Below are 55,899 nucleotides of genomic sequence, written 5' to 3'. Positions count from 1 at the left end.
AGCAGCAACCCGCCCACGTCGTGCAGCAGGGTGACGTCGCCGAGCAGCACGCGCGTGGTGCCGACGCGATTGCCTCCCCGGGCTCCCCCGGATTGACTCGCCAGGGCGATCCCGACGGCGGTGGAGATCGTGCCGTCGATGCCGGCCAGCCCGCGGTTCGAGTGCACCGGTATCTTCTTGCCCGGTGCCGCGGCGTCGAGCTCTCGGATGAGCCGCGATGCCCCGAGCACGAGCCGATCGTGCGGCCAGCTCGCGCGCCAGACCGCCAGCGCGAGCGAACGACGGCTGATCGGAGCGCGCAGGGCGGCAAGCTCCGCGCGCGCGAACTCGCGCTGGCCGGCGAAATCTCCGGCGGTTCCGGCCTCGACGAGCGGCGCGGCGACGTCGTCGGCCCCACTCTCGAGCAACTCGCGGCCGGCGAAGACCCACTGCCCGGTCCAGGCGCGCGCGGCGCGGTCCGACCGGTCTTCCGGATCGGCTGTCACGACGTCGACGACGACGGCATCCGGATGCGGCACCACCGGTTCACCAGGGCCCCGCACCACCACGACCTCCACCCCGTCGCGCTGCAGCAGCGCTGGAACCTGGCGGCTGAGCGTCGGGTGACCGAACACGACCGCCCGCTCCACACGACCGCCGAATTCCGGATGATCGAGCAGATCGCGGTACGCCGGCACGAGATTCGGTCCGAACCGTGCCCCGCTCGACACCTCGGCGAGCAGCGGCCAGCCCGCGGCGAGGGCGAACTCGTTGGCGGCGGGGCCGGCATCAGCCCCGGCGATCACGACGGTTCGTGGCCCTCCACCGAGATGCAGAGCGACGGATGCGGCGGGCTCGACGGATGCCGCGGGCTCGCCCACCGCGCCAACCCCGGCCTGCCCGTGGTCGCCGAGTGGCGCATCCGTCTCCTGCTGCACCGAACCCGACAGCGGCTCCACGAACTGCAGGTTGAGGTGCACCGGCCCGGAATCGACGCCGGTCGCTGCGGAGAAGGCGAACGATGCCAGCTCCCGCGCATCCGGGGCCGCATCGGGCGTCGCCTGCACGGTCACCGACACCGGCATCGGCGCCGGCACGTCACGCTCGGCCCGCACGAATCGGCCGAAGATGCCGGGCTGCCACGTGGTCTGGTTCGACCCGGTGCCGCGGAGACGAGCCGGCCGATCGGCGGTCAGCACGATCATGGGCACTCCGGAGTGGTGGGCCTCCACCACGGCCGGCAGCAGGTTGGCCGCTGCCGTGCCCGAGGTGGTCACCACCAGCGCCGGCCGGCCACTCTCGCGGGCGATGCCGAGGGCGGTGAAGGCCGCGACACGCTCGTCGATCCGCACGTGCAGTCGGATGCGCCCCTGCTTCTCCAGCTCGGCGAGAGCGAGCGCGAGCGCCTGCGAACGCGAACCGGGTGAGACCACCGCATGCTCCACCCCGAGAGCGGCGAACGCGTGCACGAGCCGGGTGGCGAACGTCGCGGCCGGGCTGGCCGTCACCGCTCGGATTTGCCTTTGTCCTGCTCGTCGTCGGTCTCGGCGAGGCGCTTCTCGAGTTCGCGGATGCGCTCGTCTTCATTGGGATCGTGGATGGGCCGCATGGTGCCCAGGAAGTCGGGATCGTCGTCAGGCCCTATCGCGCGCACCGAGGGAGTGGTCGCTCGGCGACCGCGCCCGATCAGGAGCCAGAGGATGCCGCCGATGGGAGTGAAGAGCAGGATGATGAAGAACCACGCCACCCGCGGAAGAGCCTTCACCCGCGCTTTCGGAAGCATCAGACAGTCGACGAGCGCGTACACAGTGAAAGCCACCACGATGATGACGAGGGCAAGGAGTACGCGAGCCATGCAGTAACTGTACCCCCGGTATTCGGGAGTGGGCCGCGTGTTTCCAAACCGCAACCTGACCCCCAGGTGACGCACGGATCCGGGCATCGACGGGCCTCCGCCGCCCGCCTTCTCCGGTGCTTCGAGGGGGCGGTCAGGATGCGCGCCGTAGACTCGATGATGTGAAACCCGGACGCACTTGGCTCGTGTACACCCTGATTCGATTGGGGCTGTTCGCCGGCGTCCTTCTCCTGCTCCTGGTGTTGCAGATCACCCCATGGCTCGCTGCCGTCATCGCAGCGCTGATCTCACTCTGCATCTCGATCATCTTCCTGCGCAAACCGCGGGAGGAAGCATCCAAGACGCTCTACGAAGCGCGCAACAACCGCAACCAGGCCGCGAGTCGACCGTCGGCGGCGAGCGAGGACGAGAGCGTCGAAGACGACGCCGTCGACCACGCCACCGACGATCCGCGCCCCTAGACCACACCGGTACTCACCTCCGCCCTGATCCGCAAGGAGAAACCATGTCCGCACACTTCGACGTCGTCGTACTCGGAGCAGGGCCGGGCGGCTACGTGGCCGCGATCCGCGCCGCCCAGCTCGGCAAGAGCGTGGCGGTCATCGAGCGGCAGTACTGGGGCGGGGTGTGCTTGAACGTCGGCTGCATTCCCTCGAAGGCGCTGCTGCGCAACGCCGAACTCGCCCACATCTTCACCCACCAGGCCGAGCAGTTCGGCATCTCGGGTGACGTGAGCTTCGACTTCGGCGCTGCCTTCGACCGCAGCCGGCAGGTGGCGGAGGGTCGCGTCAAGGGCGTGCACTTCCTGATGAAGAAGAACAAGATCACCGAGTACGACGGCCACGGGGTGTTCACGGATGCGGGCACCATCGACGTGACCTTGGCCGGCGGTCACACCGAGACGGTCACCTTCGACGATGCCATCATCTCGACCGGGTCGACCGTGCGCCTGCTCCCCGGCGTGCAGCTCAGCGACAACGTCGTGACCTACGAGACGCAGATCATGACGCGCGATCTTCCCGCGTCGATCGTGGTAATCGGCGCCGGCGCCATCGGCATGGAGTTCGCCTATGTGCTGAAGAACTACGGCGTCGACGTGACGATCATCGAGTTCCTCGACCGCGCGTTGCCCAACGAAGACGCGGATGTCTCGAAGGAGATCGCGAAGCAGTACAAGAAGCTGGGCATCGACATCCTGACCTCGACGAAAGTCGAGACGGTCGTCGACAACGGGTCGTCGGTCACGGTGACCTACACCGCGAAAGACGGCACGACCGGCTCGATCGAGGCCGCGAAGGTGCTCATGTCGATCGGATTCGCACCCCGGGTCGACGGCTTCGGCCTCGAGAACACCGGTGTCGCGCTGACCGAGCGCGGAGCAATCGCCATCGACGACTTCATGCGCACCAACGTGCCTCACGTCTACGCGATCGGCGATGTCACGGCGAAACTACAGCTCGCGCATGTGGCCGAGGCTCAGGGCGTGGTGGCGGCCGAGACCATCGCGGGCGCGGAGACGCAGTCGCTCGGCGACTACCGGATGATGCCGCGCGCCACGTTCTGCCAGCCGCAGGTCGCCTCGTTCGGACTCACCGAACAGCAGGCCCGCGACGAGGGGCACGACATCAAGGTGGTGTCGTTCCCGTTCCAGGCCAACGGCAAGGCGCACGGGCTCGGCGAGCCGGTGGGCTTCGTGAAGATCGTGGCCGACGCGCAGTACGGCGAGCTGCTCGGAGCCCACCTGATCGGACCGGATGTCTCCGAGCTCCTGCCCGAGCTGACACTGGCGCAGAAGTGGGACCTCACGGCCACCGAGCTCGCGCGCAACGTGCACACGCATCCGACGCTCTCGGAGGCCTTGCAGGAGGGCTTCCACGGCCTTACGGGCCACATGATCAACTTCTGATCGGCGCCGCTCTAGGCCTCACCGACCTTCTCGCAACTCGAGGAGGGTCAGTAGCCGAAGGCCAGACCGAGACCGATGCCGTAGAGCAGGCCGAACAGGCTCGTGAGCTGCAGCACGGTCACGAATTCGCGCGGCTTCTTCGCCGTCAGCATGATGATGATCGCGGGCCCGGTGAGCAGCAGCGTGAAGAAGACGAGCGGCGCTTTGGGATAGAGCAGGGTGAAGAACCAGAGGATCGCGTAGGCGATCGCGATCCACACCACGTAGACCACGCGCGACGCGGTGCGGCCGATGAGAACGGCGAGCGTGCGCTTCTTCACGAGTTTGTCTTGCTCGATGTCGCGGATGTTGTTGGCCATCAGCACGGCGCAGGCGATCGCGCCGGCGGCGATGCCGGCCAGCCAGCTCTCGTCGTTCACGTCGCCGGCCAGGATGAACGTGGTTCCGGCGGTGGCGACGAGGCCGAAGAACACGAAGACGAAGACCTCGCCCAGGCCGTAGTAGCCGTAGGGATGCTTGCCGCCGGTGTAGAACCAGCCCGCGGCGATCGCGGCTGCGCCCACGGCGAGCAACCAGTACTGCCCGGTGATGACCGTGATGACGACGCCGGCGATCGCGGCCAGACCGAAGAACACGATCGCGGCGGCGAGCACGCGTTTGGCGGGCACGAGCCCCGACCCCGTCAGTCGCGGCGGACCGACCCGGAAATCATCCGTTCCCCGCACTCCGTCGGAGTAGTCGTTGGCGTAGTTGACGCCGATCTGCAAGAAGACGGCCACGAGCAGACAGAGCGCCACGAGGAGCTTCGAGATGTCGACGGTGTCGACCATCGCGGCTCCGGTGCCGAGCGCGACCGGAGCGATGGCGAGCGGGAGGGTGCGCAGGCGCGCACCCGCGATCCAGGCGCCGGCGGCCGACTTCGGGCCAGCGGGCTTGGCGGGGGTCGCGGCGCCTCGAGAGGCAGCATTGACCCGGGCAGGGTGGCCCGAAGGGCGCTTCTTCGTTTTCGACATCGGGGCTGATTCTAGTCAGCGCGGCCTTGGAGCGACCTGGCGATCGCGAGGCGGTCCGGCTTGCCGGAGGAGAGTCTCGGAAGGAGCTCCACCTGATGGATCTCGACCGGCGCTGCAGCCCGGCCGGCCGAGTCGATCACCGCCGCCCGCACCTGTTCGAGCGAGGCATCCGACACCACTCCCTCGGTGACGACAACGCTCACCTGGCCCCATTCGGCGCTGCGCTGCGGAACGACGACAGCCTGCTCGAGGCCTGGCACCCCCTGCACCACTCGCTCGACCCGGTCGAGCGAGACCTTGACTCCTCCGGAGATGATGACGTTGTCGAGCCGGCCGGTGACGCGCACCACGCCGTCGATCACGGTTCCGCTGTCGGCGGTGCGATACCACCGCACACCGTCGTCGACCCGGAACTTGCGGGCGGTGAGCTCCTCGTCGCCGAGGTAGCCTTCGGCGAGGGTGGGGCCGGAGAGTTCGATCTCGCCCCCGCTCTCGCGCGCGACGGTCTGGCCGATGGCCCGGCCGTCGTAGACGCATCCGCCCGCCGTCTCGCTCGAACCGTAGGTGCGCACCACTTGGAAGCCGGCCTCTTTCGCGCGTTCGTAGAGGGCCGCGGGAACGGCTTGCCCCCCGATGAGGATGCTGTCGAAGCGGGCCACGGACCGACGGATGCGCGGGTCGGCTTCGGCGGCCGTCACCAGGCGTGCGAGCTGGGCGGGCACGAGAGAGGTGAAGCGCAGCGGGGCATCCAGCTCGTCGGCCAGGTCGGCGAAGGCTGAGGCGGAGAAGTGGCCGGCGGGCTGCACCACGGGAGTGGTTCCGGCGACGATGGAGCGCACGAGAACCTGCACTCCTGCGATGTAGTGGGTGGGCAGCGCGAGCAGCCACTGCCCCTGACCGCCCAGTGCCACCTCGACAGCCGCGGCGGACGCGAGCAGGGCGTCGGTGCTCAGGGCGACCCGCTTGGGCACGCCCGACGATCCGGAGGTCTCGATGACCAGGGCTACCGCACGCGGCACCTCGGTGGGAACGGGAGCGTCGCGGGCGACCTCGGGGTCGCCGAGCGCGGGCGCGGCGTGCCGACCATGGCCCGTTCCCCCCTCCCGGGGAAGGATGGCGGGCCCGTCGTTCGACAGCGCGACGCGGAGGGCCGAGCTGACGCCGCCGGCGTCGGCTCCGTCGAGAACCTCGAGGGAACGAGTCATGGCATCACCCTAGACGTGCGCCGATTCCACGGCCCCACTCCGCCACGGCGGTCCCTGCGCGAGTTGGACGGAGATCGGCGCCGCGGCACCGAAAAGGAAGCTGAACCAGCCATCAGTACTGATAGGGGAACGCCGACCAGTCGGGCTCCCGCTTCTCGAGGAAGGAGTCGCGCCCCTCGACCGCCTCGTCGCTCGCGTAGGCGAGCCGAGTGGCCTCCCCGGCGAAGACCTGCTGGCCCACGAGCCCGTCGTCGACCGCATTGAAGGCATATTTCAGCATCCGGATGGCCGTGGGCGACTTGCCGAGGATGACGCGGGCCCACCGCAGCGCCTCCCTCTCGAGCTCGGCATGCGGCACGACCGCGTTGACCGCGCCCATCTCGTAGGCCCGCTGCGCGCTGTACTCCTCAGCCAGGAAGAAGATCTCGCGCGCCACCTTCTGACCCACCTGACGGGCGAGGTAGGCGCTGCCGTAGCCGCCGTCGAACGACCCGACATCGGCGTCGGTCTGCTTGAACCGGCCGTGCTCCTCGCTCGCCAGGGTGAGGTCGCACACCACGTGCAGCGAATGCCCTCCACCGGCCGCCCAGCCCGGAACCACCGCGATGACCACCTTCGGCATGAACCGGATGAGCCGCTGCACCTCGAGGATGTGGAGCCGGCCAGCGCGCGCCGTGTCGATTCCCTTCGCCGTCTCTTCGCGCGAGTACTGGTAGCCGTCGCGGCCCCGGATGCGTTGATCGCCCCCGCTGCAGAATGCCCAGCCGCCGTCTTTCGGGCTCGGACCGTTGCCCGTGACGAGCACCACGCCCACGCGCGGGTTCTGGCGCGCGTCGTCGAGCGCCGCGTACAGCTCGTCGACCGTCTTCGGTCGGAAGGCGTTGCGCACCTCGGGTCGGTCGAACGCGATTCGCGCCACCCGCCCCTCCTTGTCGAGGTGGTACGTGATGTCGGTGAAGCTCTCGGAGCCGGGCGCGACGACCCATTCGGCGGGGTCGAAGATGTCGGAGACAGCGGTGCGATCGGTCATGCTGCAAGGTTACGCGGTGAGCGCATCCGGGCCCGGGCGACGGGAGAATTGTGGATAAGTGCTCGCGGGTCGACACTTGTGGAGTGATAGTCGACGACGCCGTGACGCTGCCCGGGCTCGATGAGATCCTCGATCGCGTGCGGGTGGTCGCGATACCGCTGCACACCCGGTTCCGCGGGCAGACAGTGCGCGAGATCGCGGTGTTCGAAGGGCCGGAGGGCTGGACGGAGTTCTCGCCCTTCCCCGAATACGAGGATGCGGAGGCCGCCGCGTGGCTGCGCGGCGCCATCGACTTCGGCTGGGCACCATCGGCCCCCTCCCCGGCGGGGCGCACCGAGATCATGGTCAACGCGACCCTTCCGGCGGTGCCGGCCGACGAGGTCGAACGGGTGCTGGCGCACTACGACGGCTGCCGCACCGTGAAGGTGAAGGTGGCCGAACGCGGACAGACGCTCGACGACGATGTGGCCCGTGTGCGCGCGGCTCGCGCGGTGCTGGGTGCCGAGGGGCGCATCCGGATCGACGCGAACGCCGCGTGGAACGTCGACGAGGCGGAGCACGCCATCCACCGGCTCTGCGAGTTCGACCTCGAATACGTGGAGCAGCCCTGCGCGAGTATCGAGGAGCTCGCCGAGATCCGGTCACGGGTGGCCTACATGGGCATCCCCATCGCGGCCGACGAGAGCGTGCGCAAGGCGAGTGACCCGCTCGCGGTGGCGCGGGCCGGCGCCGCCGACATCCTCATCGTCAAGGCGCAACCGCTCGGCGGAGTGAGTCGCGCCCTCGCGATCGTGCGGGAAGCTGGACTTCCGGCCGTGGTGTCATCGGCACTCGAGAGCTCGGTGGGCATCGCGATGGGTGCTCAGCTGGCCGCTGCCCTGCCGTCGCTCGACTACGACTGCGGCCTCGCGACGGTCGACCTCTTCGAGGGCGACGTCGTGGCACCGGCACAGAGCCTCGTGCCGCGCGGCGGTCGCATCCCGGTGCGCCGCCCCGAGGTCGACTCCGACCTCCTGGCGCGCTACCAGGCTTCCGCAGAGCGCACCGACTGGTGGCGCGCCCGCCTCGCCCGGTGCCACGCCCTCCTGGCCGCCGCTGCGGCATCCGACCTCGTCGACCCAGAACCCACGTCGCTTCTCTGACGCCTGTCGTCTGATCCGGCGACGGCCTAGAGGCCCGAGTAGACGTGCAGCCCCTTGAAGAAGACGTTCACGACACCGAAGTTGAACAGCACCGCCGCGAAACCCACGATCGCGAGCCACGCCGAGCGTGAGCCGCGCCATCCGCGGGTCGCCCGCGCGTGGATGTAACCGGCGTAGATGACCCAGATGATGAAGGTCCAGACTTCCTTCGTGTCCCAACCCCAGTAGCGACCCCAGGCCCGTTCGGCCCAGATGGCGCCGGCGATGAGCGTGAAGGTCCAGAGCACGAAGCCGACGATGTTCACCCGGTAGGCGAGGCGCTCCAGCGTCTCGGAGTCGGGCAGCGTCTTCAGGAACCGCAACCGCAGCGCCGACGCGATCCTCGACACCGAGTCGCCCTTGGTCTGGAGAAGCTGGATGACCGACAGCGCACCGCCGAGCGAGAAGAACGCCGTGCCCAGGATGGCCACCAGCACGTGGATGACGAGCCAGGCCGACTGCAATGCCGGCGGCAGCGGCGAGACGCTCACGTAGTAGTTGACCGTGGAGATGCCGAGCAGCACCAGCACCAGACCGGTCACGAAGGTGCCGAGGAAGCGCAGGTCTTCACGGATCAGAAGCACCAAGAACACCGCCACGATCAACAGGGTTCCGGTGATCGAGAACTCGTACATGTTCGCCCACGGCACCCGCGCTGCCGCGATGCCACGGAGAATCACGCCGGCGAGCTGGATGACCCACGCCAGGATCGTGAACGACACCCCGAGTCGCAGAGCCACCGATCGTTTGCCCGCACCGTCGACTCCGGCGAGCGACACGAGGCCCGACTCAGCGGAACCGACTCCACCGGAACCCGGTGCTGCAGAGGAACCCGCAACCCCCACCGCAGCCGGAACCTTCGCCTCTGCGCCCTCGGTCGCCTTGCGCACGGTCGACGACCGCCGGGCCAGGTCGAGCGCGAAGGCCACGAAGGCCAGCGCATACACGGCCATGGCCGAGTAGATGAGGATGACGGAGATCTCGTCGAGGGTTTGCGTCGTCACAGCTAGAGCCTAAGCCTTCGGATCGGTCGGGGAAGAGGGAGGAACCGCAGCTGAGGACGAATCCTCGGAACCCGCGGATGTGGAGGAGGGGTCGACAGAGGAACCGGCGGAGGAGTCAGCAGACGACGCCGCGGGGAATCCGGAAGCATGCCGGGCCGCCAGCGCCGCCACGGCCTCCACGAGCCGCGGATCGTCGCCCCGCGCCAGCCCCGCGTACTCGACGTGCACCGCGCCGTCGGCCTTCGACGCCGCCTTCACCCACACGCGCCGGCGCGGGATGAACAGCGACGTCAGCAGCCCGCCGAGCACGAGCACGGCGAACAGCAGCACCCACCCCTGGGTCGGATCGTGGTGCACCTCGAACGAGGCGAACCGCTTCACGCCGTCGAGCGTCACGGTGCCGAGTCCGTTCGGCAGATCCATCGTCTCGCCCGGCTTCAACTCGATCGAGTCGACCCCGGTGTCACCACCGGTCAGCTGCGTCATCGCATCCGTGTCGAGCGTGTAAACGGATGCCGGCACCCCGCCGTCGAGCCCTAGGTCGCCGTCGTACACGTTCAGCGTCAGCACCGGATACTGCAGATCGGGGAACGAGGAGTAGTACACCCCGGAGTCCGCCTGCGCCTGAGTCGGGTAGAAGAAGCCGATCAGCCCCACCTGTTCGGGCAAGCCGTCGGGAACCTTCACGACCCCGAGCGAGGTGAGCGCAGAATCCTGCGGCAGGAAGGGCACCGAGTCGGTGAACACGACGTCGCCCGCGGGGTTGCGGATCGTGATCGTGGGCGCGTAGCCGTTGCCGAGCAGGTAGACGTCGGTGCCGCCGATCTTCAGCGGGCTGTTGACCTTGATGTCGTTGTCCGAGGTGTCACCCGAGGCATCCGTCGTCGTCACGGCCGCGTTGTAGTCGAGCGGCTGGCCGAAGGCCTTGAGCGACTGCGTCTCGTAGCTCGCCGAGAAGGAGTCGAGCGTGATGGCGTAGGGCGAGAGCTGACTGTCGCTGAAGAAGCGCCCCGGGTTGAAGGAGTCATAGGCCAGCAACGTGTTCACGAAGGTCTGCCCCTCCACCACGACGCGCTGGCCGTTGTAGCCGAACCCGCCGCCGATGCCGACGGTGATGAGGATGCCGACCAGCGCCGAGTGAAACACCAGGTTGCCGGTCTCGCGCAGATAGCCGCGCTCGGCCGAGACCGACACGGTCTCGCGGCCCGTGCGTGCGTCGACGCCCGTGAACACGACGGTGCGGTAGCGCTGCCGCTTCAGCAACGCCCGGGCCGACTCGATGACGGAGGCGGGGGTGACGGATGCGCCACCTGCGACACCGTCGATGTCCCGCGTCGTGAACCCCGCCAGCCGCGACAACCGCGCGGGCGTGCGCGGGGGCTGGGCGCGCAGGGCGTCGAAGTGGTGCTTGGTGCGCGGGATCACGCATCCGATCAGCGAGATGAACAGCAGCAGGTAGATCGACGAGAACCACACCGAGGTGTAGACGTTGAAGGCCTGCAGCTTGTCGAGGAACGGCGCGAGATCGGGGTTGTCGACGAAGTACTGCGTGACCCCGTTCGGGTCGGCGGCCCGCTGCGGCACGAGCGACCCCGGCACGGCCGCGAGCGCGAGCAGCAACAACAGGAACAGGGCGGTGCGCATGCTGGTGAGCTGCCGCCAGAACCAGCGCAGCCAGCCCGTGAAGCCGAGCCGCGGAAGCGTGACCTCCGCGGAGTCGAAGTGATCAGATGGGCGAGACAAAGCCGTTGATCACCGCCTGCATCTCGTAGATCCAGATGGTCCAGAGGCCGGAGACCATGAGGATGCCGATGGCCACCAGAACGACGCCGCCCACGATGTTGATGGTGCGGATGTGGCGCTTCAGGAACTTCACCGAACTGGTGACCCAGTTCAGGCCGAGCGCCACGAGGAGGAAGGGCAGGCCGAGCCCGATGCAGTAGAAGAGGCCGAGCAGCACACCGCTCCAGGCCGATCCGCTCGTGAGGCTGAGCGCTTGGATGGCGCCGAGGGTCGGGCCGATGCACGGGGTCCAGCCGAGGCCGAAGACCACGCCCAGGATCGGCGCGCCGGCCAATCCCGTCGCCGGTCGCCAGCTCGGCTTGAAGGTGCGCTGCAAGAAGCTGAACTGGCCGATGAACACCAGACCGAGCGCGATGACGACCACGCCCATGATGCGGGTGACGAGGTCTTGCCAGACGATCAGCCAGGTGCCGAGTGCCCCGAATGCGGCCGAATAGGCGAGGAAGATCACCGAGAAGCCGAGGATGAACAAGGCGATGCCGAGGAGCATCCGTCGCCGCCCCGCCTTGCGGTCTCCGGCCCCGGCGCCCGCCTCGGAGATGCCTCCGACATAGGCGAGATAGCCCGGCACGAGCGGGAGCACGCAGGGCGACGCGAACGAGACGAGGCCGGCGAGCAGCGCGATCGGGATGGCGAGGAGCAGCTGACCGCTCAGCACGACCTCGGCGAAGGGGTTGCCCACGGCGTCAGCTCGATCCGTCGGGGCCGGCTGGGGCCGCCGCCGTGCCACCGGAACCGGCCGCGGCAGGTGTCGGCGTCGGGTCGCCTGACTCTCCGCTGTCGCCCCCCGGCAGGTTCGACTTGATGAGCGTCTCGAGGATCGACGCGTCGGTCAGCTGGCCCAGGATGCGCGCGGCGACCCGGCCCTGCGGATCGAGCACCAGCGTGGTCGGCACCGCGTTCGGCGCCACCGTGCCGGCGAAGGCGAGCTGCATCGCGCCGTCGGTGTCGACCACCGAAGGGTAGGAGACGCCGTACTTCTCGGCGAACGCGACCGCGGTGGGCGGCTGGTCGCGCACGTTCACGCCGAGGAACGACACGCCCTGCCCCTCGAATTCGCCGTTCAGCTTCTCGAGTGCGGGGGCCTCGGCGCGGCAGGGCGCGCATCCGGCGTACCAGAAATTGAGCACGACGACCTGGCCGGTGTAGTCGCTCGCGGAGACCGGGTCGCCGTTCTCGTCGGTGCCGGAGAACTGCACGGCGGCTCCGCGATCGGCCAGCGGAACCTCGGTGATCGACCCGTCACCGGAGATGTAGTTCTTGTTGCTGCCCTCGAGATACTGCTGGGCGAGCGGGTCGTTCGAGCAGCCCGCGAGCAACAGGGCGACGGCAGCGAGTGCCGCGGCGGCAGCGATGCGGAACCTGGTCGAGGTGCGGGTCACACTGCCCCCACGTCGGTGGCGGAGGCGGCGAGGGCCGCTGCGGGGTCGACGTAGCCGACCTCGACGAAGCGGTCGCCCCGGCGCTCGAAGGTGGTGATGCTCGACAGCGCGCACCGGCGCTTTCGCGGGTCGTGCGGCAGTCTCTCGCCCACGATGGTGCGGTGCGCCATCCAGATCGGCAGCTGATGGCTGACCATCACGACGTCTCCGTCGTCGACGGAGGCGTGCGCATCCGTCATGGCAGCGAGCATCCGTGCCGAGATGGAGGTGAAGGCCTCGCCCCAGGCGGGGCGCCAGGGGTTCCAGAGGAAGCGCCACATGCGAGGATCGCGAAGTGCCCCGCCGGGGCCGCGCATCCGTCGACCCTCGAAGGCGTTGGTGGGCTCGATGATGCGCTCTTCGACGCCCGGCGTCAGTTCGAGTGCCCGAGCGATGGGCTGACCCGACTCGCGGGCACGCTGGAGCGGAGAGGTGTAGAGCGCGCTGATCGGACGCTTGCGGGCCACAAGGTCGTCGGCCGCGGCCTTCGCCATGCGGTGCCCGAGATCGGAGAGGCCGAAATTCGGCAGACGCCCGTAGAGCACTTCGTCGGGGTTGAAGACTTCGCCGTGGCGGACGAGGTGGATCTGGCTGGCGGGCACGATACCCAGTCTACGAGCGGCCTAACCGCGAGAACGCCGAGAGCATCGTCATCTGTTAGCTCCGCTACACGGATTATGTAGAACTCTGCAATTGTGCTGAACAGTTTCCTGAGGTGAAATGGATCTCAGAAAGGCTTAATCATGACCATCATCACGCTCTCCATCTTCGCCGTCGTCGCTTCCGCCGGAATCGCCGCCACCATCGCCGCCATGCGCGTCGACGGATACCGCCGCGTTCCCACGCAGGAGTCCTGATCCGTCGCAGCCGGGCGCATCCGTCGGCCACCGGCGCTGCCGGGTTGGCTCGCAGGTAGACTCGTTACCCGTGACCGAACGCACCCTCGTCAAGAACCTTGCCGCATCGCCCGATGGGCCCGTCGCCGTCTCCGGCTGGGTCGATACGGTGCGCGATCAGAAGAAGGTGCAGTTCGTCGTTCTTCGTGACGAGTCCGGCGCCGTTCAGTTGGTGAACCCGCGAACGGATGAGACCGAAGAGGTCGCCGAGATCATCTCGGGCCTCTCACAGGGCTCCTTCATCACGGTCACCGGCGAGCTCAAGCACGACGAGCGCGTGAAGCTCGGCGGCATCGAGGTGAAGCTCGCGACGCTCGTGGTGGAGACCGCAGCCATCCCGGAGACGCCGATCGCGGCCGACTCGGGCATCGACAAGCGCATGGACTGGCGCTTCCTCGACCTGCGCCGCCCTGAGCAGAACCTCGTCTTCCGCGTGCAGACCACGCTCGAGCACGCCTGGCGCACCTACTGGGTCGAGCACGACTTCATCGAGATCCACACTCCGAAGCTCATGGCCTCGGCATCGGAATCGCGCGCCGAACTGTTCGAGGTCGACTACTTCGAGGGCAAGGCCTACCTTGCCCAGAGCCCGCAGTTCTTCAAGCAGATGGCACAGCCTGCCGGCTTCGGCAAGGTGTTCGAGGTCGGGCCCGCGTTCCGCGCCGACCCCTCCTTCACCTCTCGGCACGCCACCGAGTTCACCAGCGTCGACGCGGAGATCTCGTGGATCGACTCGCACGAAGACGTCATGCAGCTGCACGAAGAGCTCATGGTCGCGGGCCTGCGCGCGGTCAAGGAGAAGCACGGCGAGGAGATCAAAGCTCTGTTCGACGTCGACATCGAGGTGCCGACGCAGCCGTTCCCGCGCATCCCGCTCGCTGAGGCGAAGGAGATCGTGGCGTCGCGCGGCTACGTCGTGCCACGCGAAGACGACGACATGGACCCGGAGGGCGAACGCCAGATCGCGGCCTACGTCAAGGAGACGTACGGGCACGACTTCGTGTTCCTCACCGACTATGCGTCGAGCATCCGGCCGTTCTACCACATGCGCCACGCGTCCGATCCGACGTTGACCAACAGCTACGACCTCATCTACAACGGGGTCGAGATCTCCACCGGCGCTCAGCGCGAGCACCGCGTCGAGGTGCTGATCGAGCAGGCGCGCGAGAAGGGCCTCGACCCCGAGGAGCTCGGGTTCTACCTCGACTTCTTCCGCTACGGGGTGCCGCCGCACGGCGGGTTCGGCATGGGCCTGTCGCGCGTGCTCATGCTGATGCTGCACCAAACGAACCTCCGCGAGGTCGTCTACCTGTTCCGCGGGCCGACCCGATTGCTGCCGTAGCGCTAGTTTTTATGCAAATAGTGAGGACCGACCGCCTATAGGGGGTCGGTCCTCACTATTTGCATAAAAAGCTGGTCAGAGCTCGATGTCGACCGACGCGCGCTGCGCGACGCGCGCCTTCACCTGCGGCACCACCTCGAGGTGCGCCGGATGCGTCTGGTAGGCGTCGAGGTCGGCGAGCGACGCGAAGTCGGCGACCAGCAGGACATCCCAGTTCGCCTCGAAGTAGGCCATGTTGGGGCCGACGTCGAGAGCCGCGATCGACGGCACGACGCCGACGAGGCCCGAGAGCAGACGGGCGATCTCGGCTGCATCGGCAGCCTTCTCAGCGGGGTCGGTTGCCTCGAGCTTCCACGCGACGACGTGACGGATCATGCGGATGCCTCCAGGAGAGCGGTGCGGAGACGGGCCGGTTCGACCCGCCAGATCGTGTGCACCCGGCCGTCGATCATGACCACCGGGATCTCCTCAGCGAACTCGTCCAGGAGGGCGGGATTGTCGAGGATCGACAGTTCGGTCACGTTCACGTCGACTGACGGAACCGAGGAATCGGCAGCCAGGTCGTCGAGCACCCCTCGGATCGCGTCGCGAGCGTCGTCGCAGAGGTGACACCCCGGTTTGCCGATGAGCGTGAGTGAGACGGAGGGCACCGTCTCAGCCTACCGAGCACTCGACCCGTGACCGGTCGCGATCACAGCGTGAAGTCGGGCTTCACCATCCAGGCCGTGGACTCCTCCAGTCGGCCGAGCAACGCCAGCGCACTCATCGCAGCGTGCTCAAAACCCAGGTGCGAGTAGACATCGACAGCCAGCGGCGGCGGCTCGCCGAACTTGGGGATCTCGACCTCCACCCGGGCACCGCTTTCGAGCTCGATGAACGGATGCGCCGTGCCGGCACCATGAATCGGCCGGTCGACCGCGAGCGCCACGACCACGAGCGCGTCGAGCTTGGTCACCGCTTCGCGGACGACCAGGGTGGCGCAGTACTCGACGGCAGCATCGCTCATGGGCGGCCAAAGCAAAAAGCGCCAGACGCGATGTCTGGCGCTCTGCTCGCGTAGCGAGACCTCAGGTCGGGCTACTTCTTGTTGCGACGCTGGTGGCGAGTCTTGCGAAGCAGCTTGCGATGCTTCTTCTTCGCCATGCGCTTGCGACGCTTCTTGATTACAGAACCCACACAAACCTCACACGTATCAGGATGACCACGCCGAAAACCGGCGGCCGGCCAAAGGGCCTCGGAGAAGTGTACCAGCTACCGTCAGGCCGAATCGGCGACGTGGTCTGCCACGTGGTTCTCCACGGCCGATGCCACCGCCGACTCCGGAACTCGGAAGGAACGGCCGAAACGGATCGCCGGAAGCTCACCGGAGTGAACGAGCCGATACACGGTCATCTTCGAAACCCGCATCATCTCGGCCACCTCGGCGACCGTGAGGAACTTCACGTCATCCAGGTCCGCAGCCATGGCGAAACCATAGCGGCTGGATGGCCCCACGGGCAACAGCAGTCCCATGCGCACCAGCGCGACATCCGCACCGCTACCGGGCGAACTCAGCGCCTCAGCTTCGACACCAGGTCGTCGGCCACCGACTTCACCGCGTGCGAGGTGGCCGCGGCGCGCCGGCCCACGTTCTGGCCGAAGGTCGCGGCGGCCGACTTCACGGCGTCGGACGCGTTGTCCCACAGCTCGTCCGACGCGGCTTCGTCGAAGTCGGCGGAGAGGAACGGGATGATCCAGTCCTCCACATCTTCGAGCGGCGACACGTCGATCTTGTAGAAGCGGTGCTGGCCCTCCTCGCGCACCATCACCAACCCCGCATCCCGCAGCACCTTGAGGTGCTTGGAGACGGTCGGCTGGCTCAGTTCGAGCTGCGACACCAGTTCCGAGACGCTGAACTCCCCCTCGCCCGCGCCGGATGCGCTCGGGCTGTCGGAGGAGACGTAACGCTCGAGCAGCAACGACAGGAGCTGACGCCTGGTGGGGTCAGCGATCACTGAGAAGATGTCGGCCATGCGTCCAGGGTAGTGGTGCGCCCCCGCATCCGCGCCACCCCGGGTAGCATTGCAGCGTTCAAACAGGGGCAGCTCGTTGGCCCGCGCGAGGCGAGGATCAGAGATGAGCATCCGCAGCACGGTGACCGCCCGCAGCCCGCTGCACCGGAGCCGCACCTGGATCGGCCGCGTGCGCGATGCGATGCGCGAATTCTCCGAGCATTCGCCCTCGCGATTCGCGATCCTCATCTTCGCGTCGCTCGTTCTGATCTTCACCGTGCTTTTCTCGTTGCCGATCTCAAGCGCCTCGGGCAAGGCGACGGGCCTGGCCGATTCGCTGTTCACCGCGGTCTCGGTCATCTGCGTCACCGGTCTCTCCACGGTCGACATGGCCACCTACTGGTCGGTGTTCGGCCACGTGCTCGTTTACATCGGAGTGCAGATCGGTGCGCTCGGCGTGCTGACTCTCGCGAGCATCCTGGGGCTCGTCATCTCCCGTCGACTCGGCTTGCGTGCGCGCCTGATCGCCGCGAGCGACACCAACCCGCTCCGGATGCATCATGGTCCGGTGGCCGAGGGACAGGCAGTGCGCCTCGGCGAAATCGGCTCGCTGCTCGCCACGGTCGCGATCAGCGCCTTGGTGATCGAGCTCGCCCTCGCCGTGCTCCTGCTGCCCCGGATGCTGATCGACGGCATCCCGATCGGCGAAGCGGTCTGGTTCAGCCTCTACTACTCCGCGATGGCATTCACGAACACGGGATTCTCGCCGAACGCCGAAGGTCTCACACCGTTCGCGAACGACTACTTCTTTCTCACCATCCTGATGATCGGCGTTTTTCTCGGCAGCATCGGGTTCCCGGTCATCTACACGCTCTCCCGGAGCATGAAGGGCTGGAAGCTCCGGCGCAGGCAGAAGAAGCTGAACCGACCCCCGCGCTGGTCGGTGCACGTGAAGCTCACGTTGGTCACGAGTGCGTTGCTCATCGTGTTCGGGGCGGCGCTCTACATCATCCTCGAGTTCGACAATCCGAAGACCTTCGGGTCGCTCGGCGCGGGCGACACGGTGTTCCAGAGCTTCTTCCTCTCGGTGATGACACGGTCGGGCGGATTCTCGACCATCAGCATCCCCGATCTCAACGGATCGAGCCTGCTCGTCACCGACATGTTGATGTTCATCGGCGGTGGTTCGGCCTCGACGGCCGGCGGCATAAAAGTCACGACCCTGGCCGTGCTGTTCCTCGCGGCCTTCGCGGAAGCCCGCGGAAACCAGGAGATGGAGGCGTTCAGCCGGCGCATCCCGAGCGACGTGCTGCGATTGGGCGTCTCGGTCGTGCTCTGGGGGGCGACGACGGTTGCGGTGTCGAGCATCCTCATCCTGCAGATCTCGAAGGCACCGCTCGACTTCGTGCTCTTCGACGTGATCTCCGCGTTCGCGACCTCCGGTCTCACCACCGGTCTGACTGCATCCCTGCCCGATGCCGGGGTGTACATCATGGCGGCGACCATGTTCATGGGGCGCGTTGGTACAGTGACTCTCGCCGCCGCCCTGGCCGCGAGCCAGCGGCAGCAGCTCTACAAGCGCCCAGAAGAGAGGCCCATCGTTGGTTGACCGGATCAAACACGACGCCCCGGTTCTCGTGATCGGCCTGGGTCGCTTCGGCGCGGCCACCGCCGGCGAGCTCGACCGCTTGGGCCGCGAAGTGCTCGCGATCGACGAAGACGAGCGGCTCGTGCAGAAGTGGTCGGAGCGAGTGACGCACACCGTTCAGGCCGACGCGAAGAACGTCGAGGCGCTGCGGCAGATCGGGGCGGGGGAGTTCCAGATCGCCGTCGTCGCCGTGGGGTCCTCGATCGAGGCGTCCGTTCTCATCACGGCCAACCTGGTCGATCTGCGCGTGCCGCAGATCTGGGCGAAGGCGATCTCGCGGTCGCACGGCAAGATCCTCGAGCGGATCGGCGCGAACCACGTCATCTACCCCGAGGCCGAGGCCGGCGAGCGGGTGGCGCACCTGGTATCGGGGCGCATGCTCGACTTCATCGAGTTCGACGACGACTTCGCGCTGGTGAAGATGTATCCGCCGAAGCCGATCCGGGGGCTCAACCTCACCGAGTCGGGCGTGCGCACGAAGTATCACGTGACAGTGGTGGGGGTGAAGAGCCCGGGCAAGCCGTTCACCTACGCGACCGAGTCGACGGTGGTGTCGAACCATGACCTCATCATCGTGTCGGGCAAGTCGTCCGACATCGAGACCTTCGCGGCACTGGGGAATTAGCCGGCGGCCAGCTCCTTCGCGCGCGCCAGGGCCGCATCCGTCGCCTTCGTGAAGAGGGCGGGGAGGTCGGCTTGCTGCAGCACGGCGAGCGCGCGTTCGGTCGTGCCCTTCGGGCTCGTCACCTGGATGCGGAGCTCGGTCGGGGTCTTTCCGGATGCGACGAGGAGTTCGGATGCGCCGGCGAAGGTTCCGTTGACCAGTTCGGCCGCCTGCTCGGTTGTGAACCCCTTCTCCACAGCAGCGGCCGTCAACGCTTCTATCAACAGAAACACGTAGGCGGGCCCCGAACCGGAGATGGTGCTGAGAGCATCGAGCTGTGATTCCGGAACCTCGACCACCGTGCCCACCGTCTCGAACAGCGAGCGCACGAGGGCGAGGTCGGCCTCGCTCGATCGAGTGCCGGCCGATAGGCCCGTGACGGCGCGGCCGACCACGGCCGGCGTGTTGGGCATCGACCGCAGCACCGACACGGTCGACGGCAGGTGCGCCTCGAACGTGGCCACGGTCACGCCCGCGGCGACGCTCACCACGATCGCGCCCGGCTCGAGAGACGCGGCGATCTCGTCGAGCAGATCGGGCACCATCGCCGGCTTCACGGCCACGATCACGACGGCGGCGCCGGCGACTGCGCGCCGGTTCGCATCCGGGTCGTCGTCGGTGGCGAACGCGGTCACGCCGGGGGTGTCGGCCAGCTCGGCGGCGCGCGCGGCCGAGCGGTTGGTCACCCGGATGCCCCCGATCACCTCGACCGTCGGGGCAAGCAGTCCGCTCAGCACGGCTCGGCCCATGGAGCCGGCGCCGAGCAGCGCGATGGAGGGGAGCTGAGTGGAGTCGGCGAGCGTCATCAGTCCATCCTAGGATTGGCCGCAGCGGCTGCGGCGGCCGAGCAGAAAGAAGGCACTCGTGAGCACATCGGGCGGCAACAAGGCGATTCTCGCGGCGTTGGGCGCCAACCTGGGCATCGCCGTGACGAAGTTCATCGCATTCTTCTTCTCGGGCTCCTCGTCGATGCTCGCGGAGGGCGTTCACTCGCTCGCCGATTCCGGCAACCAGCTGCTCCTGCTGCTCGGCGGAAGGCGGGCGAAGAAGAAGGCCGACAAGGAACATCCCTTCGGCTACGGCCGCGAGCGCTACGTCTACGCCTTCGTGGTGTCGATCATCCTGTTCTCCGTCGGAGGCGTGTTCTCGATCTACGAGGGCATCGAGAAGCTGGCGGAGCCGCACCCGATCGAGAACGCCTGGCTGCCGATCCTCGTGCTCGTGATCGCCATGGTGCTCGAGGGGTTCTCGCTGCGCACCGCCGTTCGCGAGAGCAACCATTCCCGCGGCAAGCAGAGCTGGGTGCAGTTCGTGCGCCGCGCCAAGGCGCCCGAGCTCCCGGTCGTGCTGCTCGAAGACACAGCAGCACTCCTCGGACTCGCCTTCGCCTTCATTGGTGTCGTGCTCTCCGTGATCACGGGCAACGGCACGTGGGACGGCATCGGAACCCTCTTCATCGGCGCCCTGCTGGTGGCGGTCGCCGTCGTGCTCGGCATGGAGACGAAGAGCCTGCTGGTGGGCGAAGGGGCGAGCGACGTCGACACGGCCGCCATCTCGGGAGCGATCGAGGGCACCGCGAACGTCGATCGCCTCATCCACATGAAGTCGCTCTACCTCGGGCCCGACGAATTGATGGTCGCCGCCAAGATCGCGCTGCCACCGGAAAGCGAGTTGCGCGATGTCGCGGCCACGATCAATCAGGTCGAGGAGAACATCCGCTCCGCCGTGCCGGTCGCCCGCGTCATCTACATCGAGCCCGACGTCTACGTGCCGCCGGTGGAGGTCGAGACCTCGACCGAGGCGATCATCATCAAGAGCACCGACTGAGCGCCACCGGAATGCGCGCTACGGTCATCCGGCACGAGCGGATGGTGTCGCTCGGCAACTTCGAGCCCGTGCTTCGGGCGCACGGCTACGAGATCGAGACGATCGACGCGGCGCTGGCCGAGTCTGCTCCTGAAGCGTTCGCCGAGGCGATGCACGCGGCATCCGGCGCCGACCTGCTCATCGTGCTCGGATCGGCCCGTGGCGTCTACGAAGCCGACCGGCACCCCTTCATCGCGCCCGAGATCGCCCTGGTGCGCGAACGCCTGGCGGCCATGCGCCCAACGCTCGGTGTGTGCTTCGGCGCGCAACTGATCGCGGCGGCGCTCGGCGAGGAGGTTCGGCCGGGCCCCACCGTCGAGGTGGGCTACCGCGACGTGGCGCCGACGGATGCCGGCCGCGAATCCCCGGTGCGCCACGTCGCCGGCGTTCCGGTGGCCGAATGGCACGGCGACACCTTCGACCTGCCGGCCGGCGTCGAGCGGCTGGCGACGTCGGCCGCGTATGAGAACGAGGCTTTCGGAATCGGCGACTGGATGCTCGCGGTGCAGTTCCATCCCGAGCTCACCGACGAGATGCACGAGGAGTGGCTGGTGGCCGACGCCGCCTACGTCGCGTCGGCCGGGTACGAGCCGGAAGCGCTGCGTGCCGAGCGGCAACGCTACGGTGCCCGCATGCAGACGGCATCGCAACGGATGCTCGGCGAGTACCTCGACCGCCTGCCCGCCGCCTGAAGGGCTGGCTCAGCGGGTCGAGATCGGCCCGCGGCCGTCGCGGAAGAATGCGGTGAGCAATTCCCCGCAGGCCTCGGCCTCGACCCCCGCCACCACCTCGACACTGTGGTTCAGGCGCCGGTCGCGCAGCACGTCGTAGACCGAGCCGGCCGCGCCGGCCTTCTCGTCCCAGGCGCCGAACACGACACGCGGGATGCGAGCCGACAGGATCGCCCCAGCGCACATCACACAGGGCTCGAGGGTCACGATCAGCGTCGCGTCGGTGAGGTGCCAGTCGTCGAGCTTCCACGACGCCTGGCGGATGGCCACGATCTCGGCGTGCGCCGTCGGGTCCTGCCGCAATTCGCGCTCGTTCCGGCCAACACCGATCACGGCACCCGAACCGTCGACCACGATCGCACCGACCGGCACGTCCTCGGTCTCGAGTGCAGCGCGCGCTTCGTCGAGCGCGAGCCCCATCCAGTCGGACAGCACGCCCGCCGAAGGTAGAGGGCTGAGCAACGAATCGACCACGTCACTTCCTCTCGTCATCAGGCGACAGGTTATATCGTCCTGCGGCAGGGGCGGTCGAGTCCAGTAGATTGACCGTATGCGAGTACACGTTGCCGATCACCCGCTCATCACCCACAAGCTGACGGTTCTGCGCGACGTGAACACGCCGTCGCCCACCTTCCGCTCCCTCGCCGAAGAGCTCGTGACCCTTCTGGCCTACGAAGCCACGCGCAACGTGCGGGTCGAGCCGGTCACCATCCAGACGCCTGTCGCCGAGACCACCGGCGTCGCGATCAGCAGCCCGCGCCCCCTCGTGGTGCCGATCCTGCGCGCCGGACTGGGCATGCTCGAGGGCATGGTCAAGCTGGTGCCTTCGGCCGAGGTGGGCTTTCTCGGCATGGTGCGGAACGAAGAGACCCTCGAGCCCACCACCTACGCCGAGCGCCTGCCCGACGACCTCTCCGACCGCCAGTGCTTCGTGCTCGACCCGATGCTCGCCACCGGCGGTTCGCTCAGCGCTGCCATCGAGTTCCTCTTCAAGCGGGGCGCTCAGGATGTCACGGCCATCTGCCTTCTCGGAGCCCCCGAAGGTGTGGCGGCCCTCGAAAAGGCCACCGAGGGTCGCGACGTCACCCTCGTGCTGGGCGCCCTCGACGAGCGCCTCAACGAAAAGGGTTACATCGTTCCGGGCCTCGGCGATGCCGGCGACCGTTTATACGGAACTGTCTGACGCCTGCGGCGGCAGACAGTTCCGCCCGCGCCGCCGCTTCTGCGGCGCGGGGCGACATGTTCGGCTGAGGTCGCTTCGCGGCCTCGGCCTCACCCTGGGTCATCGAGCGCGGCCCGCGGCCTGCGATCTCGTGCCGCAACCCGTGGGACTGGCGCGATAGCGTCGACTACTGCTCGGTGCCTGCGGGGTCGGCCGTCGGCACGGCCGGCGCCGTGTCCGAATCAGAGGCGTCATCCTCCGGCTCGTCCGCCGCTCGCTTGCGTCGCAGCAGATCGAGCAGCCCGATCGCGAGCGCCACCAGGATCAGCCCCAGCGTCACGAAGAAGGCGTTGCGGAAACCGTCGTGGTACACCGACACGTTGTCCGCGTTGCCCGGACCCTCCCGGTAGAGCGTCGAGAAGAAGATCGACGACGCGGCCGCCACCCCCACCGCTGTTCCGACCCGCTGACCCACCTGCGCCATCGAGCCGGCCACTCCACCCTCGGTCACGGGGATCTCGGCGAGCGTCAGCGTCTGATTCGGCGAGATGACGAGCCCACCTCCCGCTCCGGCCACCGCCATCGCGGCCGCCATGAGCCAGATCGACCAGCCCGCCGGCGGCAGCACCGCCGCGAGCAGCACCAGCACGAAGCCGCAGAACGCGACCACAAGCCCGACCACCACCAGAGACCGCCCGTAGCGTCCGACCAGCCGACCGCCGATCAGCGATGCGATGGCCGAGGTCAATGCGAATGAGATGCTCACCATGCCCGCGAACACCGGCGGAAAGCCCAGCCCCTCTTGGAGGAACAACGTCGTCAGCAGGAAGATCGCCGGGATGGCCGCGAAGTACGCCGTCGCCAGTAGCAGCCCGTTGCGATAGGAGCCGAGCGAGAACAACGAGAAATGGATGGCGGGAGATTTGCCGGCCGCCGCGTAGCGACGCTCCCAGGCGATGAAGAGCACGACCGCCACCGCGCATCCGAGCAGCCAGAACCAGCGCCAGGGGCTGTCATCCGGCCCTCCGGTGGTGAGCACGAAGGGCAGCATGAAGCTGAAAACGCTCGCGCCGAGCAGGAGGATGCCCACGAGATCAAGGTTGCGGGGCCCGGCCTGGTGGGGTTGCGTCCGTGGGAGCAGGCGGAGGGCGAACACGAGCGCCAGGATGCCGAGCGGCACGTTCATCCAGAACAACAGCCGCCAGCCGTCGGTCTCGCCGCCGACCGCGATCAGCAGACCGCCGAGGGTAGGTCCGAACGCCGTCGCCACACCGATCGTGGCGCCGAACAGCCCGAACGCACGCCCGCGCTCCTCGCCTTGGAACAGCTGCTGCACGAGCCCCAGCACCTGCGGCATCTGCACACCCGCTGCGACGCCCTGCAGGATGCGTGCCATCACCAGGATCTGGATGCTTGGCGCCATCGCACACAGAGCACTCGCCACCGTGAAGCCGCTGAGCCCCACCACGAACATCACCTTGCGCGAGTAGAGGTCGCCGAGTCGGCCGGAGGGCACGAGTGCCAGACCGAACGCCAGTGCGTAACCTGCGACGATGATCTGCAGCTCCGTCGACCCCGCACCCAGCGACTTCTCGATCGAGGGCAGTCCGACATTGACCTTCGAGAGATCGAGGATGGTGAGCGCGGCGACCGCGATGCACACAGCGAAGGCCTGCCATCGCGCACGACCGACAACCGGCGAAGGCGAGGATGCGACAGCCATGCTGTCGAACCTATACCGACGCCTCGGCCGTCGCAGCCGTCCTCATTCGGTCGGCGACGACGATCCGGCGTTTGACAAATCGTCTTCGAATTTGTTTAGATGCTCTCTATGACTGACAGTGTGCACACCCTGACCTCCTTTGAGGCTCCTGGGCATGCCGGCATGATGATCGCCGGTGGCGTCGTCATGTGTTGTCGAATGTGTCGCTAACGAGACATCTCGTCGAGCACCCCTCCACCTCTCAGCCTCATACCGCTGATCGAACGGTGCAGGTGCTCCGCATCCGGAATCTTCCGGTGCAGCCCGGACTCTCATCGCGGTCCGTAGCCTGACACATCTCCGACCCGCTCAGACGGGTCATTGCCGCTTAGGACAGCTCTCATGTCGATCGCCCATCTCGATTCCCGCCCCGCCACCATCACCCCGATCAGCCGCGTCGACGACGTCGCAACGACCACTCCCCGCATCCGCGCGGTGCCCGAAGGCACCGAAGCACGCGGCTTCGTGCTCTACGTCGGCATCGACGAAGACAAGGCCGCCGCCGACGGCACTGACCTCGGACGGATCGTCGAAGCACTCAAAGCCCTCGCCTCCGAGCTCGCGCCCTCCTCCGAGACCTACGCCGCCGTCGCCCTCGCGCCTCGCGGCGCCGGTGGCCGTGACGTCGACGTGGTGCGTCTTGCGCTGCAGGACCCGACGGCGCTGGCCAAGCACCGCCAGGTTCCGGATGCGCAGGACCGCGCCCGCGACGGCGTCGTCGTCGACCTCAGCCGCAAGCGGGTGCTGCTCGACAACAACGCCGCGAACCTCACTTACAAGGAGTTCGAGCTGCTGCAGTACCTCGTGCTGCGTGAGGGCCGCACCATCGAACGCGCCGAGCTGATCACCGCGCTGTGGAGCGCCGGTGACGAGGAGGTGCCGAACGAGCGCACCATCGACGTGCACGTTCGCCGCCTGCGCTCGAAGCTTGGCGACTACGAAGACATCGTGCGCACGGTGCGCGGTGTCGGCTACCGCTTCGACCGCCACGCGGATGTCTCCGTCCGTCACACCTCGACCCCCTCCCCCGACCTCTTCTGAAATGCCGCAGCCCGGCGAGCGCAGAGCTCGCCGGGCTGTTTCGGCAGATCGTGGCTCAGTCGTGGAGCCGGGTTGCTATACCTTGCACGCGATGAGTTTGGCGACGTCGTCGGTGAGGGAATCGGTCCCGCCAAGGAGGACCACCTTCTTCGCACCTAGGCGGACGATGTCATCGATCACGACGCGCGGAACGCACGACTTCGGAATCACATACAGCGGCGACTTGCCCGACCCGGCAAGCACGCTGCCGGCGAGAGCATCAGGGAAGTTGAGCCCTGTCGCGAGATACACCGTGTCGGCCTTGGTGAACGCTGCGTGGTTGAGGTTGTAGGACGCCTCGAACCGATCTGCTCCACCGATTCGGTTGACGGGACCGACCTTCTGCAGTGACATCTCAACGGCGGTCGATACCGAGTTGACACCACCCACGATCGTGAGAGCGGATGCGTTGTGGGTCGCGAACAACGCTAGCGTCGGCGCATCCGCGGCCGGAGCATCACCCTTGACCAAGACGACGGGTTCACCCACGGCGCCCGCAGCCGCGCCGGCAGAGAGGGCATCGGCGAAGGTGGCGCCGGTCGTCACCTGGGCGTGGGCAAAGGGTCCGAACATCTTGTCGGCGATGGCGCGGCTCACCTCATATCGATCAGCACCACCGACACGCTCCAGAGTCGCGCCGGGCACGAGTGTCTTGAGCTGGCCGACAACGGCTTCGGAAACTGAGTTGACCCCACCGATGATGACGATCCGGCCTGGTTTCAACGAAGAGACTTTCGCCGCAACATTGTCGGGGACTCGATCGGGCAGAGTCAGAAGCAGCGCTCCGCCGAGCTTCGCCGCGGCCGGTCCAGCGCTCAGCGCGTCGGGGTAGTTGACCCCCGAGGCAACGAACAAGACGGGCGCGGTCGTGGGGAACATCCCGTTGGCGATCTGAACCGCCACTTCATACCGATCCGCTCCAGAAACCCGCGAAGTCACCGGCATTCCCACGTTGATGAACACCGTCGCAGAGCTCGTCTGGCAGGCAGCATGGGCCAACTCAGCAAGGCAGTAGGTGAGCGTGTCAACTCCAATGAACCCTGCATTCGGCGTATATGTCACCGATAAGTCAGGGTTTATGGCAAGCACCCCATGCATAGTGGGCCGGGGACTTGCCGAAAGCTGGACATGCGCTGCATTCACGTCGTTAGCAAGCAATAAAGCGCTAGAAAGCAACAACGGCGCACCAACAGGAGTGGCGAGATGATCGTCGACCGGTACGGCGGCATCCACGGTGATTGTGACGGTTGCGTAATTGGAGGCGCATTCCGCGAACACTTTGGTGAGGCAGTATTGGAAGGAGTCCGTGCCGCTGAACCCAGCATCCGGCGTGTAAGTGAACTTGCCCTTCTCAAGGAGAGGCAAGACCTGCCCATGCTTGGGCAAAGATGACAGAGGTGCCCACCAGGCCAAGTCCTCGCCGCCTAGCGAATCATTTGCCTGAACTCCCAGCTGGCTCGTGAACTTCGCACTTTGCGTCGTCGAGTACGTATCATCGACCGCTACGTAGGGGCCTGCCGCGTTCGCCGGTGGGGCAGAGGCAAGCATCGGTGCCGCTGTGAGCACCGTGCCGAGGGCGAGCGCGAGGAGCCAGCGCGCCGGGCGAGCGCTCCGGCCTTGCGAGATTTCGTTCATGATGTGCCGTCCAAAACGTCAGCTGTGGGTGCGGCGACGCCGCGGGTCAAGACGAGAATACCTCAGGTAAACCACTAATGCGATGTTTTCTCAGGTAAGCGACTGACGGACACTGTTCGACGGCTGTTTGCCTGTCGCTGGGCTGAGGGTTGGCTTCGAGTTCCCCAGACGCTCGACTATTGAGATTCTCCGTGCACTCACGGACGAATCCCCGCACCGAACCGAGAGGAACAAGGTCACATGGGTTCTCCCCGAACGACCTCGCGACGACCCCTGAGAACAGTCGCGGCGATCACCACCGCCCTGGTCGCCGGCATCGCGCCGCTGACCGTGGCCGCCACAGCAACGGCAGCAACACAGACGGCAGCATCGTCAGCAACGTCAGTAACCCCAGCAGCCGCAAACGCAGCAGCCACCGGCCTCGTCGCAGCAACCGACGCCGACCAGGCCGCCCCCGAGCGCGTCATCCTGACGCCCCCTGAGCACCCCGACACCGAGCAGTCCTTCACCTGGCGCACCGGCGCGAACGTGAATGACGGCAAGGTGAGCATCCGCGAGGCCGGCAAGGCCGACGCAGCCTGGCGCACGATCGACTCCCACGCCAACGAGCAGCTCGACAGCGCCGGTGTGCCGACGCGCACGCACTCGGCCACCGTCGACGGTCTCGCTCCGGGCACCGAGTACGAGTACTTCGTGGGCAACGGCACCGCCGTCAGCGACACCTACCGCTTCACCACGGCCGGCAAGGCGGGCGATCCGTTCACCTTCATCTACTTCGGCGACGCGCAGAACGACCTCACCGAGAAGTGGACGCCGGTCGTCAAGCAGGCCTTCGACACCTTCCCGGATGCGGTCGGCACCGTGAACGCGGGCGACCTCGTGAACACAGGCGGCAACGACGGCGAGTGGACCGAGTGGTTCGGCGCCATGGACGGCTACAGCCAGTCGCGCAACGTGATCGCTGCCCCCGGCAACCACGAGTATGGCGGAGACGCCTTCCTCAAGGTCTGGAAGTCGAACTTCGAGTACGACGCGAATGGCCCGAAGGAAGACGCCGCCACCGGTGGCACCTCGGAGGGCGAGCTGCAGAAGGCCGCCTACGAGAAGCAGATGGCGATCGCCCTCGAAGAGACGGCCTACTACACCGACTACCAGGGTGTGCGCTTCATCTCGCTCAACGCGAGCCGCGACCAGGCCGTCGAGCTGATGACGCCGACGGATCTGCCGCCCTGCCACATCGCCTGCCCGAACCCGAGCGCGCTCTGGCTCGACATGCAGAGCCGGTGGCTCGACTCGATCCTGGCGAACAACCCCAACAAGTGGGCCGTCGCCGTGTTCCACCAGCCCGTGTTCTCCACGGCTGAAGGACGCGACGAGGTCGACGTGCGCGAATCCTGGCTCCCTGTCTTCCAGCGCAACGACATCGACCTGGTGTTGATGGGCCACGACCACACCTACGGACGCGGCTTCGTGAACACGGATGCGACGGACACCCCCGGCGTGACCACCGGTCCGGTGTACACCGTCGCCGTCTCGGGCCCGAAGTACTACGAGCTGCAGCCGGAGGACGACAACGTCTGGACCCAGAACGGCGCCACGATGGTGACTCGCGCGGGCCACACCTCGACGTTCCAGGGCATCACGGTGACCGACGACCAGATCCGCTACGAGTCGATCGTGGCGGCGAAGTGGGACGGCGAATCCACCACCGACAAGGAGGTGGGCGACACGCTCGACGCGTTCACCATCACGAAGTACGACAACGGTGAGAAGTACGTGACCGAGGACGGCATGCCGATCCCGGCCGAGGGCACCGGCACGCCCACCACCGTGCCACCGAACACCGACGAGGAGCCGGCCGAGCAGCCTGCAGAGGTCGCTCTGGGCCACCAGGTCATCGGCACCTTCACCTCGCCGACCGCCGGCCTGCCCGGACCGACGACCGTGAACCCCACGACCCACGTTGTGTACGTCGCCGACCAGGCATCCGGCAGCAAGGGAACCGTGCAGGCGATCGACCCGGTGACCGGTGAGGTCATCGACGAGTTCGACGTGGGCGCACCCGTGCGGGACCTCGCCTACGACTCCAGCTTCAACGGCGTGCTCGTGGCGATCGAGGGCGGAAAGATCGCCTCCTACCTCACCAACCCGGCTGTCTTCGGCACCCCGTACATCGAGCCGATCCCCGTCGGGGCGTCGGTGCGCTCTCTGCAGTACGACGGATACCGCGGTCTCGTCTACCTGGGTCTCGACAACGGCACCATCATGTGGCTCGACGCCGAAGGGTTCGAGCTGAAGGGCACCTTCTCTGCGGGTTCGAACCTGCGTGGCATGCGCATCGACGACATCACGGGCGTGCTCTACGCGACGTTCGACAACGCCGATGACGACAGCGTGGGCCTCCGTCTCTACGAGACGCGAAACGAGATGAACGTTCTGAAGGAGTACAAGCTCGATCGGAACGCCGGGCCCGTCGACATCGACATGGAGAAGGGCCTCGCCTACGTCGGCCACACCTCCGCCGAGGCGGGCCACGGCGGCCTCTCGGTGGTCGACCTGATCGACGACACGGTCACGCACTACGCCACGGACGACTTCGGCGGCGCCATCGGCGGCGTGGGAGTGGATGCGGGCAAGGGCATCGCTTACCTCTCCAGCACCGCGAAGTCACCGGCTCCGATGATCGTCGTCGGCCGCCAGCAGGCGCCGCGGATCACCGCGTCGCCGGTGGCGCAGTACGGCGAGTCGGGATCGACGGTCACTTTCTCGGCTGCCGCTCTGGGCATCCCGGCCCCCACCGTCGCGTGGGAGTCGCGGGCAGCCGGTTCGGCCAGTTGGGTTCCCGTCGAGGGCGCGACCAGCGGCTCGCTCGACGTGACCGCATCGGATGCCGTGCATCTCACGCAGTACCGTGCGGTGTTCACGAACACGATCGAGGGCGTCGACTACTCGACGCACTCCGGCACCGCGACGCTCGTGATCGCCGGCTACGTCGCCCCCGGCACGCCGGACGGCGAGGGCGAGGGCGGCGGCCAGGTCGGCGGCACCCCCGACACCACCACGGCCGGCGGCGAGACGCTCGCAGCCACCGGGTCGGAGCCCCTCCTGCCCACGTTTGCGGCACTCGCGCTGATGCTTCTCGGTGTCGGGGCGGCGCTCTACCGTCAGCGCCGCCGCGAGCAGTCCCGCTAGCGGTTCAGCGGCCTCCGCGGATCTGTCCCCCGATCGCACCTTCCCCTCAGCGGGAGGTGCGATCGGGGGACGTTTTTCGTGTGACTACTCGGCGAGACCCGGCTGCGCGGCCGCAAGGGACGGCTCGGCGCCGGCCTCGAGAACCGCGCGGAGGAGTGCACCGAGTGTCGCATCCACGTTCGTCCAGTACTGGATGGCGCGCTCCCGGATGCCCGCATCCTGCACTCCGCCGACCGCACCCGAGATGGTCTCGAGGAAGCGCTGCTTCTGCGCCGCGTCGAACACGTCGCGGTAGAGCGTGCCGGCCTGGCCGAAGTCGTCGTCTTCGGTGTGCAGGGTCGCGGCGGAGCGCACGAGTGCGCCATCCGTCTCCCAGCTGCCGGCGCCCGCCGCGGCAGCGGAGGCCACCGGTCCGCCGAAGGAGTTCGGGGCATAGACCGGAGCCGAGGCCGGCTTGAAGCCGTGGCGACCGGCGCCGTCTTGCGTGTAGCTGTGCACCGGGGCCGCGTGCGGCGCGTTCACCGGCAGCTCGGCGTAGTTGCTGCCTACGCGGTAGCGCTGTGCATCCGGGTAGCTGAAGACGCGCGCCATGAGCATCTTGTCGGGGCTGATGTCGATGCCCGGCACCGTGTTCGCGGGCGAGAAGGCCGCCTGCTCGATCTGCGCGAAGAAGTTCTCCGGGTTGCGATCGAGCGTCAGTGTTCCCACCTTGATGAGCGGGTAGTCGGCGTGCGGCCAGACCTTCGTGAGGTCGAAGGGATTGAAGCGGTAGTCGTGCGCGTGGTCGTAGGGCATGACCTGCACGTGAAGATCCCACGACGGGAACTCGCCGCGCTCGATCGCCTCGTAGAGGTCGCGGCGGTAGTAGTCGGCGTCGGCTCCCGCGATCAGTTCGGCCTCGGTGCCGGCCATCTCGACGTTGCCCTGGTTGGAGCGGAAGTGGTACTTCACCCAGAACCGCTCGCCGTCGAGGTTCGTCCACTGGTAGGTGTGCGATCCGAAGCCGGGCATCTCGCGCCAGGAGCGCGGCAGGCCGCGGTCGCCCATGAGGTAGGTGACCTGGTGGGCCGACTCGGGCGAGAGCGTCCAGAAGTCCCACTGCATGTCGGCGTCGCGGAGACCCGATCCGGGCAGCCGCTTCTGCGAGTGGATGAAGTCGGGGAACTTGATGCCGTCGCGGATGAAGAACACCGGCGTGTTGTTGCCCACGATGTCGTAGTTGCCCTCGGTCGTGTAGAACTTCACCGAGTAGCCGCGCACGTCGCGCCAGGTGTCAGGGCTGCCTTGCTCGCCGGCGACGCTCGAGAACCGGGTGAGGGTCTCGGTGGTCGCGCCCGGCTGGAACACGGCGGCGCGCGTGTAGGCCGAGACGTCTTCGGTCACCTCGAAGCGACCGAACGCTCCCCCGCCCTTGGCGTGCACGATGCGCTCCGGGATGCGCTCGCGGTTGAACTGCGCCAACTTCTCCACCAGGTAGCGGTCGTGCAGGGCGGCGACGCCGTCGGCACCCGTGGTGAGCGAGTGCGCGTCACTCGCGACCGGGGTGCCGGTCTGGGTGGTGGTGGGCGTGGTTTCGGACATTGTTCTCCTTCAGAGGGGTGCCCAAGACGGGCGGACCGGATGGTGGATCGGATGCACGGGGTCGATGACCCCAGACAGTGGAGGCTGGCGCGACGGCTTTACCCGGTGGCCGCCTGGCATGCGGGGCAGAGGCCCCAGAAGGTGACCTCGGCGGTCTGGATGCGGTAGCCGGCATCCGTCGACGGGGTGAGGCACGGTGCCGCGCCGTGCACGCAGTCGACGTCGGCCACCGCTCCGCAGTTCGTGCAGACCACGTGGTGGTGGTTGTCGCCGATGCGCCGCTCGTAGCGGGCGGACGAACCGGCCGGCTCGATGCGGCGCAGGAGCCCGGCCGACGACAGGTCGGCGAGGATGTTGTGCACCGACTGCACCGAGGTGTTGGCGAGGCCCGGGGAGATGGACCGGAAGAGAGCATCCGCGTCGGCGTGCGGCATCGACCCGAGAGCGTCGAGCACCGCGACGCGCCCGGCGGTGACCCGCAGACCGGCTTCGCGGAGCTCGGTTTCGGGTGTCTCGTACATGGTTCGACCGTAGCAGCTATCGTGAACCATTCAAAACAAGACTTACGGATGCTGACCGCCGCTTCACGAGAGACCCAGCAACTTGCCGTTCTTCGACAACTCAGGGTCGGTGCACGAGGAGAGGTCGAAGCAACAGGGCCGCCGCATCCCCTTTCCGAGCTTCGACATGCTCACCTCGATGCGCTTCTCGCGGGTCGCGGGGTTCTTCGTGGCATTGACCCAGCGCACCCACTCCCACCGGGCCATGGGCGTGATGCCCTCCCAGGTCTCCCCCGCCGCCGGCGTCTCCGCGAGCGCCTCGTCGAACTCGGCCGGCACGTTCGGTTCGGGCCACGCCTCGTTGCGCTCGATCTCGAGCTCTACCGTGTCGCCTTCGCCCACGGAGCCAGCGCCAGAGCCGGTGTCGGCATCGTCGTCGATCCCTCGCAGCACCTCCCCGACGTCGAGCCAGTGCCCCCGGAGGCCGTCCGGTTCGACGACCGCCTCGAAGGGATGCTCGTTGATCAGGCCCGTCACAGCCACCTGCCCTCGAGACGGCAGTTCTGCGCTCGCGACCTCCGGGAACCGGGCGATGAGCCGCTCGCCGACGAGGAGGACCTCGGTGGTGAATCGAGTCCGAGCACTGCCCGTGCGCGCCTTTTCAGCCATGCCTGCCATCGTACTCAGCGCCGTGATTCACCCCCGTTCGAGGCACACAGCGAACTCTCAGAAAAATAACGTTTTGATAACTAGCGCTCCGTTACCGGACCGTTATATATTCATAGAGCGTTAGTTGTTTGCTGTGGCAGCTAACGCGGAATGTGATTGCAGGACACTCTTGGTGCAAGGGAGAGGGCCCGTCGTTAGCCTCTACGACGGGCCCTCAATAACTTAACCTTCGCCCTTCTGCCACGACTCAGTAGTCGGCGCGGGATTCCTTGATGATGTCGAGTTCGCTCTCATCGGCAGCCCAATCGCGCAGAGCCGCCTCCAGTTGGCGCCGAAGCCACTCCGCGCTCGGCGCGTCGACCAAGTGGGCGAGCCGTCTCGTGCGCTCGTCCGGTGTTCCCGTCAAGTCGGCCGGCGTCGGCGAAGTTTCGCTTGTCATGAGAGTTCCTTCCGGGTGGATTCGGGATCGGTTGAGACCCGAGCGTAGAACTGAAAGCACCGGGGCACCAGCCCGGGAGACGGCCGCTACAGTTGCGCCATGAGCACGGAGATCCTCTTCCTCGGCACGGTCATCACGGTCGACGAGACCCGGCCTCGAGCGGAGGCTCTGCTGGTGCGCGACGGCCGGATCGCGGCGGTCGGCGACGCCGTCGAGGTGCGTTCGCAGGCGACACCGGATGCGCGGGTCGTCGAGCTGGGCGAGCGGGCGCTGCTGCCCGGCTTCGTGGAGGCGCACGGGCACCCGACCGACGCCGCGGTGGTGCTGAGCCGAGCCATGATCGACATCCGCCCGGTGGTGCTCGCCACCGCCGGCGAGGTGATGCAGGCGATCCGCGAGGGTCTCACCGCGCGCCCCGAGGGCGCCGTCTTCAACGGCTGGGACGGCTTGCTGCAGACCGGCCTGAGCGACCCCACGCTCCAGCAACTCGATGACTGGGCCGGTGACACACCCCTGGTCATCCTGCACAACTCCGGCCACGTGGTCTTCTTCAACACCGCCGCGGCCCGCCGCGCCGGAATCGACCGCGACACCCCAGACCCCGCCGGCTCGCACTGGGAGAAGGATGCCGCAGGAGAACTGACCGGCAAGGGCTTCGAAGTGGGCACCGTTCTCGCTCTGCTCCGCGACACCCTCGCGGCTGCCCAGCGCGACCTCCCCGAGCTGCTCACCGCCTACCTCGAAACCCTCAACGCCGTGGGCATCACGACCGTGAGCGACATGAGCTGGGATGCCGCGAAGCGGCCCGCCCTCGACGCCGCCCGTGCGGGCGGTGGGCTCCGTGCGCGGCTGCGACTGTACGAGATGTCAGCGCCGGAGGTCGTCGCATCCGTCGCCCCGCAGAACGGCGACGAGCTCATTCGCCAGGTGGGGATGAAGACCTGGGCCGACGGGTCGCCCTGGGTCGGCAACATCCTCCTCTCCTTCCCCTACCTCGACACCCCCGGCACCCGGTCGATCGGGGTGGAACCGGGTTCGCACGGCTCGGCGAACTACACGCGCGAGCAGCTCGACGAGGTGGTGGAGCGCTACTTCCCCGAGGGCTGGCAGCTCGCCTGCCACGTGCACGGCGACCTCGCGGTCGACCGCGTGCTCGACTGCTGGGAAGCGTTGCTGGAGCGGCATCCGCGCGCCGACCACCGGTTGCGGATGGAGCACGTCGGCGCCATGACACCGGCCCAGTTCGAGCGGGCGGCAGCGCTCGGCGTGACGGCGAGCATCCTCGTCGACCACATCTATTACTGGGGCGAGGTACTCGTCGACGACCTCTTCGGGCCCGAGCACGGCGGTCCGTGGGCGAATGCACGCGCGGCGCTCGATGCGGGCCTGAAGATCTCGTTCCACAACGACGGCACGGTCACGCCCGCCGAACCGCTGCGCAACATGGCGGTGGCGATGACGCGCACCACGCGATCGGGCCGGCACCTCGAAGGCGCTGCCGGGGTGACGCTCGACGAGGCGATCCGGGCCCAGACCCTCGACGCCGCCTGGCAGCTGTTCTCGGAGCACGAAGTGGGCAGCCTCGAGGTGGGCAAGTTCGCCGACCTCGTGGTGCTCTCCGCCGACCCCTCCACGGTGACACCGGATGCGCTACCGGGCCTCGACGTGGTCGAGACCTATCTCGCGGGCGAGCGGGTGTACAGCGTGTCACAATGAGTTCCACGAACGGATTCCACGAGCGTCGGGAGCGGGAATGGCAGCAGAAGTCTCACCCGTCGCCGCTTGGGAATCGCTGTTCCGGGCTCAGGTCACGGTGATGCGCCAGCTCGCCACCGAGTTCCCCACCGACATCGTGTCGCTGAACGAATACGACGTGATGTTCAATCTGTTCATCCAGCCGAGGAAGGTGCTGCGCATCCGCGACCTCGGCGAGAAGGTGCTGCTCACCCAGCCGAGCATCAGCCGCCTGGTCGACCGTCTCGTGGCGCGCGGCATCCTGGAGAAGAACGACGACCCCACCGACGGCCGAGGCACGCTCGTCGGGCTCACGGAGCACGGGGTGCAGGTCTACCGGCAAGCGGCCGTCATCCACGCCGAATCGATCAGCGCGCACATGACCGGTCACCTCTCGTCCGACGAGCTCGACGAGCTCGCCCGGCTCTGCGACAAGCTGCGCGAAGGCGTCTCGGGGCGATAGCCCGCGTTCAGAGAGTGGGTTCGGTGCTCGTGGGAGCCGCCACCTCCTGCTTGGGTGCGCGGAAGGCCTGCAGGTTCGCCAGGGCCACTCCCCCCAGCACGATGACGCCTCCCACCACCTGAGCGACGGTGAACGGTTGGCCGAGCACCAGCGTGAGTGCCGCGGTGAACACGGTGATGAGGTTGAGGAAGACACCGGCCCGAGCGGGCGGGATGACGCCGAGTGCCCGGTTCCAGAGCAGGTAGGACAGCACCGAGGGAAACACCACGATGAACGCCAGCGCCCACCACACGCTCGGCGTCTGAGGAATCGCAGGGCCGCCGGAGAGCACCGTGATGGGCGCGAGCACGATCACGGCGATCACCACCTGCAACGCCGTCGAGGTGATGGGCGGGATGCGCGGACCACGCCGGCCGAGGATCGTGTAGGCCGTCCAGGCCACGATCGCCCCCACCATGAACACGTCGCCGATGCCGAATCCGCCGTCGAAGAAGCCGTCGAGCGAGCCGCGCGAGAGCACGATGAGCACGCCGACGAGCGCCAGCACGATGCCGATGACCGCGGTGGCGGAGAGCCGCTCGCGCAGGAAGAGCACGGCCGCGACGCTGATGAGGGCCGGGTTGAAGGCGTTGATGAGCGAGGCGTTGAAGGCATCCGTGTATTGCAGGGCGGTGTAGAGCAGCAGGGTGTATCCGATGACTCCCGTGGCGCTCAGCGCGATGAGCCACGGCCAGGCCCTCAAGACATCGCGCCACTTCGGCCGCTCGATCAGGTGGGCGAGCACGAGCAGTGGGATCGCCGCGAACGCCCAGCGGAGGAACACGAGGCTGAGCGGATCGAGCTCCGCGACCGCGGCCGCCCCCACCACGTAGTTGCCGGCCCAGAACAACGTCGCGGCGAGCAACGACACGGTGGCGACGACGACGGGTCGCCGGCTCACGTCACGTCCTTCACCGCTGCGCCCCGCATTCGCCCCACGATACCGGGCGCTCGAAGCGATCGAGTGGGCACGATTCGTCGCACGACGCGGCGGGAAGCGACGAATCGTGCCCTCTCGATCTCGGCAGACGGAGGCGGGTGGGGTGGGGGCGGGGTTGAATGAGGGCATGAGCACCACCGGCACCACCATCGTCTGGTTCCGTGACGACCTGCGGGTGCACGACAATCCCGCGCTGCACGCCGCCGTGAAACGGGGCGACCCGATCGTGTGCCTCTACGTGCTCGACGACGAGAGTGCGGGCATCCGACCGCTCGGAGCCGCTTCCCGCTGGTGGTTACACGGCAGCCTCACCGCGCTGGCCGGCGAGCTGCACGAACTCGGACTGCCTCTGACCCTCCGCCGCGGTCCGGCCGAGGCGGCCGTGCGGGCGATCGTGCAGGAGACGGATGCGACGACCGTGCTCTGGAATCGCCGCTACGGCGAGGCGGAGCGGGCGGTGGATGCCGCGCTCAAGTCGTCGCTGCGCGCGGAAGGCCTGACGGTCGAGAGCTTCCAGGCCTCCCTGCTCTTCGAGCCCTGGACCGTGCTTACCGGCCAGGGCGGCTACTACAAGGTGTTCACCCCGTTCTGGCGATCGGTGACCGCGGGGCCGCCGCCGCGGCATCCGCTGCCCGCGCCGGCAGCCGCCACAGCCACAGCCACAGCCACAGCCGCGGATGCCCACCTCGCCGACGACGACAAACCGCCGCGCCACCGCCCGGTCGACTCCGACGACCTCGACTCCTGGGCCCTGCTCCCCACCCGCCCCGACTGGGCCGCCGGACTCCGCGAGCGCTGGCAACCCGGGTCGGCCGGTGCCCACGAGCGCCTGCGCTCCTTCGTGAGGAACGGCGTCGGCACCTACGTCGACGAGCAGGACTTCCCGGCCGAAGACGCTACCTCCAACCTCTCACCGCACCTCCGCTTCGGCGAGATCAGTCCGTTCGAGGTGTGGCACGCTGTGGACCAGCATCGGGCACGCGTGCGCGGCGACGAGGGCGGCGCATCCGCTTATCTCCGTCAGCTGGTGTGGCGCGAGTTCGCGTATCACCTGCTCTTCCACCTGCCCTCCATCACGAGCGAGAACATGCGGCCCGAGTTCGACCGCTTTCCCTGGCAGGAGCCGGATGCCGCAGAACTCGAGCGCTGGCAGCAGGGGCGCACAGGAATCCCTCTCGTCGACGCCGGCATGCGCGAGCTCTGGCAGACCGGCGTGATGCACAACCGGGTGCGCATGGTGGTGGCGTCGTTCCTGGTGAAGAACCTGCGGGTCGATTGGCGGGTGGGTGAGGCCTGGTTCTGGGACACCCTGGTCGACGCCGACCCCGCCTCGAACGCCCTGAACTGGCAGTGGGTGGCAGGATCGGGGCCGGATGCCGCGCCGTACTTCCGCGTGTTCAACCCCGAACTGCAGGCGTCGAAATTCGACAAGCACGGCGCCTACGTCGAGCGCTACGTGCCCGAGGTGGGAACGGATGCCTACCCCGCCCCCATGGTCGACCTCGCGGAGTCGCGTCGCGCGGCTCTCGACGCTTACGCCACCATTCGCTGACAGGCCAGAATGGAGGGATGACTCGACGCGGCCTCTTTCTGTTCGTCGCGCTGGGGATCGCGTGGGGCATCCCCTACCTCTTCATCAAGGTCGCGGTCGGCGAGCTCGAGCCCGCAATGGTGGTGCTCGCCCGCGCCGGCCTCGCCACCATCCTGCTGTTGCCCCTGGCGTTCTTCCGGCGCGAGGTCGGCCAGGTGCTGCGGCGCTGGAAACCCCTCCTCGCCTACACGGTGGCTGAGATCATCCTGCCGTGGTACTTCCTGAGTTCGGCCGAACAGCGGATTCCGAGCTCCACCGCAGGGCTTCTGCTCGCCACCGTGCCGTTGGCGGGTGTCGCCGTGGCCTTCGTGCTCGGGCGACCCGAGAAACTGTCGGTGCTGAACTGGCTCGGGCTCGGGGCCGGGATGCTCGGAGTCGCGATTCTGGTCGGGTTCGACCTTGCCGGCTCCGACCTCATCGGTGTGGCCGAGATGGCGGTCGTGGTGGTGGGTTACGCGGTCGGGCCGGCGATCCTGGCGCGCTGGATGAGCGATCTGCCCGGCGTCGGGGTGGTCTCGCTCTCGCTCGCCATCACCGCCGTGGTGTACATCCCCTTCGTGCTGCTCACCGGCGCCTGGCCCTCGGCCTGGCCCTCGGCGTCGGTGATCGTCTCGATCGTCGTGCTCGCCGTGATCTGCAGCGCGCTCGCCTTCTTGCTCATGCTCGCCCTGGTGGGCGAGATCGGGCCCGTGAAGGCGACCACCATCACCTATGTCAATCCGGCGGTCGCCATCATCGCCGGAGCTCTCGTTCTCGGCGAACGGGTGACGGTCTGGACGATCGTGGGCTTCGCGGTGGTGCTCGCCGGCTCGTATCTTGTGACGCTCAAGCGTCCCGCCCGCACTCCGATCGCGGCCGAGGGCCCCGAGCAAGCCGCGGCCACGGACTGACCGCGAGGAGGGTCAGTAACCCGCGAAGGCGTCGCGGCGCACGGCACGGGCGCCGGCGCGACGGAGTTCGCGCGCCACGTGGTCGACGTAGCCGGGCGGGCCTGAGACGTAGGCGCGACGGCCGCGCAGGTCGGGGATCGCCGTGCCGAGCGCCTCGGCGCTCAGGCGGCCTGGTCCGAGGTACTCCCAGCCCGGCGGCAGGTCGTCGGGCGCATCCGGAGCACTGACGAGCACGCGGATGCCGGCTGCCACCAGCTCGTCGGCGTAGGCGAGCTCCTCGACCGACGCCACCGAATACAGCAGAACCACGTCGACCGGCCGGCCCTCCCCGCGCGACCGCTCGGCGAGTTGGCTCACGAAGGGGGTGATGCCGATCCCGCCGGCGGCGAACACGAGAGGAACGCCCGGATCGTCCGGCAGCAGGAAGTCGCCGCCCACCCAGGTCGACCGCACGGTCGCCCCGGGCTCCAGCGCGGCGAGGGTGCGCTTGAACGAACTCGACGGCTGGGCGAGTTTCACTCCGACACTCACGCGCGACCCGTCGTCGGCCGCCGAGGTGATGCTGAACATGCGACGCGACCCACGGCTGTCGACCCGGCGATGAGGCAGGGTCAGCTCGAGGTATTGCCCGGGCCGAAACCGCACCGGCGTCAGCGGCTCGAAGTCGTAGGCGGCGCTCGTGGGTGTGAGGTCACGACTGCCGAGGAAGCGCATCCGGATGCCCCGCCGCTGCGAGAAAGCGAAGGCCACGATGTTGCCCACCAGCAGAGCGATCTCCGGTGAGGAGTACACCGGACCGATCTGGTAAGGAATCGAGAACACCACGGCCACCAGTGCCGCGACCAGCAACTGCTGCCAGCGACGCGGCGGAAGGGTGAGCGGCTCGCTCAGCATGAACCCGGCGAGGAAGACGATCGGGAGTGAACCGAGCGCCAATCCGAGCGCGTCGAACGGCAGCTCGCCGTTCCCCACGAACCGCGCGGTGAACAGTGCCGTCGCGATCACGACGAAGACCAGGCCCACGGTGAGTTTGCGCGTGCGGTAGAGCACGATCAGCGCGCCGACCGCTACGAAGGGCAGCAGCACCGGGTTCGCCACCCACCACCCGGCGATGTCGAGCGTCGTGACCGTCATCACCACGGCCGCAACCGCCGCCGGGTTGAGCACGTGCCGGCCACGGATGGCCAGCAGGTACTTCGACGCGGAGGCCACGATGCCGCTCACGGCGAGCAGCAGCAGGCCCGCAGGGGCGTCGGTCGGCAGGAAGATCATGAACACCAGCAGACCGGTGATGACCGATGACTCGAGGTGCGCCCGGGTGCGGAACGCGAGCGCGAAGATCCATCCCGACAACCCGGTCGCGATCAGCGCCACCGCAAGGCTCAGCACGAGCTGGAGGGGCGTGTAGAAGAGTTGCCCGAAGGCGCTCGCGATGATCGCGACGAGAGCGATCGCGCCCAGCACGACGATCATCAGCCGATACATCGTCACGTGGCCGAGCAGGGTGTCAAGACGGGATTTCATGTGAACAGTTCCCCCCGAAAATCGCGCGAGCGCTCTGCTCGTCCGTCGGCGTACAAGCGTACATAGCTGAAGTGGAATGTTTCGGCGAGCCGGTGTGCCCCGGTGAAGAACAGGGCGGTCGCCAGCCCGTCGGCGAGGGCGGTGTCGGCGGCCACGACCCAGGTCGCGATGACGTCGCGGGCCGGGTTGCCCGTGCGCCCGTCGAGGATGTGGTGCAGCCCTTCGCCCCAGCTCCGCCGGTTGCTGGCCGATGCGCAGAGCGACGCGTTCTGCAGTTCGGCGACGCCGATCGCTTGTCCGGCGACGAGCGGATGCTCGAGGCCGACCCGGATGGGCTGCGGCCCGGCGTGCACGAGGTCGCCACTCGCGTCCACGACGTAGCGGTCGATTCCCTGCTCGCGCAGCACGCCCGCCACGAGGTCGACGAGAAGCCCTTTGCCGGCCGCCCCCACGTCGATCACGACGGGACGCTCGGTGGTGACGACGCGGCCTTCTCGCACGATGTCGGTGTTCCAGGAGGGCCGGCCACGCGCATCCGTCGCTCCGGATGCTGTCGCCCGCGGGTCGTCGACGGCCGGCCGCAGACTGTAGTCGCGGTCGTAGCCGAGCAGTTCGAGATCGCGCCCGACGAGCGGGTCGACGGCGCCCGCGGTGGCGACGGCCAAGCGGTCGTAGAGGGCGAAGAGTTCCACCGCGTCATCCGGGAACGCATACCGACCGGGCCGCTCCGCGATCGCGGTGACGAGGCTGTCGGTGCGGAAGCGGGAGTACGTGGCGTCGAAGCGCTCGACCCGTTCGAGCACAGCCTGACGCACGTGCGCGTCGAGCGGCGAGGCCGTCTCGATCTGCCAGTGCGTGCCGATCGCCTCGAAATCGAAGAACGCGGGGTCGGTCATGACCCTAGGCGGCGTCGGCCTTGATGGCCTCGATCGCCTCGTTGAAGCCCCCGCTGGTGAGGCTCGAGCCGGCCACCCGGGAGACGTCGATCTCGTCGATGTCCTTGCCCACCACGACCTTGGCGATGCCGTCGGCGAACTGGGTCTGGTACTGGATGGCTGTGGGGTTGGTCGCCTCCGGCGTCACGGTGACGGCGGTGATGACGTCGCCGGAGAGAGTTACCGAGACGTCGATCTCCTCCTTGCCGTTCGGCGAGACGTAGTTGCCGGTGGCCTCGTAGTCGCCGTCGGCGTACTTGGAGCCACTCGACGAGCCCGCGTCAGACGTGGCCGAGGGTGTCGCCGCCGGCGCGGTCGGGGCCGACGAGGTGCTCGGCGGCACCGTCTGCGCGTCGGCCGCCGGCGCGCCCGAGTCGGTGGCGCATCCGGCCAGTGCGACGGAGAGGGAGACACCGGTCATCGTGGCGAGAGCGAACTTCTTCTGGCGCGTGTTCATGAGATCTCCGAGTCGTGTGGCGGCGTGGCACGTCGGCGACGGTGGCGACTGATACGAACGTATCGATCGAGGCTGACAGGTCTCTATGAGCGCCGAATGCGTTTGCTTTGAGATGACACGCGAGGGCGTCGCTCACTGCGACTTCTGGCGACGGAGCCTGCGCAGCGTGCTGATGGTGCGTTGCTCCGGCAGGCTCCAGCCGAAGCGCACGGCGAGCACCCGGATGAGCGTGGTCACGATGACGCAGCCGATGCCTGCCACCGTGATGTTCGCGCCGGTCGACACGGCCACCACCAGGAAGACGGCGCCGGCCGCGGCGGCGACGGCGTAGAGCGATCCGACGTGCATCACACCGATCGGCATGCCGAGAAGGATGTCGCGCAGCATGCCGCCGCCCACCGCCGCCGCGATGCCCACGAAGACGGCCGGCACCACGGGCAAGCCCACCGAGAGGGCCTTGCTCGCACCGATGGCGCAGAAGAGCCCGAGGCTCACGGCGTCGAGGATGGTGATGGCGACGTTGAGCCGGGAGAACAGCCGCTCCAGCAACATGCCGAGGAGAGCGGCGACGATGGCGACCGGGATGTACCAGTTCGACTCGAGCGCCGCCGGCACCTGGTTGAGGAGCAGATCGCGGATGACACCGCCGCCGAACCCGGTGACCACGCCGATGAGGCCCACGCCGAGAAGATCGAGGCGCTTGTCTTTGAACTGAGCCGCGAACATCGCGCCCTGGACGCTACCGAGGGCGGTGGCCCCGAGGTCGAGCCACAGGGGTATCTCGAACTGTTCGGCGACCATGCACCAGTCATATCACGCGGGCGTGACCCGCCGAGGCGGCCGGGCTCTCCGCGAATCCGTCCTCATCAACTTTCGAGATCGCGGAGGAACACCGCGAATCCCGGGATCGTGAATTCCAGGCTTCCGCGGGTGGCGGCCTGAATGAAGCCCTTGTCGATCAGACGGGCTCGTGGCACCCCGAGGCTCTCTGCGGTCACTCCCATTCGGCGCGCGATGTCGGCACGTCTCACCGGCCCGTCGCCGATGTGGGCCATGGCCGACATCAACTGCTGCTCCTGCGCGGTGGCGTTCGCCCACCGTCCGCGGAAGAGGGCTTCGAGATCAGCCTGCATTTCCGCGCGCCCGATCCGCACGTGGTCCTCAGTGATGGTCGCTCCGGGGTCGGGCCGCTCGGCGGCGAGCCACGCCCCATCGGCGATGAGTTGCAGCGTGTACGGATATCCGGCCGCCACCTCGAGCGCGGATGCAAGCGCCTTCCGATTCCATTGAACACCGAGCCGCAGGGACGGCTCCAGGATCGCTATCTCTCCTGCCTCCGTCGAAAGCGGGTGCAAGGGGCGATAGGCGATCCTTTCGGAGAAGGTCACCGCCGAAGCGATGACATCAGGGCTGTTCGGCAATCCCGCTGCGAACACAGCGGCAGGCACATCGATGCCTTCGGCCTGCAGATGTTGCCACGCGTAAGCGAGCGTACGCAGACCCGATGCGTCTGCCGCCTGGATCTCGTCGATCAGGATCACGAGAGCAGACGCCTCGTCCGCCGCGGCCACCATTCGCACGACGTCCTCGAACTCGCGCGCCCCCGACGGAGTCGACGTCACCGGTGGGTGGATGGCAGCATCGATGCGTGCGACGCCCGGGATTCCGACGCTGAGGGTGAGCACCTGCAGTGATTGGCGAAGTCGCGACCGGGTATCCGATCGCCACGATGCCGTCACTCGACTGATCGCATCGGCGAGCTGGGCGATCAAACCCACCTCCTCCCCTGCGGTCACCCAGACGGTGATCGCTCCACGGGCCTCAGCACGGGTTTGATACTGACGCAGGAGTGACGTCTTGCCATACCCGCGTGGACCATTGTCGACCCGAATCCGGCCGACGAGGCGTTTCAGGTCGACGAGGTAGGAAAGACGCTCCTCGAACTCGGCGAGTTGGATCGCACGGCCCGGAACCTCCCGAGCAAGATCACCTGGAGTATAGGGGCTTGGCTGCACGGGTACCTCGCTTTACTGCTTGTTACTGAATACGAGAACAGTAACAGGCAGTACAGGCCTGGTGACGGATGGAGTCTCCGGGAGTGGTTGCGGTCGCGGAGGCGCCCGGTCGGGTCAGGCGGGCCCGGCCACGCCGACCAGGGTGCCCTCGGGGTCGGCGAAGTGGCCCACCACGAGCATCCCGTTCGGGTTCGCGGCAGGGCCGAGCACGCGCGTGCCGCCGAGCCGCTCGGCCTCCCGAAGGGCGGCCTCGACGTCGGGCACTCCGACGTAGAAGAGCGCGTGCGGTGCCCGGCCGGGCCCACCGCCGACTCCGCCGGGGATGCCGAACCCGCGCGGCGTATCCGTGTCGTCGCCCGCTTCTCCGCCGTCGTCGTCGAGCCCGGATGCCGGCACGGTGACGCTCGGTGCCTCGATGAAGCCGTATTGCCCCGCGTCGGAGATCTCGGGCGCCACGGGAGAGGTCGTGTCGAACCTCCATCCGAACAGTGCGGCGTAGAAGGCACGGAGCGCCGGGGCATCCGCGCCGATGATCTCGAAGTGCACGACCGGGTTCGTCTCGCCGTTCATTCCCGAGACACTACGCCGTTGCGGGCCTCAGCGGAACGACAGCACCTCGGGCCCCCAGGCCTCACGGATCTCGGGATCGGGGTCGTCGACGACGGCGTCGTCGCGGTCGATGATCAGGGTGCGACGACCCGCCTCGTCGTACTGCGGCCACTCCAGCGGGGCGGCGTCGGCCTCCGGCGACCGCCCGTGTGCGAAGGCGAGCCACCGCGCCTGCATCCGCGCCGAGACCCGCAGCGCCTCGGGCCGCCCGCCGAGCCGGAACACGATGTCCTTGCCCCGCGGTGCGAACGACCCGAAGACGTAGGCGAGTTCGGCGGCGTGCGTGGCGCCGATGCCCGTCACCCGCAGGAGCGGTGTGGCGTGGTCGAAGCGGTACATCCAGGTGGGCGCGAAGCGACTGTGCGCTTCGGCGAGCCAGATCGACGGCATCCGGAACCCGGCATCCCGCGAGACCTCCGCGGGGGTGCGGCGGCGGGGATACGCCGGGTAGGCGCCCGTGATTCGTTTGCCGACGCCCTCGAATTCGGGGCGGTCGGCGGCGATCTCGGTGAACATCCGCTCGACCGACTCCGTGGTGATCGGCAGCAGCGGCGAACGCATCAACTTGAAGAACGACGACTCGTCGTGGTTCGTGCCGATGATGAGCGGGATGCGCGGGGCGCGACCCTCTCTGAACACCGTGAGCGGCGCATCCGGCAGCACGTCGTCGCCCTGCACCGGGGCCATCGCCAGCGTTCCCGGCACCTGGCTCGAGACCTCATGCACCAGCTCGGCTCCGGCGTCGACCAGATCGAGCGGATCGAGGTCGCGAAGCCGCTGCACCTCCTCCGATTCGATGCCCACGATCTCGAGGAACCGCCGCGCCACCGAGGCCGCCCGCGGCTGACCGTAGACGGAGGTGACGGGGGCGCTCTGAGCGATGGCACGGTGGAACAACCCGGTCGCGAGCGGCGAGGCCATCAGGGCGATGACGGATGCGCCTCCCGCCGATTCGCCGAACAAGGTCACGTTGCCGGGGTCGCCGCCGAACCGGGCGATGTTGTCGCGCACCCACTCGAGGGCGAAGATCTGATCGCGCAGACCCACGTTCGAGTCGAAACCGTGGCCGAAGCTCGAGGCGCCGTCGGAGCTCGAGAAGCTCGAGAAGTCGACGAAGCCGAGCACGCCGAGCCGGTAGTTGATGCTCACCGCCACGACGTCACCGTTCTCGGCCAAGTGCCGGGCGTCGTAGTAGCGCTGGCCGGTGGAGCCTTGGAAGTAGCCGCCGCCGTGAATCCACACCATCACGGGCTTGGCGTCGATCGTGTTGGCCGGAGCAGCGCCGCGCGGCGCCCAGATGTTCAGGCTCAGGCAGTCCTCACTGATCGGGATGCCCGGATCGACGTCCATCGACCTCAGGACCCGCTGCGGCGCCATCGGACCGAAACGGGTCGCGTCGCGGAGTTCGGCCCAGGGCGCGGGCGCCGTCGGCCGCCGGAACCGCCGGTCGCCGATGGGGGCGGCGGCGAACGGGATGCCCTTCCAGCTCAGTACACCGCCCTCACGCGCACCTCGCACCGCACCGGCGGTGGTGTGGCGGACGAGTGTCTCCTGCTCGACGAGCGTCATAGGCCAGATGGTAGTACGGCAACCTCACGAGCCAGGAACCGGACGCTCAGGTACCGGCGACGCGCGGGGGGCGGGTGCGGCGCGGGAGCCGCTCGAGGTCGTCGACCGCCGGGCCCTCGAGTCGCGTGCCGTCGGCCGCGAAGCGGGAGGCGTGCAGCGGGCAGTCCCAGGAGCGCTCGGCGTCATTCCAGTGCAGCACGCCCCCGAGGTGGGTGCAGACGGCGCTCACGGCACAGGTCGTGCCCTCGACGGTCGAGATGCCGACCGGGCGACCACTCGCATTCGCGACCACCCCTTCCCCCTCCTCCGGTCGCGCGATCGGGGTCGACTCCTTCTCGGCACCGAGCCACCCGGCGAGCGCCGCCGCGCCCACCTGGGCAAGCGCGTTGGCTCCGCGGGCGAGGTCGGTGGGCAGCGTCATCCGGGTGCTCAGCACCTGATGCCAATGCCGCCGTTCGCGCCACGGATCGCCGAAGATCTCGGCGCAGATCCGGATGCCCGCCGCCACCCCGTTCGTCATGCCCCATTTCGCGTAGCCGGTGGCGAGATAGATGCGGCCGCGCCCTCGGGGCAGGGCACCGACGAAGGGGATGAGGTTGTGCGACTCGTAGTCCTGCGCCGACCAGGCATGCGTCATCCGGGCGCCCGGGAAGAAGGTCTGGCCCCAGTCGCGCAGGTCGTCGACGAGTTCGGCCTCCGACTCGGCTCCCGGGCGCCCGACCTCGTGGCCGTTGCCGCCGAGCACCAGCAGATCGCGCCCGTCGCGCGGCGCCGTGCGCACTGAGCGGGAGTGAGCGGAGTCGCCGATCGAGAGGAACATGCCTTCGGGGAGGTCGCCGGGGCCGGCATCCGGAATCTCGAGAGCCATTCCGTACGACCGCTGGCCGTGGGTCTTGGCGAAGTAGAGACCGCGGTCGAGGATCGGCGTCGCGGTGGCCAGAACGACGTTGCTGCCCCGCACCTCTCCCGCCGAGGTCGTCACCCGGGCCGGCGAGCTGGCCCGCACGCGGGTGACGCGCACGCGGGTGTGGATGGTGCCGCCCGCCGCGATCAGCTCGCGGGCGAGGGCGTCGAGCGCATCCATCGCGTCGAATTGGGCCTGGTCGGGCAGCGCCACACCGAAGGCGAAGGGGAACGGCACGTCGACACCTTCCACCAGCGACACCGGCAGACCGGCCTCGCGCGCGGCACGGTATTCGGCTTCCACGACGTCGGCGCCCGTGCGGTGCTGGGCGTAGCTGTAGGCCGTGCGGCGCTGCACCGGCGCCCCCGCGCGGTCGCAGAAGTCGAGAAGCCACTCCTGGCCGTCGCGGTTCGCGTCGACGTAGGCCTGGAGCACCCGCCGAGGATGGTGCGCGCGGATCGTGGACAACCGGCTTCCCTGCAACAGCGAGATCTTGCCGGTCGTGTTGCCTGTGGCGAGTGCGCCGATCTCCCGCGCCTCGAGCACCACAACGCGGCGACCCGCTTCGGCGAGCATCAGCGCGGTCGAGAGCCCCGTGATGCCGGCGCCCACCACGACGTCGTCGTACTCTTCGTCCGCCATGAACGGGTGGGTGGGGATCGGCTGACGTCCGTCGAGCCACAAGGACTGCATTCCTCCAGTACACACCGACGATCGGCTGCGCGCCCCGTGCACGGCAAGCTCTGTGGTTTCGCGCATGGCTCGACAGCGGAGCCGCCACATGCCTACGGTGGGAATTGCGGATCGGCCCGACTCCGCAGCCCACCTCACGTTTGCGAATGGAGCAGTGATGTCCGACCTGAACGAACGGATCGACGAGCCCGACGAGACCAAAGAGTTCTCGCTCTCGGATCAGGACCTCGAAGACGTCGATCTGAACGACACCGACGAACTCGACGATGTCGAAGACGTCGAGGCCGACTCGGTCGACCCGATCTTCGACGACGACGAGGAAGTGCTCAACGACAACCTCGGCTACGAGGAGTAGCGGCGAGGCGTGGGCCGGGCGATCGCTGACAGCCGCGGGGGCGCGTGAGTGCCTGCGGCTGATCGAAGGGAACGCCCGGCTCGGCTCGCAGCTCGACGCCCTTCTGCCTCCTGGCCGCGACGCGCAGGCCCTGCTCGAACAGCGACGCGACGGAACGTTCGGCACCCGCGCAGAGCGACGGCAGCTCGACACCCTCGAACACGCGGTCTACCGCCCCGGCGCCTCCGTCGAGGCCGAGGGCGAACTGGCGGCGCTGCTCTTGCGGTTGCAGGCCGACCAGGAGGCGCTCGACCGCGCCGTCGCGGCGAGCGGGATGCTCGACCAGGGCGCCTCCGGGTCGCTCACGACCTCGATGCCCGCCCCTTCGCAGCACGCGAAACCGGCGGAGGCAGCGGCACCGGCACCGGCACCGGCGGGTGCCGCCGCTCTTGGTCGCCGGCCGAGTCCGCGCTGGTGGACGCGATCGGGCCTCCTGTTCGCGGCGCTCGGCGTCGCGGCGATCGCGGGCATCACTGTCAGCGTGGTGCAGGCATCCGTTCCCCGCCCCTCCTTGGAAGTGTTCGCCGAACCGGCCGAGCCGGCCGACCAGGGGCGCTCGGACTTCGTGAATCAGGTGCTGCTGCAGGGAGTGATGGGCGCCGGCCCGGTGCGTTACCTGGGGGAAATGCAGGGCGTGCGCGTCTTCGCGGCCTTGGTGGGCGACACCTTCCACAATCCGGCCGACCCGCAAGAAGGGGTCTGCCTCACCGCGTTCTTGGGCAGTGATCGCCTGAACTCGTCGACGACGAACTGCGCACTGCGCAGTGACTTCGACCGGCTCGGCGTGGCGGTGTTCTTCACGGAGTCAGATTCGGGCGAGCTCGAATCGAGCGCGACCGCCGACGCCACCCGCGCGATCGTCTGGGGTCCGACGGGTGACCTCCGCGAGGTCGAGGGCGACGAACTCGATCGACTGGTTGCCGCGGGCTGCGCCTCGAACCTGAGCTTTCGCGCTCGGGAGGATTGCGTGCGCTGACGAATCCCAATCGCCGAGGCCGACGGTGTCACGACAGATCGAGCCGCATGAGCACCCGCGGAAAACCGTTCAGCACGGATTCGGTGTCGGCGACCTTCACGAATCCGGCTTTCTCGAACAGCGCCCGTGTGCCGACGTACGCCATGGTGAGGTCGACCTTCTTGCCGCCGTTGTCGACCGGGTAGCCCTCGATCGCGGGGGCACGGTTGGCGCGGGCGAAGTCGATCGCGCCGGCCAGTAGGTGGTGCGAGATCCCTTTTCCTCGATGCCCGGGTCGCACCCGGATGCACCAGACCGACCACACATCGAGGTCGTCGACGTGGGGAATCTTGCGGTTCCCCGCGAAGCTCGTGTCGCGCCTCGGATGCACGCCCGCCCAGCCGATGACCTCCCCATCGCCGTCGTAGGCGAGCACACCCGGCGGCGGCTTCTGGCGCACCAGCTTCTTCACGCGTTCACCACGCTCGAGGCCGTTCAGGGCCAGGTTCTCCTTCGACGGGATGCGATAGCTGAGACACCAGCAGACGTTCGCGTCGGGCCTTTTCGGACCGACCATCGTGGCGACATCGGCGAACGACGTCGCCGGCCGCACCTCGATGGTCATAGGTCTACGATGCCATCGCCTCAGCGAGTCGGCAATGCTCCGCCATCGAGGAGGTGCTGCGAGAGCTCCCACAGCCGGGCCGCATCCGCGGGGTCGAGCGCGTAATCGGCAACGCCGCGTCGGAGCCCTTCGACGAACGCTTCGGCCTCCTGGGCGTCTTCGAAGTAGCGGCCGGTGATGCCCTCGACGAGGGGAGATGCCGCGAGCAGCGCGGAGGTGGCGGCGCCCTGCGGGATGTCCTTCACCGAGACGCCGTCGCTGGATGTCGCCTCGAACGCCGCCGGCGGGGTCGACATGTGGCGTGAGAGTCCGGTGCGGCGCGACTCTCCGGAATGGCCATCACACCCGCGTTGTCCACCAGGATGTGGAGCGGCCCACGCCAGGATGCGACGAACTCCGCGATCGAAGCCTGGTCGGCGAGGTCGAGACGAGCGACGGAGACCGCTGCGCTGCCCCCGTCGGGGCGGGTGCGGATTTCGCCCACACCCGTTCGTCTTCGGCGACGTTGCGCACGGCGAGGGTGACCTCGGCCCCCGCCTGGGCGAGCGCGCGAGCCGTCTCGGCGCCGGTGACGATGGCGCGACGCTCGGAGAGGTCGAGTCCGGCGACCATGTCGTCGGCGGTCGAGGTGGCGCCGAAAGGCGTGGTGAGGCGGGTGGGGGGCATGAGTCTTCCTTCTGTCGTGCGCGGCGCATCCGTTGTAGCCTTAAGCGGAGTCGGGTCCGTTTATCGTAAAACGGAGCCGACTCCGTTTGCAAGCGAGCATGTCACACCGGCAAGGAGAGCACGACCATGGATGCCTTGGACAGCCGGCCGCCCCGCGCCGACGCCCGCGCCAACCGCGAACGCCTGCTCGCCGCGGCGGCCCGAGCGTTCGCCGACGACGGGCCTGCGGCCTCGTTGAAGGACATCGCGAAAGACGCCGGCGTCGGCATCGGCACCCTCTACCGCCACTTCCCGACCCGCGAATCGCTCATCGAGGCAGCACATGAGAACGAGCTGACGCAGCTCTGTGCCGCCGTCGACGGCTTGCTCGCCGAGGAGCCGACCGCCGAAGGCGCGCTGCGCATCTGGCTCGGGCGCTGGATCGACTACCTCCGCGCGAAGGACGGTCTCGCCCGCGCCCTCCGAGCCACTGCCGACAGCGACACCCACGAGGGCGCGCCTCACCGCGGGAGCGGCGTCGCGTTTCCCGGCGCGCGTGCCCTGGCGCTCGACGCCGTGGGTCGCCTCCTGGCGGCCGGAGTGCGCGCCGGCTCGGTGCGCTCCGATGCCGAGCCCCTCGACGTGCTGGTGGCGGGCAACGGCATCGCACTCGCGGCGCTCACGCCCGCGCAGGCCGACCGCCTCCTCGCCTACCTCCTCGACGCCCTCCGCCCTCGCCCCTGACCTGGTCGCGCGTCCGGCCCGCCGCACGCGCCCGCGCGCCTCAGGTGCAAGCCACTCCTGCACAGTGAGGGCAATCCCCTCCGCACTCCACACTCGCGCTGTCTCCGCGGGCGTCCGCCACCTCCTTGGCTACGGTCTTCACATGCAGGCACTCTCCCCCTCCGACTGGGCAGCCTCATGGTTCTTACCATGGGCTCAGACCCCCGGGTTCGGGGGTGTTGCGGCAGTGGTCGCAGCCATGATCGCATTCGCGGCTTCGCGTCACCAAGCACGGTTGCAGCGAGCGGCCCAACGCAAGGAGCAGTGGTGGAAGCGGGCGGAGTGGGCCTTAAATCTCACCTTCAACGACGACGCCACGAGGAGTGAGGTCGGGATCGCCCTACTCGAGGCGCTCGCGTCGAGCGAATGGGCGGGTGAACACGAAGACGATGTGATCGCAGCAGTCATCGACCACCCGATCACCCGACCTCGTGGTGACCTGACTATTTCTCAGCTAAACTCCTCGAGCGATGGAAGGAGACATGGTGATCAAATTTCGACCGATACCACCGCCGACCCAAGCGCTGACTGATGAAGAGAAAGCCATATTGCGTGTGCAGATCGCGGCGGCGCGAGTGCGGGTCGTCATCGACAAGAAGCACAAGCGAACCTCCGACCCGGAGATCGCAGCGCTCGCTGCCCGAGAAAAGCCCTACTAGTTGCAGAAGGCCGGCTGCGTCAGCGCCTCGCCGCAGAGAGGAGCTTGCCGGCCAGCTTCACGGTCACGATACCGGCGACCACCCAGGGCCCCGCGACGATGATCGGGTCGAGCCAAGCGTGGTAGCCGTCGACCCGTCGTCGCCCGATCCGGGAGCGCAGACCCTGGTATCGGAACTCCGCCAGGAGTCCGGTCTCCGTGAGGGGGTTGTCCGGGCGCAGGGTCGCGAACGACTTCACGTGGCTGCCGACCGAGTCGATCCGGTCGCCGGCGATGAGCAGCAGCCAGTGCGCGGCCCGCGCCTCGCTGTAGCGATAGGCGTAGCGTCGAACGGCCCCCGAAACGCCCCGGAGCGGCGCGACCGTGCCGAAGACCGGCGTGAGCATGGAATGTTCGATCGACCGCTCGCGCGGCGAGAGCTCCGGTTGGCGGTCAGGGAAGTCCCAGTGCGCACCGGTGCCCTCGGGAGCGTGCTGCTCCCGAGGCACGGCCGGACGATCGGCGGGATCGAGATCGACACCCCAGCCGGGGATGCGCGCACGGAGTGCGTCGACGCTCTCCCGCGGTGCGGGCTTGTCGGCGATGTAAGGAAGGTCGGGCAAGTCAGACATGTCGGCGTCCTCCTCAGGCGGCGTCGGTGGTGATGATGGTCTTGATGCACCCGTCGAGCTTCGACGAGAACAGGTGGTATCCCTCGGCGATCTCCTCGAGGGGGATGCGGTGGGTCACGATGTCGCTCGGCTTCAGATGGCCGTTCCGCACGTGTTCGAGCAGTCGCGGCCACTGCCGTTTCGCCGGACACTGATTCATCCGGAGCGTGAGCCCTTTGTTCATCGCGTCACCGAACTTGACCGCGCTGAAGATCGGCCCGTACGCGCCCATGACTGACACCGTTCCGCCCTTGCGCACCGAGTCGATCGCCCAGTTCAGGGCGATCGGAGAACCGCCCTGGAGCTTCAACTTCGCGGCCGTCACGTGCTGCACGAGGTTGCCGTCGGCCTCGGCGCCCACCGCGTCGATCACGACGTCGGCCCCGAGATGATCGGTGGCTCGCTTCATGGTCACCACGATGTCGTCGTGTTCGGCGAAGTTGTAGGTCTCGGCATGGGCGAACTCCCGCGCCTTGGCGAGCCGGTACTCGAGGTGATCGACCACGATCACGCGACCCGCACCCATGAACCACGACGACTTCGCCGCGTAGAGCCCCACCGGTCCGGCCCCGAACACCACCACGGTGTCGCCCTCGTGGATGTCGCCGAGCTGGGCGCCGAAATACCCGGTGGCGAGCGCATCCGTCATCAGCAGCGCATCCTCGTCGTCGAGACCGTCGGGGATGACGCTCGGCCCGACGTCGGCGAAGGGCACCCGCACGAACTCGGCCTGACCGCCGTCGTAGCCGCCCGAGGTGTGGGAATAGCCGTAGATGCCACCGACCGCCGTCGCGTTCGGGTTGACGTTGTGGCAGTTGGAGAACAGGCCTCGGGCGCAGAAGAAGCACGACCCGCAAAAGATGTTGAAGGGCACCATCACCCGGTCGCCGACGGCGAGCTTCTCGACCGACGGGCCGACCTCGTGCACGATGCCGATGAACTCGTGCCCGAAGGTGGTGCCCACCCGGGTGTCGGGCATGAGCCCGTGGTAGAGGTGCAGATCGGAGCCGCAGATGGCGGCTTTCGTGACCCGCACGATGGCGTCGTTCGGATGCTCGATCCGGGGGATGTCCTTCTCTTCGATGCGGATCTTGTACGGTCCGCGGTACACCATTGCGCGCACGGCGCCTCCTTCGCAGTCGAACACGGTCGTCGTCGACTCCCAGTGCATCGACCATTCCCGAAGTTCAGGAGGCCCTTGACACCCTCCGGATCAGATGTAAATGGCCGGATCGAGGTAGAAGGCCGGGTCGGTCAACGGGCTGCGCGCATCCGTTCCCCGCTGCAGCCGCGTGAGATCGCGTGCGGGGATGCCGACCAGGATCGCTCCGGAGGGTGCGTCCTTCACCACGACGGCGCCTGCTCCCACGCTGCTGTCGGCGCCGATCGAGACCGGGCCGAGAATCGTGGCGTTCGCCCCCACGACCACCCGATTGCCGAGGGTCGGATGCCGCTTCTCCTGCCGTTCGCTCTTCCCGCCCAGAGTGACGCCGTGGTAGAGCATGACGTCGTCGCCGATCTCCGCGGTCTCGCCGATCACCACGCCCATGCCGTGGTCGATGAACAGCCGCCGGCCAATACGGGCACCGGGATGGATCTCGACGCCCGTGAGGAATCGCGCGAACTGCGAGAGCAGCCGGGCCGGGAGCTTCAAACCCGGACTCCGCCACCACCGATTCGCCACCCGATAGGCCCACACGGCGTGCACTCCCGGGTAGGCGAGCACGACCACGAGCGTGCTGCGCGCCGCGGGGTCGCGCGTGCGCGCCGCATGCACGTCTTCACGCAGGCGCACGAGCAGCCCGGGGCGTGAGCCGCTCCGTCGACCGCCCGCATCAGAACTCACGGATGCGTCCGCCGTCAGTCGACGAGGTCGGCGTACAGCACCGTGGAGATGTAGCGCTCGCCGAAGTCGCAGACGATGGCCACCACGGTCTTGCCCGCGTTCTCAGGCCGCTTGGCCACCTCCAGGGCCGCCCGCATGATGGCTCCCGACGAGATGCCGGCCAGGATGCCCTCCTCGCTGGCGAGTTCGCGCGCGACCCGCAGCGAGTCGTCGAGCGTCACGTCGATGATCTCGTCGTAGACGGTGCGATCGAGGATGTCGGGGATGATGTTGGCACCGATGCCCTGGATCTTGTGCGGCCCTGCGGTGCCCTGCGTCAAGAGCGGGGAGTCGATCGGCTCGACGCCGATGATCTGCACCCCCGGCTTCCGCTCCTTGAGCACCTGACCGACGCCCGTGATCGTGCCGCCCGTACCGATGCCGGCGACGAAGATGTCGACGCCGCCGTCGGTGTCGGCCCAGATCTCCTCCGCGGTGGTGGCACGGTGGATCGCCGGGTTGGCCTCGTTCTCGAACTGCCGCGCGAGGATGGAGTTCGGGGTGGCGGCCACGATCTCGTTCGCCTTCGCAAGCGCCCCCCGGATGCCTTCCGACCCCGGCGTCAGCACGATCTCTGCTCCGTAGGCGCGCATCACGACGCGACGCTCGGTCGATGCCGTCTCGGGCATGGTGAGGATGACCTTGTATCCGCGAGCCGCGCCCACGAGGGCGAGCGCGATGCCGGTGTTGCCGCTCGTGCCTTCCACGATGGTGCCGCCGGGCTTCAGCTCACCCGACTTCTCGGCCGCGTCGACGATGGCGACGCCGATCCGGTCTTTCACGCTGGACGCGGGGTTGTAGAACTCGAGCTTTGCGAGCACGGTCGCGTCGATGCCTTCGGCGAGGCGGTTGATGCGCACCAGAGGCGTACGACCGACGAGCTCGGTGACGTCGTTGTAAATACGAGCAGACATGCGTTCGGCTTTCTTCTTCAGCTGGGCAGGGTCATGGATCGTCTCTGCCAACTCTAGTTCCGCGCGGTGCCCGGCCGCCCGGACATTACGGCGGGACGGGGCTGCTCACCAGCCCGCTCCCCACCGCCCGTCGTCGTCGAGCCGTTCGGGATGGTGGGAGCGACGCCGCAGATCCTGCAACGACACCGGATCGGCGCACGCGAACGCCACCAGATCACCGGCCCGGATGTCGTGCGGCAGCCACGCGTGCGTCGCACCCACCCGAGGGGTCGGCCGCACCGTGACGATCTCGCGCACGGGCGGCACCGGGCGGCCGATCACACGCATCGTTCCCTCGATCGGTCGGCAGACGTCGAGTTCGGCGTCGAGCCAGACTTCGCGGGTGAGTGAGGCGTCGTGGCCGTGAGTGCCGCCGAGTCCGTTCGGGTCGTCGGGCCCGTCAGTGAACACCCCTTCGACGGTGCACACCACG

60 protein-coding genes (2 of these 60 cut by a window edge) are annotated in these 55,899 nt (G+C 68.0%); 19 read left to right on the top strand and 41 right to left on the bottom strand.

Annotated features, from left to right (window positions below; genetic code table 11):
- Together menD and N1027_RS07170 are read right to left on the bottom strand one after the other, a co-directional pair.
- Positions 1-1,487 carry the 5' portion of a 2-succinyl-5-enolpyruvyl-6-hydroxy-3-cyclohexene-1-carboxylic-acid synthase gene (gene menD / locus N1027_RS07175; protein ID WP_259506517.1) on the bottom strand. Its footprint begins 268 nt before the window's first position, so the window shows 1,487 of its 1,755 coding nt (coding positions 1-1,487); its start codon is at positions 1,485-1,487; the stop codon falls past the left edge of the window.
- On the bottom strand, positions 1,484-1,834 hold the full coding sequence (locus N1027_RS07170; RefSeq protein WP_259506516.1) for a PLDc N-terminal domain-containing protein: 351 nt from the start codon (positions 1,832-1,834) through the stop codon (positions 1,484-1,486). Before N1027_RS07170 ends, menD begins: the two co-directional genes overlap by 4 nt.
- Before the next feature lie 161 nt (positions 1,835-1,995).
- On the opposite strand from N1027_RS07170, the gene N1027_RS07165 reads away from it, so the two are divergent.
- Positions 1,996-2,295 (top strand): DUF4229 domain-containing protein, encoded by a 300-nt coding sequence (locus N1027_RS07165; protein ID WP_259506515.1) that lies wholly within the window; start codon positions 1,996-1,998, stop codon positions 2,293-2,295.
- 44 nt (positions 2,296-2,339) lie between these two features.
- A complete protein-coding gene (lpdA, locus tag N1027_RS07160; RefSeq protein ID WP_259506514.1) occupies positions 2,340-3,740 on the top strand; it encodes a dihydrolipoyl dehydrogenase in 1,401 nt (466 codons plus the stop codon).
- Positions 3,741-3,787: 47 nt separating this feature from the next.
- On the opposite strand, the gene N1027_RS07155 is transcribed toward lpdA, so the two are convergent.
- The 3 genes from N1027_RS07155 to N1027_RS07145 all read right to left on the bottom strand — a co-directional run bounded on the left by N1027_RS07155 (position 3,788) and on the right by N1027_RS07145 (position 6,988).
- Positions 3,788-4,753: a 1,4-dihydroxy-2-naphthoate polyprenyltransferase gene (locus N1027_RS07155; RefSeq protein WP_259506513.1), complete on the bottom strand. Its 966-nt coding sequence runs from the start codon at positions 4,751-4,753 to the stop codon at positions 3,788-3,790.
- Positions 4,754-4,764: 11 nt separating this feature from the next.
- Positions 4,765-5,958, bottom strand: coding sequence for an AMP-binding protein (locus N1027_RS07150; RefSeq protein WP_259506512.1), 1,194 nt, complete (start codon positions 5,956-5,958; stop codon positions 4,765-4,767).
- 112 nt (positions 5,959-6,070) lie between these two features.
- Positions 6,071-6,988, bottom strand: coding sequence for a 1,4-dihydroxy-2-naphthoyl-CoA synthase (locus N1027_RS07145; RefSeq protein ID WP_259506511.1), 918 nt, complete (start codon positions 6,986-6,988; stop codon positions 6,071-6,073).
- Between the two features lie 101 nt (positions 6,989-7,089).
- Between N1027_RS07145 and N1027_RS07140 the strand changes: the two genes are divergently transcribed.
- A complete protein-coding gene (locus N1027_RS07140; protein WP_372499716.1) occupies positions 7,090-8,130 on the top strand; it encodes an o-succinylbenzoate synthase in 1,041 nt (346 codons plus the stop codon).
- A 26-nt stretch (positions 8,131-8,156) separates the two neighbouring features.
- Here the strand turns inward: N1027_RS07140 and ccsB are convergent, their stop codons facing one another.
- Genes ccsB through N1027_RS07115 form a run of 5 tightly spaced genes read right to left on the bottom strand, consistent with a single transcriptional unit; the run spans position 8,157 to position 12,999 of the window.
- Entirely contained in the window at positions 8,157-9,173 is a 1,017-nt protein-coding gene (gene ccsB / locus N1027_RS07135; protein WP_259506508.1) for a c-type cytochrome biogenesis protein CcsB, read from the bottom strand.
- Positions 9,174-9,182: 9 nt separating this feature from the next.
- The gene (resB, locus tag N1027_RS07130; RefSeq protein WP_259506506.1) at positions 9,183-10,916 is read right to left on the bottom strand and encodes a cytochrome c biogenesis protein ResB; all 1,734 of its coding nucleotides are present in this window, start codon (positions 10,914-10,916) and stop codon (positions 9,183-9,185) included.
- Positions 10,900-11,658, bottom strand: coding sequence for a cytochrome c biogenesis CcdA family protein (locus tag N1027_RS07125; protein WP_092549115.1), 759 nt, complete (start codon positions 11,656-11,658; stop codon positions 10,900-10,902). Before N1027_RS07125 ends, resB begins: the two co-directional genes overlap by 17 nt.
- Before the next feature lie 4 nt (positions 11,659-11,662).
- A complete protein-coding gene (locus tag N1027_RS07120; protein ID WP_259506503.1) occupies positions 11,663-12,358 on the bottom strand; it encodes a TlpA disulfide reductase family protein in 696 nt (231 codons plus the stop codon).
- Positions 12,355-12,999 carry a histidine phosphatase family protein gene (locus N1027_RS07115; RefSeq protein ID WP_259506501.1) on the bottom strand — a complete coding sequence of 215 codons (645 nt, stop codon included), beginning with the start codon at positions 12,997-12,999 and terminating at the stop codon, positions 12,355-12,357. The genes N1027_RS07120 and N1027_RS07115 overlap by 4 nt, the downstream gene beginning before the upstream one ends.
- 325 nt (positions 13,000-13,324) lie before the next feature.
- On the opposite strand from N1027_RS07115, the gene aspS reads away from it, so the two are divergent.
- Positions 13,325-14,635, top strand: coding sequence for an aspartate--tRNA(Asn) ligase (gene aspS, locus N1027_RS07110; RefSeq protein ID WP_259506500.1), 1,311 nt, complete (start codon positions 13,325-13,327; stop codon positions 14,633-14,635).
- Positions 14,636-14,710: 75 nt separating this feature from the next.
- On the opposite strand, the gene N1027_RS07105 is transcribed toward aspS, so the two are convergent.
- The 6 genes from N1027_RS07105 to N1027_RS07080 all read right to left on the bottom strand — a co-directional run bounded on the left by N1027_RS07105 (position 14,711) and on the right by N1027_RS07080 (position 16,647).
- Positions 14,711-15,010 carry a Dabb family protein gene (locus N1027_RS07105; RefSeq protein WP_259506498.1) on the bottom strand — a complete coding sequence of 100 codons (300 nt, stop codon included), beginning with the start codon at positions 15,008-15,010 and terminating at the stop codon, positions 14,711-14,713.
- Positions 15,007-15,285, bottom strand: a complete 279-nt coding sequence (locus N1027_RS07100) for a glutaredoxin family protein (RefSeq protein ID WP_259506496.1) — start codon at positions 15,283-15,285, stop codon at positions 15,007-15,009. Before N1027_RS07100 ends, N1027_RS07105 begins: the two co-directional genes overlap by 4 nt.
- 41 nt (positions 15,286-15,326) lie before the next feature.
- Positions 15,327-15,641: a hypothetical protein gene (locus N1027_RS07095; protein ID WP_259506494.1), complete on the bottom strand. Its 315-nt coding sequence runs from the start codon at positions 15,639-15,641 to the stop codon at positions 15,327-15,329.
- Between the two features lie 71 nt (positions 15,642-15,712).
- The gene (locus N1027_RS07090) at positions 15,713-15,811 is read right to left on the bottom strand and encodes a 30S ribosomal protein bS22 (protein WP_003792170.1); all 99 of its coding nucleotides are present in this window, start codon (positions 15,809-15,811) and stop codon (positions 15,713-15,715) included.
- An 81-nt stretch (positions 15,812-15,892) separates the two neighbouring features.
- Complete coding sequence (locus N1027_RS07085) at positions 15,893-16,099, bottom strand: helix-turn-helix domain-containing protein (protein WP_259506492.1); 207 nt, start codon at positions 16,097-16,099, stop codon at positions 15,893-15,895.
- A gap of 86 nt (positions 16,100-16,185) precedes the next feature.
- A complete protein-coding gene (locus N1027_RS07080; protein ID WP_092549139.1) occupies positions 16,186-16,647 on the bottom strand; it encodes an ArsR/SmtB family transcription factor in 462 nt (153 codons plus the stop codon).
- 103 nt (positions 16,648-16,750) lie between these two features.
- Between N1027_RS07080 and N1027_RS07075 the strand changes: the two genes are divergently transcribed.
- Positions 16,751-18,235, top strand: coding sequence for a TrkH family potassium uptake protein (locus N1027_RS07075; RefSeq protein WP_372499689.1), 1,485 nt, complete (start codon positions 16,751-16,753; stop codon positions 18,233-18,235).
- Positions 18,228-18,899, top strand: coding sequence for a potassium channel family protein (locus tag N1027_RS07070; protein ID WP_259506489.1), 672 nt, complete (start codon positions 18,228-18,230; stop codon positions 18,897-18,899). The genes N1027_RS07075 and N1027_RS07070 overlap by 8 nt, the downstream gene beginning before the upstream one ends.
- Here the strand turns inward: N1027_RS07070 and proC are convergent.
- Complete coding sequence (gene proC / locus N1027_RS07065; protein WP_259506487.1) at positions 18,896-19,744, bottom strand: pyrroline-5-carboxylate reductase; 849 nt, start codon at positions 19,742-19,744, stop codon at positions 18,896-18,898. The genes N1027_RS07070 and proC overlap by 4 nt on opposite strands.
- 58 nt (positions 19,745-19,802) lie before the next feature.
- Here proC and N1027_RS07060 point away from each other — a divergent pair, with 58 nt between their 5' ends.
- Together N1027_RS07060 and N1027_RS07055 are read left to right on the top strand one after the other, a co-directional pair.
- Positions 19,803-20,765 carry a cation diffusion facilitator family transporter gene (locus tag N1027_RS07060; protein WP_259506486.1) on the top strand — a complete coding sequence of 321 codons (963 nt, stop codon included), beginning with the start codon at positions 19,803-19,805 and terminating at the stop codon, positions 20,763-20,765.
- Positions 20,766-20,776: 11 nt separating this feature from the next.
- Entirely contained in the window at positions 20,777-21,496 is a 720-nt protein-coding gene (locus tag N1027_RS07055) for a glutamine amidotransferase-related protein (protein ID WP_259506484.1), read from the top strand.
- A 9-nt stretch (positions 21,497-21,505) separates the two neighbouring features.
- Here N1027_RS07055 and tadA read toward each other — a convergent pair whose 3' ends face one another.
- Entirely contained in the window at positions 21,506-21,955 is a 450-nt protein-coding gene (gene tadA, locus N1027_RS07050; protein WP_259507926.1) for a tRNA adenosine(34) deaminase TadA, read from the bottom strand.
- 130 nt (positions 21,956-22,085) lie between these two features.
- Here tadA and upp point away from each other — a divergent pair, with 130 nt between their 5' ends.
- Positions 22,086-22,718, top strand: a complete 633-nt coding sequence (upp, locus tag N1027_RS07045) for a uracil phosphoribosyltransferase (protein ID WP_092549163.1) — start codon at positions 22,086-22,088, stop codon at positions 22,716-22,718.
- A 166-nt stretch (positions 22,719-22,884) separates the two neighbouring features.
- On the opposite strand, the gene N1027_RS07040 is transcribed toward upp, so the two are convergent.
- The gene (locus N1027_RS07040) at positions 22,885-24,420 is read right to left on the bottom strand and encodes an MFS transporter (RefSeq protein WP_259506482.1); all 1,536 of its coding nucleotides are present in this window, start codon (positions 24,418-24,420) and stop codon (positions 22,885-22,887) included.
- Between the two features lie 381 nt (positions 24,421-24,801).
- Between N1027_RS07040 and N1027_RS07035 the strand changes: the two genes are divergently transcribed.
- The gene (locus N1027_RS07035; RefSeq protein WP_259506481.1) at positions 24,802-25,500 is read left to right on the top strand and encodes a winged helix-turn-helix domain-containing protein; all 699 of its coding nucleotides are present in this window, start codon (positions 24,802-24,804) and stop codon (positions 25,498-25,500) included.
- A 75-nt stretch (positions 25,501-25,575) separates the two neighbouring features.
- Here the strand turns inward: N1027_RS07035 and N1027_RS07030 are convergent, their stop codons facing one another.
- Positions 25,576-27,174 (bottom strand): cell wall-binding repeat-containing protein, encoded by a 1,599-nt coding sequence (locus N1027_RS07030; RefSeq protein ID WP_259506480.1) that lies wholly within the window; start codon positions 27,172-27,174, stop codon positions 25,576-25,578.
- 240 nt (positions 27,175-27,414) lie between these two features.
- Between N1027_RS07030 and N1027_RS07025 the strand changes: the two genes are divergently transcribed.
- Positions 27,415-30,366: a fibronectin type III domain-containing protein gene (locus tag N1027_RS07025; protein ID WP_259506474.1), complete on the top strand. Its 2,952-nt coding sequence runs from the start codon at positions 27,415-27,417 to the stop codon at positions 30,364-30,366.
- 84 nt (positions 30,367-30,450) lie between these two features.
- On the opposite strand, the gene N1027_RS07020 is transcribed toward N1027_RS07025, so the two are convergent.
- The 4 genes from N1027_RS07020 to N1027_RS07005 form a co-directional block, all read right to left on the bottom strand.
- On the bottom strand, positions 30,451-31,947 hold the full coding sequence (locus N1027_RS07020) for a catalase (protein WP_259506471.1): 1,497 nt from the start codon (positions 31,945-31,947) through the stop codon (positions 30,451-30,453).
- 98 nt (positions 31,948-32,045) lie between these two features.
- The gene (locus N1027_RS07015; protein ID WP_259506470.1) at positions 32,046-32,468 is read right to left on the bottom strand and encodes a Fur family transcriptional regulator; all 423 of its coding nucleotides are present in this window, start codon (positions 32,466-32,468) and stop codon (positions 32,046-32,048) included.
- Positions 32,469-32,531: 63 nt separating this feature from the next.
- Positions 32,532-33,116: a YdeI/OmpD-associated family protein gene (locus N1027_RS07010; RefSeq protein ID WP_259506469.1), complete on the bottom strand. Its 585-nt coding sequence runs from the start codon at positions 33,114-33,116 to the stop codon at positions 32,532-32,534.
- A 247-nt stretch (positions 33,117-33,363) separates the two neighbouring features.
- Entirely contained in the window at positions 33,364-33,555 is a 192-nt protein-coding gene (locus N1027_RS07005; protein ID WP_259506468.1) for a hypothetical protein, read from the bottom strand.
- 99 nt (positions 33,556-33,654) lie between these two features.
- Here N1027_RS07005 and N1027_RS07000 point away from each other — a divergent pair, with 99 nt between their 5' ends.
- Complete coding sequence (locus tag N1027_RS07000; RefSeq protein WP_259506467.1) at positions 33,655-35,271, top strand: amidohydrolase; 1,617 nt, start codon at positions 33,655-33,657, stop codon at positions 35,269-35,271.
- 37 nt (positions 35,272-35,308) lie between these two features.
- Complete coding sequence (locus N1027_RS06995) at positions 35,309-35,752, top strand: MarR family winged helix-turn-helix transcriptional regulator (protein ID WP_259506466.1); 444 nt, start codon at positions 35,309-35,311, stop codon at positions 35,750-35,752.
- A gap of 7 nt (positions 35,753-35,759) precedes the next feature.
- Here the strand turns inward: N1027_RS06995 and N1027_RS06990 are convergent, their stop codons facing one another.
- Complete coding sequence (locus N1027_RS06990) at positions 35,760-36,692, bottom strand: DMT family transporter (RefSeq protein WP_259506464.1); 933 nt, start codon at positions 36,690-36,692, stop codon at positions 35,760-35,762.
- A gap of 166 nt (positions 36,693-36,858) precedes the next feature.
- Here N1027_RS06990 and N1027_RS06985 point away from each other — a divergent pair, with 166 nt between their 5' ends.
- The gene (locus N1027_RS06985) at positions 36,859-38,283 is read left to right on the top strand and encodes a cryptochrome/photolyase family protein (RefSeq protein WP_259506463.1); all 1,425 of its coding nucleotides are present in this window, start codon (positions 36,859-36,861) and stop codon (positions 38,281-38,283) included.
- Positions 38,284-38,300: 17 nt separating this feature from the next.
- Entirely contained in the window at positions 38,301-39,212 is a 912-nt protein-coding gene (locus N1027_RS06980) for a DMT family transporter (protein ID WP_259506462.1), read from the top strand.
- A 12-nt stretch (positions 39,213-39,224) separates the two neighbouring features.
- Here N1027_RS06980 and N1027_RS06975 read toward each other — a convergent pair whose 3' ends face one another.
- From N1027_RS06975 to N1027_RS06940, 8 genes are all read right to left on the bottom strand, one after another.
- A complete protein-coding gene (locus N1027_RS06975) occupies positions 39,225-40,736 on the bottom strand; it encodes an FAD-dependent oxidoreductase (RefSeq protein ID WP_259506457.1) in 1,512 nt (503 codons plus the stop codon).
- On the bottom strand, positions 40,733-41,632 hold the full coding sequence (locus N1027_RS06970) for an FAD:protein FMN transferase (RefSeq protein ID WP_259506455.1): 900 nt from the start codon (positions 41,630-41,632) through the stop codon (positions 40,733-40,735). Before N1027_RS06970 ends, N1027_RS06975 begins: the two co-directional genes overlap by 4 nt.
- A gap of 4 nt (positions 41,633-41,636) precedes the next feature.
- The gene (locus tag N1027_RS06965; protein WP_259506454.1) at positions 41,637-42,128 is read right to left on the bottom strand and encodes an FMN-binding protein; all 492 of its coding nucleotides are present in this window, start codon (positions 42,126-42,128) and stop codon (positions 41,637-41,639) included.
- Positions 42,129-42,260: 132 nt separating this feature from the next.
- Positions 42,261-42,929, bottom strand: coding sequence for a trimeric intracellular cation channel family protein (locus tag N1027_RS06960; protein WP_259506452.1), 669 nt, complete (start codon positions 42,927-42,929; stop codon positions 42,261-42,263).
- 65 nt (positions 42,930-42,994) lie between these two features.
- Positions 42,995-44,143 (bottom strand): DUF8462 domain-containing protein, encoded by a 1,149-nt coding sequence (locus tag N1027_RS06955; protein ID WP_259506451.1) that lies wholly within the window; start codon positions 44,141-44,143, stop codon positions 42,995-42,997.
- 114 nt (positions 44,144-44,257) lie between these two features.
- Positions 44,258-44,713 carry a VOC family protein gene (locus tag N1027_RS06950; RefSeq protein ID WP_259506450.1) on the bottom strand — a complete coding sequence of 152 codons (456 nt, stop codon included), beginning with the start codon at positions 44,711-44,713 and terminating at the stop codon, positions 44,258-44,260.
- Positions 44,714-44,740: 27 nt separating this feature from the next.
- The gene (locus N1027_RS06945; RefSeq protein ID WP_259506448.1) at positions 44,741-46,321 is read right to left on the bottom strand and encodes a carboxylesterase/lipase family protein; all 1,581 of its coding nucleotides are present in this window, start codon (positions 46,319-46,321) and stop codon (positions 44,741-44,743) included.
- Positions 46,322-46,367: 46 nt separating this feature from the next.
- Entirely contained in the window at positions 46,368-47,918 is a 1,551-nt protein-coding gene (locus tag N1027_RS06940) for an FAD-dependent oxidoreductase (protein WP_259506446.1), read from the bottom strand.
- Between the two features lie 157 nt (positions 47,919-48,075).
- Here N1027_RS06940 and N1027_RS06935 point away from each other — a divergent pair, with 157 nt between their 5' ends.
- Together N1027_RS06935 and N1027_RS06930 are read left to right on the top strand one after the other, a co-directional pair.
- Positions 48,076-48,273, top strand: coding sequence for a hypothetical protein (locus tag N1027_RS06935; protein ID WP_259506445.1), 198 nt, complete (start codon positions 48,076-48,078; stop codon positions 48,271-48,273).
- Positions 48,185-49,288: a hypothetical protein gene (locus tag N1027_RS06930; RefSeq protein WP_259506444.1), complete on the top strand. Its 1,104-nt coding sequence runs from the start codon at positions 48,185-48,187 to the stop codon at positions 49,286-49,288. The genes N1027_RS06935 and N1027_RS06930 overlap by 89 nt, the downstream gene beginning before the upstream one ends.
- Positions 49,289-49,316: 28 nt before the next feature.
- Here the strand turns inward: N1027_RS06930 and N1027_RS06925 are convergent, their stop codons facing one another.
- From N1027_RS06925 to N1027_RS06915, 3 genes are read right to left on the bottom strand one after another with little or no spacing between them, the layout of a single operon-like run.
- On the bottom strand, positions 49,317-49,892 hold the full coding sequence (locus N1027_RS06925) for a GNAT family N-acetyltransferase (RefSeq protein WP_259506443.1): 576 nt from the start codon (positions 49,890-49,892) through the stop codon (positions 49,317-49,319).
- A gap of 20 nt (positions 49,893-49,912) precedes the next feature.
- Positions 49,913-50,188 (bottom strand): hypothetical protein, encoded by a 276-nt coding sequence (locus N1027_RS06920; protein ID WP_259506442.1) that lies wholly within the window; start codon positions 50,186-50,188, stop codon positions 49,913-49,915.
- Positions 50,189-50,231: 43 nt separating this feature from the next.
- Positions 50,232-50,558: a hypothetical protein gene (locus tag N1027_RS06915; protein ID WP_259506441.1), complete on the bottom strand. Its 327-nt coding sequence runs from the start codon at positions 50,556-50,558 to the stop codon at positions 50,232-50,234.
- Positions 50,559-50,684: 126 nt separating this feature from the next.
- On the opposite strand from N1027_RS06915, the gene N1027_RS06910 reads away from it, so the two are divergent.
- Both N1027_RS06910 and N1027_RS06905 read left to right on the top strand, forming a co-directional pair.
- Positions 50,685-51,281 carry a TetR/AcrR family transcriptional regulator gene (locus N1027_RS06910; RefSeq protein WP_259506440.1) on the top strand — a complete coding sequence of 199 codons (597 nt, stop codon included), beginning with the start codon at positions 50,685-50,687 and terminating at the stop codon, positions 51,279-51,281.
- Positions 51,282-51,423: 142 nt separating this feature from the next.
- Positions 51,424-51,852, top strand: coding sequence for a hypothetical protein (locus N1027_RS06905; protein ID WP_259506439.1), 429 nt, complete (start codon positions 51,424-51,426; stop codon positions 51,850-51,852).
- Positions 51,853-51,998: 146 nt separating this feature from the next.
- On the opposite strand, the gene N1027_RS06900 is transcribed toward N1027_RS06905, so the two are convergent.
- From N1027_RS06900 to N1027_RS06880, 5 genes are all read right to left on the bottom strand, one after another.
- Positions 51,999-52,589, bottom strand: coding sequence for a hypothetical protein (locus N1027_RS06900; protein ID WP_259506437.1), 591 nt, complete (start codon positions 52,587-52,589; stop codon positions 51,999-52,001).
- Positions 52,590-52,602: 13 nt separating this feature from the next.
- Positions 52,603-53,751 carry a zinc-dependent alcohol dehydrogenase gene (locus N1027_RS06895; RefSeq protein WP_259506436.1) on the bottom strand — a complete coding sequence of 383 codons (1,149 nt, stop codon included), beginning with the start codon at positions 53,749-53,751 and terminating at the stop codon, positions 52,603-52,605.
- Positions 53,752-53,841: 90 nt separating this feature from the next.
- The gene (gene epsC, locus N1027_RS06890) at positions 53,842-54,474 is read right to left on the bottom strand and encodes a serine O-acetyltransferase EpsC (protein WP_259506434.1); all 633 of its coding nucleotides are present in this window, start codon (positions 54,472-54,474) and stop codon (positions 53,842-53,844) included.
- A 14-nt stretch (positions 54,475-54,488) separates the two neighbouring features.
- On the bottom strand, positions 54,489-55,427 hold the full coding sequence (cysK, locus tag N1027_RS06885; RefSeq protein WP_259506433.1) for a cysteine synthase A: 939 nt from the start codon (positions 55,425-55,427) through the stop codon (positions 54,489-54,491).
- Between the two features lie 105 nt (positions 55,428-55,532).
- Positions 55,533-55,899 carry the 3' portion of a hypothetical protein gene (locus N1027_RS06880; protein ID WP_259506431.1) on the bottom strand. It continues 248 nt past the right edge of the window, so 367 of the gene's 615 nt are visible here — the last part of the coding sequence; its start codon lies off the right edge, out of view; the stop codon is at positions 55,533-55,535.

Origin of the sequence: Herbiconiux aconitum (assembly GCF_024979235.1) — a bacterium.
GTDB lineage: Bacteria > Actinomycetota > Actinomycetes > Actinomycetales > Microbacteriaceae > Herbiconiux > Herbiconiux aconitum.
This window is presented reverse-complemented; position numbering and strand designations above follow the sequence as displayed.

Coding starts and splice junctions, on each gene's coding strand:
- N1027_RS07020 (WP_259506471.1), bottom strand. CDS start 31,947: ATGTCCGAAACCACGCCCACCACCACCCAGACCGGCACCCCGGTCGCG.
- N1027_RS06910 (WP_259506440.1), top strand. CDS start 50,685: ATGGATGCCTTGGACAGCCGGCCGCCCCGCGCCGACGCCCGCGCCAAC.
- tadA (WP_259507926.1), bottom strand. CDS start 21,955: ATGGGGCTCGCGCTCGACGAAGCGCGCGCTGCACTCGAGACCGAGGAC.
- N1027_RS06930 (WP_259506444.1), top strand. CDS start 48,185: ATGTCGAAGACGTCGAGGCCGACTCGGTCGACCCGATCTTCGACGACG.
- N1027_RS07170 (WP_259506516.1), bottom strand. CDS start 1,834: ATGGCTCGCGTACTCCTTGCCCTCGTCATCATCGTGGTGGCTTTCACT.
- N1027_RS07105 (WP_259506498.1), bottom strand. CDS start 15,010: ATGATCCGTCACGTCGTCGCGTGGAAGCTCGAGGCAACCGACCCCGCT.
- N1027_RS06920 (WP_259506442.1), bottom strand. CDS start 50,188: ATGTCGACCCCGCCGGCGGCGTTCGAGGCGACATCCAGCGACGGCGTC.
- N1027_RS06970 (WP_259506455.1), bottom strand. CDS start 41,632: ATGACCGACCCCGCGTTCTTCGATTTCGAGGCGATCGGCACGCACTGG.
- N1027_RS06985 (WP_259506463.1), top strand. CDS start 36,859: ATGAGCACCACCGGCACCACCATCGTCTGGTTCCGTGACGACCTGCGG.
- N1027_RS06960 (WP_259506452.1), bottom strand. CDS start 42,929: ATGGTCGCCGAACAGTTCGAGATACCCCTGTGGCTCGACCTCGGGGCC.
- lpdA (WP_259506514.1), top strand. CDS start 2,340: ATGTCCGCACACTTCGACGTCGTCGTACTCGGAGCAGGGCCGGGCGGC.
- N1027_RS06925 (WP_259506443.1), bottom strand. CDS start 49,892: ATGACCATCGAGGTGCGGCCGGCGACGTCGTTCGCCGATGTCGCCACG.
- N1027_RS07080 (WP_092549139.1), bottom strand. CDS start 16,647: ATGGCCGACATCTTCTCAGTGATCGCTGACCCCACCAGGCGTCAGCTC.
- N1027_RS06935 (WP_259506445.1), top strand. CDS start 48,076: ATGTCCGACCTGAACGAACGGATCGACGAGCCCGACGAGACCAAAGAG.
- N1027_RS06950 (WP_259506450.1), bottom strand. CDS start 44,713: ATGAACGGCGAGACGAACCCGGTCGTGCACTTCGAGATCATCGGCGCG.
- N1027_RS06995 (WP_259506466.1), top strand. CDS start 35,309: ATGGCAGCAGAAGTCTCACCCGTCGCCGCTTGGGAATCGCTGTTCCGG.
- N1027_RS07025 (WP_259506474.1), top strand. CDS start 27,415: ATGGGTTCTCCCCGAACGACCTCGCGACGACCCCTGAGAACAGTCGCG.
- N1027_RS07145 (WP_259506511.1), bottom strand. CDS start 6,988: ATGACCGATCGCACCGCTGTCTCCGACATCTTCGACCCCGCCGAATGG.
- upp (WP_092549163.1), top strand. CDS start 22,086: ATGCGAGTACACGTTGCCGATCACCCGCTCATCACCCACAAGCTGACG.
- N1027_RS07000 (WP_259506467.1), top strand. CDS start 33,655: ATGAGCACGGAGATCCTCTTCCTCGGCACGGTCATCACGGTCGACGAG.
- N1027_RS07055 (WP_259506484.1), top strand. CDS start 20,777: ATGCGCGCTACGGTCATCCGGCACGAGCGGATGGTGTCGCTCGGCAAC.
- N1027_RS06940 (WP_259506446.1), bottom strand. CDS start 47,918: ATGCAGTCCTTGTGGCTCGACGGACGTCAGCCGATCCCCACCCACCCG.
- N1027_RS06965 (WP_259506454.1), bottom strand. CDS start 42,128: ATGAACACGCGCCAGAAGAAGTTCGCTCTCGCCACGATGACCGGTGTC.
- N1027_RS06900 (WP_259506437.1), bottom strand. CDS start 52,589: ATGTCTGACTTGCCCGACCTTCCTTACATCGCCGACAAGCCCGCACCG.
- cysK (WP_259506433.1), bottom strand. CDS start 55,427: ATGTCTGCTCGTATTTACAACGACGTCACCGAGCTCGTCGGTCGTACG.
- N1027_RS07075 (WP_372499689.1), top strand. CDS start 16,751: ATGAGCATCCGCAGCACGGTGACCGCCCGCAGCCCGCTGCACCGGAGC.
- N1027_RS07095 (WP_259506494.1), bottom strand. CDS start 15,641: ATGAGCGATGCTGCCGTCGAGTACTGCGCCACCCTGGTCGTCCGCGAA.
- N1027_RS06905 (WP_259506439.1), top strand. CDS start 51,424: ATGCAGGCACTCTCCCCCTCCGACTGGGCAGCCTCATGGTTCTTACCA.
- N1027_RS07010 (WP_259506469.1), bottom strand. CDS start 33,116: ATGGCTGAAAAGGCGCGCACGGGCAGTGCTCGGACTCGATTCACCACC.
- N1027_RS06980 (WP_259506462.1), top strand. CDS start 38,301: ATGACTCGACGCGGCCTCTTTCTGTTCGTCGCGCTGGGGATCGCGTGG.
- proC (WP_259506487.1), bottom strand. CDS start 19,744: ATGACGCTCGCCGACTCCACTCAGCTCCCCTCCATCGCGCTGCTCGGC.
- N1027_RS07085 (WP_259506492.1), bottom strand. CDS start 16,099: ATGGCTGCGGACCTGGATGACGTGAAGTTCCTCACGGTCGCCGAGGTG.
- N1027_RS07005 (WP_259506468.1), bottom strand. CDS start 33,555: ATGACAAGCGAAACTTCGCCGACGCCGGCCGACTTGACGGGAACACCG.
- N1027_RS06915 (WP_259506441.1), bottom strand. CDS start 50,558: ATGCCCCCCACCCGCCTCACCACGCCTTTCGGCGCCACCTCGACCGCC.
- N1027_RS07030 (WP_259506480.1), bottom strand. CDS start 27,174: ATGAACGAAATCTCGCAAGGCCGGAGCGCTCGCCCGGCGCGCTGGCTC.
- N1027_RS07155 (WP_259506513.1), bottom strand. CDS start 4,753: ATGTCGAAAACGAAGAAGCGCCCTTCGGGCCACCCTGCCCGGGTCAAT.
- N1027_RS07035 (WP_259506481.1), top strand. CDS start 24,802: ATGTCGATCGCCCATCTCGATTCCCGCCCCGCCACCATCACCCCGATC.
- N1027_RS07015 (WP_259506470.1), bottom strand. CDS start 32,468: ATGTACGAGACACCCGAAACCGAGCTCCGCGAAGCCGGTCTGCGGGTC.
- N1027_RS07040 (WP_259506482.1), bottom strand. CDS start 24,420: ATGGCTGTCGCATCCTCGCCTTCGCCGGTTGTCGGTCGTGCGCGATGG.
- N1027_RS07150 (WP_259506512.1), bottom strand. CDS start 5,958: ATGACTCGTTCCCTCGAGGTTCTCGACGGAGCCGACGCCGGCGGCGTC.
- N1027_RS06975 (WP_259506457.1), bottom strand. CDS start 40,736: ATGAAATCCCGTCTTGACACCCTGCTCGGCCACGTGACGATGTATCGG.
- N1027_RS06945 (WP_259506448.1), bottom strand. CDS start 46,321: ATGACGCTCGTCGAGCAGGAGACACTCGTCCGCCACACCACCGCCGGT.